This window comes from Azospirillum sp. INR13 (genome assembly GCF_015390205.1).
In the GTDB taxonomy this organism is placed as follows: Bacteria; Pseudomonadota; Alphaproteobacteria; order Azospirillales; family Azospirillaceae; genus Azospirillum.
The window spans coordinates 1-54,612 of the sequence record NZ_VUOI01000019.1 but is presented as its reverse complement, the minus strand read 5'-3'; the positions used below and the strand labels follow the sequence as shown (position 1 = coordinate 54,612).

Here is a 54,612-nt window from a genome sequence, read left to right as displayed (position 1 = left end):
GAAGAACAGTCCTGGATCGATGACCGCCGCCCCGCTGGAGCCGCGCATCGCCTCAAGGCCGACCGCAAGGCCATAGGCCTGCACCGTGGCGAGCGCCACCGTGCCGAATCGGGTGTACTGGTTCAGCTTCTTGCGCCCGGCCTCGCCTTCCTTCTTCATGGCCTCCATCTGCGGCGACACGGCGGTCAGCAACTGCACGATGATGGACGCCGAGATGTACGGCATGATGTTGAGCGCGAAGATGGTCATGCGGCTCAGCGCGCCGCCCGCCAGCATGTCGAACATGCCGAGGATGCCGCCGCCCTGCTGCTTGAAGACGTCGCTGAGAATCGTCGGGTCGATGCCCGGCAGCGGGATGTAGGTGCCCAGCCGGTAGACGATCAGGGCCGCCAAGGTGAACCAAATCCGCTTTTTCAGCTCGGTCGCCTTGGAGAAAGCCCCGAAATTGATGTTGGCGGCAAGCTGCTCGGCCGCTGATGCCATGGTCCAATCCCTGTCCCGTAAGCGCGAACGGGGCGGCACTGCATGACGCAGGCCGCCCCTCGCGACTTCGCTTTTTGTAGTGCCACGAAAGCCCGTGCGCAAGCACGGGCTTCTCGCGGAACCTTACTCGGCGGCTTCGGCGGCGGGCGCGGTCAGCGTGACGCTGCCACCCGCCTTCTCGACGGCCTCGATCGCCGACTTGGACGCGCCGGCGACCGTGAAGGAAACCTTCGCGGTCAGCTCGCCCTTGCCCAGCAGACGGACACCGTCCTTCTTCACCTTGCCGGTGACGCCGGCAGCGTTGAGCGCCGCGGCATCGATGGTTTCGGAAGCATTCAGCTTGCCCAGGTCGATGGCCTTCTGGACCATGCCCAGGTTGACCACCGAATATTCCTTGGCGAAGATGTTCCGGAAACCGCGCTTCGGCAGGCGGCGGTGCAGAGGCATCTGCCCGCCTTCGAAGCCGTTGATCGCCACACCGGTGCGCGAGGTCTGACCCTTCACGCCGCGGCCAGCGGTCTTGCCCTTGCCGGAACCGATACCGCGACCGACGCGCATGCGCGCCTTGCGGGCACCGGCGTTGTCACGCAGGTCGTTAAGCTTGGTCATGATCTCAGCCCTCGTTCTCGACGCGGACCAGGTGCGCGACCTTGGCGATCATGCCCCGCACGGCCGGAGTGTCCTCCAGCTCGCGGGTCCGGTGCAGCTTGTTGAGACCCAGACCGACCAGCGTCTCGCGCTGGTCGTGCTTGCGGCCGATCGGGCTGCCGATCTGGGTCACGACGACGGTCTTCTTCTCCGCCATGATCAGGCCTCCTGTCCGGCGCCGGCCTCGCGACGGCCGAGGATGTCGCTCACGCGACGACCGCGACGCGCCGCGACGGAACGCGGGCTGGTGACCTGGGTCAGGGCGTCGAAGGTCGCCTTGATCATGTTGTGCGGGTTCGACGTGCCGATCGACTTGGTCACGACGTCAGCGACGCCGAGAGCCTCGAAGATCGCGCGCATCGGACCGCCGGCGATGATGCCGGTGCCGGCCGGAGCCGCCCGCAGCACGACCTTGCCGGCACCGAAGTGACCGTTGGTGTCGTGATGCAGCGTACGGCCCTCGCGTAGCGGAACACGGATCATGCCGCGCTTGGCCTGATCGGTCGCCTTGCGGATCGCTTCCGGCACTTCACGGGCCTTGCCCGAGCCGACGCCGACGCGGCCCTTGCCGTCGCCGACGACGACCAGAGCGGCGAAGCCGAAGCGACGACCACCCTTGACCACCTTGGCGACGCGGTTGATACCGACGAGCTTTTCGATCAGCTCGCTTTCTTCCCGCTCGCGCGGCTGCCGGTCGCGGTTATCCCGCTCCCCACGTTCACGTGCCATATCCGGGCCTCCTTAGAACGACAGCCCGCCCTCGCGGGCGGCGTCGGCCAGGGCCTTGACCCGGCCATGGTAAATATACCCACCGCGATCGAAGACGACCTCGGTAATCCCAGCGGCCTTGGCGCGCTCGGCGATCAGCTCGCCGATCCGCTTGGCAGCATCGACGTTGCCGCCGTGCTTGAGCTGCTCGCGCAGCTCCTTCTCGAGCGACGAGGCGGACGCAAGCGTCTTGCCGTTTTCATCGTCGATAATCTGGGCGTAGATGTGCAGATTGGACCGGAAGACCGAGAGGCGAACGCGCCCGCCGGCCTTCTTGGCAATCTGCGCGCGCACGCGCTGCTTGCGGCGCTCGTGGAGTTGCTTTGGCTTCAGCATGGCGGTTACTTCTTCTTACCTTCCTTGCGCAGGACGGTTTCGGTCTCGTACTTGATGCCCTTGCCCTTGTAGGGCTCCGGCTTCTTCCAGCCGCGGATCTCGGCAGCCACCTGGCCGACCTTGTGCTTGTCGTAGCCGCTGACCGAAATGGCCGTCGGCTTGTCGCACTTGATCGTGATGCCTTCCGGGATCGGGTACTTCACGTCGTGCGAGAAGCCGAGCTGCATGACCAGCTCCTTGCCCTGCACGGCCGCGCGGTAACCGACGCCGTTGATCTCGAGGTTGATCGTGTAGCCCTGGCTGACACCGGTGACCATGTTGTTGATCAGGGTGCGCGAGGTCGCCCACATGACGCGGGCGCGCTTGCTGTCGTTTGCCGGCTTCACCACCACCTTGCCGTCTTCCAGCGAGGCGGTGATGTCGTCGATCAGGGTCAGGCTGAGTTGCCCCAGCTTGCCCTTGGCCGTCACCTGCTGACCGTCGACCTTCACGTCGACGCCAGCCGGGACCGGCACGGGATGCTTGCCAATGCGCGACATCTGCCAATCCCCCTTAGAACACGCGGCAGAGGACTTCACCGCCGACGTTGGCGGCGCGGGCCTCATTGTCCGACATCACGCCGCGCGGGGTCGACAGGATCGACAGACCGAGCCCGTTGTAGACACGGGGCAGGTCGGCGATCTTCGAGTAGACGCGACGGCCGGGCTTCGACACACGGGCGATCTGCTTAATGACAGGCTCGCCTTCGTGGTACTTCAGCTCGATCTTCAGGTTCTTGACGCCCGGACGCAGTTCTTCCTCGGACCAGCCGCGGATGAAGCCTTCACGCTTCAGAACTTCCAGGACGTTGACGCGCAGCTTGGACGCCGGGGAAACCACAACGGACATGCGGGCGTGCTGACCGTTGCGGATGCGGGTCAGCATATCGCCGAGCGGATCGCTCAAAGACATTCTCGGACCCTCCTTACCAGCTTGACTTCGTCATGCCCGGGATCTGGCCGGTCGAGGCCAGTTCGCGGAGCGTGACGCGGGACAGCTTGAACTTGCGATAGAACGCGCGCGGACGCCCGGTCATTTCGCAGCGGTTCCGGACGCGCACCTTCGAGGAGTTGCGCGGCAGTTCGGCCAGCTTGAGGCGGGCAGCGAATTGCTCTTCCGGCGGGAGGGTCTTGTCATTCGCGATCGCCTTCAGGCGCGCACGCTTGTTCGCGTACTGCTTGGCCAGCTTGGCGCGACGCTTGTTCTTTTCGATGGCACTGGTCTTAGCCATGGTCGTGCTCCAGCCTCAGCTCACGAACGGCATGTCGAAGCCCTTCAGGAGAGCCTTGGCTTCCTGATCGGTCTTCGCCGTAGTGACGATGATGATGTCCATGCCGCGGATCTGATCGATCTTGTCGTAATCGATCTCCGGGAAAATGATCTGCTCCTTGACGCCCATGGCGTAGTTGCCACGGCCGTCGAAGCTGTCACCCGGGATACCGCGGGAAGTCACGGACGCGCGGCAACGCAATCGTCACCAGGCGATCCAGGAACTCGTACATGCGGTCGCGGCGGAGCGTGACCTTGCAGCCGATCGCCATGCCTTCGCGCAGCTTGAACTGGGCGATCGACTTGCGCGACTTGGTCACCACCGGCTTCTGACCGGTGATGGCGGCCATCTCGGCCACGGCGAGCTGGATCTTCTTGGAGTCGGCGACAGCCTCGCCGACACCCATGTTGACCACGATCTTCTCGATCCGCGGAACTTCCAGGTCGTTCTTGTAGCCGAATTCCGACTTCAGAGCGGCGCGGATCTTGGAATCGTAAACTTCTTTCAGACGTGCGGTCATGCCCGGGCCCTCACAGGTCAATGACTTCGCCGGACCGCTTGGCGACACGCACCTTGCGGCCATCCTCAAGGATCTTGAAACCGACGCGGGTCGGCTTGCCATCCTTGGGATCGACGTGAGCGAGGTTGGAGACGTTGATCGGCGCCTCCATCTCGATGATGCCACCCTGCGAGCGGGCGCTGGCACGCTGGTGCTTCTTCACCACGTTCACGCCCTGCACAACGGCACGGTTCTCCTTCGGGAAAACCTTCAACACCTCGCCGGTCTTGCCCTTGTCACGGCCGGTCAGGACAACGACCTTGTCCTTGGTCTTGATCTTGGCGGCCATTACAGCACCTCCGGCGCCAGCGAGATGATCTTCATGAACTTCTTGCCGCGAAGCTCACGAGTGACCGGCCCGAAAATACGGGTGCCGATCGGCTCGCCCTGCTTGTTGATCAGCACGGCGGCGTTGCGGTCGAAACGGATCGCCGACCCGTCCTCCCGACGCAGTTCCTTCGCGGTGCGGACGATGACGGCGCGATGCACGTCGCCCTTCTTGACGCGGCCCTTCGGAATGGCCTCCTTGACCGAGACGACGATGACGTCGCCCACGGTCGCGACCTTCCGCTTGGACCCGCCAAGCACCTTGATGCACTGCACCCGGCGCGCCCCGCTGTTATCGGCGACTTCCAGGTTGGTTTGCATCTGGATCATTGTTTACGACCTTTCGTTATCACGCGGCGCCGCTGTCGGCGGCGGACTCCGTCACGACCGTCCAACGCTTGGACTTCGAGATCGGGCGGCATTCGATGATCGAAACGGTATCGCCGACCTTGAACAGGTTGCCCTCGTCGTGGGCGGCGTACTTCTTCGACTGACGAATGAACTTCTTGTACACGGGGTGCATGACACGGCGCTCGACAAGAACCGTAACGGTCTTGTCGCACTTGTCGCTGACCACCGTGCCCTGCAGAACGCGGCGAGGCATGGATGATCCCCCTTACTTGCCGGCGTCGGCGGAGCGGGCACGCTCGCCGAGGATGGTCTTGATGCGGGCGATGTCGCGGCGCACCGTGTTCACCCGCGCAGTGTTCTCCAGCTGGCCGGAGGCCTTCTGGAAACGCAGGTTGAACTGTTCCTTCTTGAGCTGGATGAGCTGATCGTTCAGCTCATCGGCGCTCTTCGTACGAATGTCTACGGCCTTCATGCCGCGGTCTCCTCGACACCGCCCAGGCGGGTCACCAGCTTCACCTTGATCGGCAGCTTCGCGGCCGCCAGAGCGAAGGCGGTTTTTGCCACATCTGCCGGCACGCCGTCCAGTTCAAACAGGATGCGACCCGGCTTCACGCGAGCCGCCCAGTACTCCGGCGAACCCTTACCGGAACCCATGCGGACTTCGGCGGGCTTGGTGGAGACGGGGAGGTCCGGGAAAATGCGGATCCAGACGCGGCCCTGACGCTTCATCGCACGGGTGATCGCGCGGCGAGCCGCTTCGATCTGACGGGCGGTGATGCGCTCCGGCTCCAGGGCCTTCAGGCCGTAGGAACCGAAGTTCAGGGCGGTGCCGCCCTTGGCGTTGCCGTGGATGCGGCCCTTATGGGCCTTACGGAATTTCGTGCGCTTGGGAGAAAGCATCGCTCGGCCCCTTTACTCGCGTTCGGAGCGCTCGGAGCGCTCGCGACGGTCGCGGCGATCGTGACGATCGCGGCGCGGCTCGCCATCGGTCGACACCGGCTCGGAACCCATGCGCTTGTCCTGCGCCATCGGGTCGTGAGCCATGACCTCGCCCTTGAACACCCACACCTTGACACCGCAGGTGCCGTAGGTGGTCTTGGCGGTGCCCACACCATAATCGATGTCGGCGCGCAGGGTGTGCAGCGGAACGCGGCCCTCGCGGTACCACTCCATGCGGGCGATCTCCGCACCGCCGAGACGGCCCGAGCAGTTGATCCGGATGCCCTGGGCGCCCAGACGCATGGCGGACTGCACGGCGCGCTTCATGGCGCGACGAAATGCCACGCGGCGCTCCAGCTGGCTGGCGATGTTCTCGGCGATGAGGCGAGCGTCGATCTCCGGCTTGCGGATCTCGACGATGTTCAGGCTCACCTCGCTGCCGGTCATCTTCGACAGCTCTTGACGCAGCTTCTCGATGTCCGCGCCCTTCTTGCCGATCACCACGCCCGGACGAGCCGAGTGGATGGTGATGCGGGCCTTCTTGGCCGGACGTTCGATGACGACGCGCGAGCAACCGGCCTGCTGCAGGCGACCCTGCAGATAGCCACGCAGCTTCAGGTCCTGGTGCAGCAGGTTGGCGTAGTCGCGCTTGGCGAACCAACGGCTGTCCCAGGTCCGGTTGATGCCGAGGCGCAGCCCGATCGGATTGATTTTCTGACCCATTACTCGGCCCCCTCGGCAACGGCGGCGTCACGCTCGCGAACGATGATCGTCAGGTTGCTGAACAGCTTCTCGACCCGGGCGCCGCGACCGCGGGCACGGGCGTGGAAGCGCTTCATCACCAGAGCGCGACCGACCGTCGCCGACGACACGTACAGACGGTCGACGTCGAGCTGGTGGTTGTTCTCGGCGTTCGCGATCGCGGCCTGCAGGACCTTCTTCACCTCGCCGGCGATGCGGCGCTTGGAGAAGGTCAGCTCGGCCACGGCGCGGCTGGCATCCATGTTCCGGATCAGCTGGGCGACGAGGTTGAGCTTCCGCGGGCTGGTGCGGATCATCGGATTGCGGGCCAGAGCCTCGTTCTCCGCGATCCGGCTGGGATTGGCAGACTTGCCCATGGCTTACTTCCTCTTCGCCTTCTTGTCCGCCGCGTGGCCATAGAAGGTCCGCGTCGGAGCGAACTCGCCGAACTTGTGACCGATCATGTGCTCGGTAACCAGAACCGGCAGGAACTTGTGGCCGTTGTAGACGCCGAACGTCAGACCGACGAACTGCGGCAGGATGGTCGAACGACGCGACCAGATCTTGATGATCTCGTTGCGGCCCGAAGCCCGGCTCTTGTCCGCCTTCTTCAGCAGATAGCCGTCGACGAACGGGCCCTTCCAAACGGAGCGTGCCATCGTTCGACCTCCTTACTTCGAATGACGGCGGCGCAGGATCAGGCCATCCGTCTTCTTGTTGTGACGAGTCTTCTTGCCCTTGGTCGGCTTGCCCCACGGCGTGACCGGATGACGGCCGCCCGAGGTGCGACCCTCACCACCACCGTGCGGGTGGTCGATCGGGTTCATGGCGACGCCACGGACCGACGGACGCTTGCCCAGCCAGCGGTTGCGGCCGGCCTTGCCAAGGTTGGTGTTCATCTGGTCCGGGTTGGACACGGCACCGAGGGTGGCCATGCACTCGCCGCGAACCATGCGCAGCTCGCCGGACGGCAGCTTCAGCTGGGCATAGCCGCCGTCGCGGCCGACCAGCTGCAGGTAGGTGCCGGCGGAACGAGCCACCTGACCACCCTTGCCGGCCTTCAGCTCGACGTTGTGCACGATCGAACCGACGGGGATGTTCTTCAGCGGCATGGCGTTGCCGGGCTTCACGTCGACGCGCTCGCCCGAAATGACCGTGTCGCCGACCTTCAGGCGCTGCGGCGCCAGGATGTAGGACAGCGTCCCATCCTGGTACTTGATCAGCGCGATGAAGGCCGTGCGGTTCGGATCATACTCGAGCCGCTCGACGGTGGCCGGAACGTCGAACTTGCGACGCTTGAAGTCCACCAGACGATAGGTACGCTTATGACCGCCACCCATGCGGCGCGCAGTGATGCGGCCGGTGTTGTTGCGGCCACCAGACTTGGTCAGGCCCTCGGTGAGGGTCTTGACCGGCTTGCCCTTCCACAGCTCCGAGCGGTCAACGATGACCAGCTGGCGGAGCGACGGCGTAATCGGGCGGTATTGCTTCAGAGCCATCGGATCACACTCCCGCTCAGATGCCCGTGGTCACGTCGATCTTGTTACCCTCGGCGAGGGTGACGACGGCCTTCTTGAAGTCCGAGCGACGGCCGATGGTGCCGCGGAACCGCTTGGTCTTGCCCTTGGAAACCAGGGTGTTGACCGCGGTCACCTTGACGTTGAAGAGACCTTCAACGGCGGCCTTGATCTCCGGCTTGGAGGCCGTGAGCGGCACGCGGAACGTGACCTGATTGTGCTCCGACACCAACGTCGACTTCTCGGTGATGACGGGAGCGAGGATCAGGTCGTACATCCGCTCCTGGCTCACCGCAGGTTTCGACTGCTTGCTCATTTCAGGCGAGCCTCCAGTTGCTCGACCGCGTTGCGGGTCAGGACCAGCGTGTCGCGGCGGAGAATGTCGTAGACGTTGGCGCCCTGCTCCGGCAGCACGTCGATCAGCGGGATGTTGCGCGAAGCCTTGGCGAAGTTCTCGTCCAGGTTCGAGCCATCGATGATCAGCGCGGACGTCAGCCCGAGGGTGGCCAGACGGGCGGCCAGTTCCTTGGTCTTGTGCGTCTCGGCAGCGGCAGCCTCGAGAACGATCAGCTTGCCCTCGGCGGCCTTGGCCGACAGGGCAGTCTTGAGCGCCAGCTTGCGGACCTTCTTGGTCAGGTCGTGGGCGTGCGAACGCACCACCGGCCCGAAGATGGTCGCACCGCCGCGGAACTGCGGCGAACGGATGGAGCCCTGGCGAGCGCGACCGGTGCCCTTCTGCGAGTAGGGCTTCTTGGTCGTGCCGCTGATCTCGCTGATGCCCTTGGTCTTGTGGTTTCCGGAGCGACGCTTGGCCAGCTGCCAGTTCACCATGCGGGCCAGCAGGTCGGTGCGGGTCGGCAGGCCGAACACGGCGTCCGACAGCTCGATCTCGCCGACGGCTTCGTTGTTCAGGTTCTTGATCGTGGCCTTCATGGCGCTCACTCCTGCGTCTCGGCCGGGGCTTCCGCCGCCGGAGCAGACTTGATGCCGGCCGGGAAGGGCAGGCCTTCCGGAGCCTTCTTCTTGACGGCGTCACGGATGCGCAGCCAACCGCCCTCGGCGCCGGGGACGGCACCCTTGAGCATGATCAGACCACGGGCTTCGTCGACGGCGACGACCTGAAGGTTCAGGACCGTAACCTTCTCGTCACCGAGGTGACCGGCCATCTTCTTGTTCTTGAAGACCTTGCCGGGGTCCTGACGGTTACCCGTCGAACCGTGCGAGCGGTGCGACACCGACACGCCGTGCGTGGCGCGCAGACCACCGAAGTTCCAGCGCTTCATCGCACCGGCAAAGCCCTTGCCGATAGAAGTGCCGGTGACGTCGACGTACTGGCCGGCGACGAAGTGGGTGACCGACAGCTCGGCACCGACCTCGATCAGGGCATCGGCATCGACGCGGAACTCGACCAGCTTGCGCTTCGGTTCCACACGCGCCTTGGCGAAATGCCCACGCTCAGGCTTGTTGACGTTCTTGACCTTGATGGCGCCCGCGCCGAGCTGGACGGCGGTGTAGCCATCCTTTTCCTCGGTGCGAACGGCGACGACCTGGCAGCTGTCGACTTTCAGCACAGTGACCGGAACATGCTGGCCGTCGTCCGTAAAGACGCGGGTCATGCCGACCTTCTGCGCGATCAAACCGGATCGCATTGTTCTTTATCTCCTGACCAGGGACGTCCGTGAGTGGAGAGGTCCCTTACCAACCAAAATCAGAGCTTGATCTCGACGTCGACGCCGGCGGCGAGGTCGAGCTTCATCAGCGCATCCACGGTCTGCGGCGTCGGATCGACGATGTCGAGCAGGCGCTTGTGGGTGCGGATCTCGAACTGCTCACGCGACTTCTTGTCGATGTGCGGCGAGCGGTTCACGGTGAACTTTTCGATGTGCGTCGGCAGGGGGATCGGGCCCCGCACGCGCGCGCCGGTCCGCTTGGCGGTGTTGACGATCTCGCTGGTCGACTGGTCGAGCACGCGATGATCGAACGCCTTCAGACGGATGCGGATGTTCTGGCTGTCCATGTCCAAACGTCCCTTGCACCTTCTAGCGATGACGCGGACGCGTCACCGGAACTCCACGAGCTGCTTTGGGGCTTCGCCGACAGCGCAAGGCCGCACGCCGAACCACCGAAGCGGGGCCGACGGGCGACACAGTGACCGATGCGACGGGCCGATACGAAAAGGAACATCCCCCGCGCACCGGGCGCGAAGGGGATGTTCCGTTCAGCAGACGGCGCGCCCCCCGTGGAGGCGCGCCTGTGCCGTTCGTCTCGGGCTGCGTCTAGGCCGAAGCTGCCTACCACCAACCCAAAATCCAGAGGGCGTAATCTCTAGGCGTTCCGCGCCCGCGTGTCAATCCTGAATCGTCCCCCGGATCGGAGGAAGCTGGATCGACAGGCAGACGGTCCCGAACACCGACGCCCGATGGCTAGAACCGGGCGGGTCGCCCTTCCTGCTTGCGCGGGTAAGACGACCCGTCTCTTACAACCGGCGGCGGGATCGCTCCCGCTGCCCTACCCTTCCCTCTCCGGCAACCACCTTGCAGCGGATGCCGGAAGGGTCATCACTCGACGATCTTGGCAACGACGCCGGCGCCGACGGTGCGGCCGCCTTCGCGGATAGCGAAGCGCAGGCCTTCGTCCATGGCGATCGGGGCGATCAGCGCCACTTCCATTGCGACGTTGTCGCCCGGCATCACCATCTCGACGCCTTCCGGCAGCGAGACCATGCCGGTCACGTCCGTCGTGCGGAAGTAGAACTGCGGACGGTAGTTGGTGAAGAACGGGGTGTGGCGACCGCCCTCTTCCTTCGTCAGGATGTAGGCTTCGGCCTTGAACTTGGTGTGCGGGGTGATCGAACCCGGCTTGGCCAGAACCTGGCCGCGCTCGACGTCCTCGCGCTTGGTGCCGCGCAGCAGCGCGCCGATGTTGTCGCCGGCCTCACCCGAGTCGAGCAGCTTGCGGAACATCTCGACACCGGTCACCGTCGTCTTCACCGTCGCCTTCAGGCCGACGATCTCGACTTCGTCACCAACCTTTACGATGCCGCGCTCGACACGGCCGGTCACCACGGTGCCGCGGCCCGAGATCGAGAACACGTCTTCGATCGGCATCAGGAACGGACGGTCCTTCGGACGCTCCGGCTGCGGGATGTACTCGTCGACCGTCTTCATCAGCGCCAGAACGGCGTCGCGGCCGATCTCCGGCTGACGGTCTTCCAGGGCGCACAGAGCCGAGCCCTTGGTGATCGGAATGTCGTCGCCCGGGAACTGGTAGGAGGACAGAAGCTCGCGAACTTCCAGCTCGACCAGCTCCAGCAGCTCCGGATCGTCGACCATGTCGACCTTGTTCATGAACACCACCAGCGCCGGAACGCCGACCTGGCGCGCCAGCAGGATGTGCTCGCGGGTCTGCGGCATCGGGCCGTCGGCGGCCGACACGACCAGGATCGCGCCGTCCATCTGGGCGGCGCCCGTGATCATGTTCTTCACGTAGTCGGCGTGGCCCGGGCAGTCGACGTGCGCGTAGTGGCGGTTGGTCGTCTCGTACTCGACGTGCGCCGTCGAGATCGTGATGCCGCGCGCCTTCTCTTCCGGCGCCTTGTCGATCTGGTCGTAAGCGGTGAAGGTGGCGCCGCCGGACTCCGCCAGCACCTTCGTGATCGCCGCCGTCAGCGACGTCTTGCCGTGGTCGACGTGGCCGATCGTGCCAACGTTGCAGTGCGGCTTGTTCCGCTCGAACTTTGCCTTGGCCATGGGTTGGTCTCTCCGTTTCTCAATCGTTCCAGCGGTCTTCAGGCCACCTTGGCGCGGACGCCGTCCGCGATGGCCTGTGGCACCGGCTCATAATGGTCGAACTGCATGCTGTACTGCGCGCGGCCCTGACTCATGGAGCGCAGGGAGTTCACATAGCCGAACATGGCCGCCAAGGGAACCAGTCCCGTGACGATTCGCGCGTTGCCGCGCTGATCCATGCCGGTGATCTGTCCACGGCGACCGTTCAGGTCACCGATGACGTCGCCCATATAGTCGTCCGGCGTGATGATTTCGACCCGCATCAGCGGTTCCAACAGAACCGGAGCGGCTTTTGTCATCGCCTCGCGGAAGGCAGTCCGCGCCGCCAGCTCGAAGGCCAGCGGGGAGGAATCCACATCGTGGGCTTCACCGCCGACAAGGGTCACCTTGACGTCGACGACCGGATACCCGGCGACCACGCCACTGTCCTTGGTGGCTTCCAGTCCGCGCTGCACACCGGCGACGAAATCGCGCGGCAGGGCAGCCGCACGGTTCTCGAACACGAAGCCTGCGCCGCGGTCCAGCGCCTCCACCTTCAGCGTCACCCGCGCGAACTGCGCACGGTCTCCGGTCTGACGGGCGTGGGTGTGGTCAACCTCAGCCGTACGCAGCACCGTCTCACGATAAGCCACCTTCGGCGCGCCGACGGAGGCGTCGACGCGGAATTCGCGCTTCATCCGGTCAACGACGATGTCGAGGTGCAGTTCGCCCATGCCGCGGATGACGGTCTGCCCGCTCTCGCGATCGACGGACACGCGCATCGACGGGTCTTCGTGGCCCAGCCGGTTCAGCGCCGCCGCCATCTTCTCCTGGTCGGCCTCGGTCCGCGGCTCGACCACGATTTCGATCACCGGCTCGGGGACGTCCAAGCGTTCCAACACGATCGGCTTGGCAGGATCGCACAGCGTGTCCCCGGTCGCCGTGTGTTCCAATCCGGCGAAGGCTACGATGTCGCCGGTATGGGCGCGCTCGATGTCCTCGCGGCTGTTGGCGTGCATCAGCAGCATGCGGCCGATCTTCTCGCGCTCACCCTTGACCGGGTTGAGCATCCAATCGCCGACGGTGGCTGTGCCGGAATAGATGCGGCAGAAGGTGAGCGTCCCGACATAAGGGTCGTTCATCACCTTGAAGGCCAGACCGGAGAAGGGAGCACTATCGTTGGCCGGACGCTCTTCGTCGCGCTCACCGCCGACGGCATGGCCCTTGACCGCACCAATGTCGTTCGGGGCGGGCAGGTAATCGACCACGGCGTCGAGCATCGGCTGGATGCCCTTGTTGCGGAAGGCTGAACCGCAGAGCACCGGCACCACGGCGCCGGCAATCGTGCCCTTGCGGATCAGCGCGCGCAGGGCGTCGGGCGCAGGCTCCTCGCCACGCTCCAGATAGGCGGCCATCGCCGCCTCGTCGAGGTCGAGCACAGCCTCCAGCAGCGCCTGACGGGCGCTTGCGGCAGCTTGGGCAAGATCCTCGGAATATCGGTGTGTTCGAACTCGGCGCCGAGCGTCTCGGCCTTCCAGATCGTGGCGCGCATGGCGACCAGATCGACGATGCCGGAAAAAGCTGGCTTCGACACCGATGGGCAACTGCAGGACCAGCGGCCTGACGCCAAGCCGGTCGGCCATCATGGCGACGCAATTGGAAAAATCCGCGCCGACACGGTCCATCTTGTTGACGAAGGCCATGCGCGGCACGCCGTACTTGTCGGCCTGCCGCCACACGGTTTCCGTCTGGGGCTCGACCCCCGCAACCGCATCGAAGATGGCGACGGCGCCATCCAGAACACGCAACGACCGCTCGACCTCGATGGTGAAATCCACGTGGCCGGGCGTATCGATGATGTTGATGCGGTGATCGCGCCAGACACAGGTCGTGGCCGCCGAAGTGATGGTGATGCCCCGCTCCTGCTCCTGCTCCATCCAGTCCATGACGGCGGTGCCGTCATTGACTTCACCCATCCGATAGGACTTGCCGGTGTAGAACAGGATGCGCTCGGTCGTCGTCGTCTTGCCGGCATCGATGTGAGCCATGATGCCGATGTTGCGGTAACGGTCGAGGGCGTGCGAACGGGGCATGCAAAATCACCAGGACAGGCGTGAACCTTACCAGCGGTAGTGCGAGAACGCCTTGTTGGCTTCCGCCATGCGATGCGTGTCTTCGCGCTTCTTCACGGCGGTGCCGCGCTGGCTGGCTGCGTCGAGCAGCTCACCCGACAGACGCTCGGTCATGGTGTTTTCCGAGCGGGCGCGGGCGGCGCTGATCAGCCAACGAATGGCCAGTGCCTGGGCGCGGTCCGAACGGACCTCGACCGGAACCTGATAGGTCGCACCGCCGACGCGGCGGCTGCGCACTTCCAGGTGCGGCTTGACGTTGGCGAGCGCATCGTGGAAGACCTGAACGGGATCGTTCTTGTCTTGACCTCGATGCGGCCGAGCGCGCCGTAGACGATGCTTTCAGCCGACGACTTCTTGCCGTCAAACATCAGGCAGTTCATGAACTTGGTCAGAACGCGGTCGCCGTACTTGGCGTCCGGCAGGACTTCACGCTTCTCGGCGCGATGACGACGGGACATCGTGAGTTCTCCTTACTTCGGACGCTTCGCGCCGTACTTCGACCGGCGCTGCTTACGATCCTTGACGCCCTGGGTATCCAGCGTGCCGCGAATGATGTGATAGCGAACGCCGGGAAGATCCTTCACACGACCGCCGCGGATCATGACCACCGAGTGTTCCTGGAGGTTGTGACCCTCACCAGGGATGTAGCTCGTCACCTCGAAGCCGTTCGTCAGGCGAACGCGGGCGACCTTACGGAGCGCCGAGTTCGGCTTCTTCGGGGTGGTGGTGTAGACGCGAGTGCAGACGCCACGCTTCTGCGGGCAGGCCTCCATCGCGGGAACCTTGTTGCGCGCGGCCAACGGCTCGCGCGGCTTACGGATCAACTGGTTGATCGTCGGCATATCTGCCCTTCATCCCTTCAAGATCACTCGGCCGGACGAGCCGGACGAAGCAAAAGCCCGCCTGCGAAACGTTGCCGTTCCGAGCGGGCTGAATGAGCGAAAGCCGACCGGAGGACTCCGATCGGCGGGATCGGTGGATTCAAGCGGACGCACGGAGAGCCCCGGCTTCCTTTGAAGTTCGCGGACTTTAGGGAAAGGTTCGAAGAGAGTCAAGCGGGGTATTCCACTGCCGTGCGACACCACCGCCCGCGCGTATCACGCTCGATCAGGCGGAGGCAATTGTGGCTGCGCTGGAGGCGCATCCAGGCATGCAAGTCGCGCTTCCTCCTCGATTTCTGAAATTTGGCGCCTTAGGCGCTCAACCAGCCGTACCGCGGGTTCCAGATTTTAAACCCCTCGCCAACGTAGGCAGTTAGCGAAAGCCAAATTCGACCGACCCTTTCCGGTCGCGCTATATCTCGCTCAACCTCCTCAGCAAACGCGCTCAACCTCTTCTTGATGTCTTCCTTGCGCATCACATTAATATCGGCCTGATCGATGACGGTCCGGATAGAGGCAATCATTTCCCTAATTTTTTCTTTATACCCTTTAGGCAGAATCACTTCGACGTCTGCCCCCCTTTTTTCTGCTGCCAAACGCGCTTTTTGCCGAGCCATGACGCGGGCAATAGCCATCTTGGCGTCTTGAAGGAATTTGTCCTTTGAACTGGGCAAATTTTCTTTTGGAGGATCTACTCGTATGATGTCGGCATGCTCATCGAGATAGCCCTCGAGGTAGCTGGCGGCGAGACCGACGCTCGATGGCGTGGCGTTCGTTAGATACTTGCGCTCCAACAGAGCATACAAATCGACCAACCCCTGGACTGGCTCTTCAGAGATCAGACGCCATTCGGCGTCGGACAGATGAGCTTCACTGGCCATGTCGCACCCTCCACGCGTGCATTTCCCTGGCCGCTTTAGCAATTTTGTGCATTTTCGTAAAGAAAAAGGGCGCGTCCCTTGTGGAACGCGCCCTCCATTTTGCGTGGCCTTATGGATCAGGCCGCGGAGCTTTCCTCGCCCGGGGTCGGCAGGGCCGGAGTTTCCTCCGGAGCGCCGGCCTCCAGGGCCGCTTCGCGGTCACGCTCGGCGGCGATCAGCTTCAGGCGGTTCACCACGGAGCCCGTGCCGGCCGGGATCAGACGGCCGACGATGACGTTCTCCTTCAGGCCTTCCAGGTTGTCGACCTTGCCGCCGACGGCCGCTTCCGTGAGGACGCGGGTGGTTTCCTGGAACGATGCGGCCGAGATGAAGGACCGCGTCTGCAGGCTGGCCTTGGTGATGCCCTGGAGAACCGGGTGGCCGTGGGCCGGCTGAAGGCCCTCGGCGACCGTCTTCTCGTTCTCCTCGTCGAACTCCTGACGGTCGACCTGCTCGCCCACCAGGAAGGTGGTCTCGCCGGCGTCGGTGATCTCGACCTTCTGCAGCATCTGGCGAACGATCACCTCGATGTGCTTGTCGTTGATCTTCACGCCCTGCAGTCGATAGACGTCCTGGATCTCGTTGATCAGGTAGTCGGCCAAGGCCTCCACACCCATCACAGCCAGGATGTCGTGCGGCACCGGGTTGCCGTCCATCAGCAGATCGCCGCGTTCGACATAGTCACCCTCCTGCACGGAGATGTGCTTGCCCTTCGGGATCAGATACTCCTTCTCGTCGCCGGACTCGTCGTTGCGAACGACGATGCGGCGCTTGGTCTTGTAGTCCTTACCGAATTCGACACGGCCGCTCATTTCCGAGATGATGGCGAAGTCCTTCGGACGACGCGCCTCGAAAAGCTCGGCCACGCGCGGCAGACCGCCGGTGATGTCGCGGGTCTTGGACGACTCGCGCGGGATACGCGCCAGCACGTCGCCAGCCCGGACCTCGGCACCGTTCTCCACCGACAGGATGGCGTCCACCGACATGAAGTAGCGGGCTTCCAAACCGTTCGGCAGAGTGATCAGGTCGCCCCGCTCATCCACCAGCGCGATGCGCGGCTTCAGGTCGGCACCGCGCGGCTGCTGGCGCCAGTCGACCACCACCTTGGAGCTGATGCCCGTCGCCTCGTCCATCACCTCGCGCATGGAGATGCCTTCCACGAGGTCGATGTAGCGGGCGGTACCGGCACGCTCGGTGATGATCGGCAGGGTGTAGGGGTCCCACTCGGCCAGCTTGGCGCCGCGTTCGACCTTGACACCCTCGTCCGCCAGCAGCTTGGCACCGTACGGTACGCGGTGACGCGCCCGCTCGCGGCCCTGATCGTCGAGCAGGATCACTTCGGTGCTGCGGCCCATGACGACCGGGATGCCGGACGAGTTCATGACGATGTTGCGGTTGTTGATCCGCACCACGCCATCGAACGCCGCCTCGATCTGGCTCTGCTCGGCACCGCGCTGCGCCGCACCACCGATGTGGAAGGTACGCATCGTCAGCTGGGTGCCCGGCTCGCCGATCGACTGCGCCGCGATGACGCCGACCGCCTCGCCGGTGTTGACCAGCGTGCCGCGGGCCAGATCACGGCCGTAGCACTTGGCGCAGACACCGTCGCGGGTTTCGCAGGTCAGGACCGAGCGGAATCTTGACCGAGTCGATGCCCGACCGCTCGATGCGGTCGACCGTCGGCTCGTCGATCAGGCCGCCGTCTTCGACCAGCAGCTCGCCGTTCAGCGGATCGATCACATCGCCGACCACGGTGCGGCCGAGGATGCGGTCGCCCAGCGGGCTGATCACTTCGCCGCCGTCGATCACCGCCTTGACGGTGATGCCGCGCTCGGTGCCGCAATCATGCTCGACGATGATGGCGTCCTGGGCAACGTCGACCAGGCGGCGGGTCAGGTAACCGGAGTTCGCCGTCTTCAGGGCGGTGTCGGCCAGACCCTTGCGTGCGCCGTGGGTGGAGTTGAAGTACTCCAGCACGGTCAGGCCTTCCTTGAAGTTCGAGATGATCGGCGTCTCGATGATCTCGCCCGACGGCTTGGCCATCAGGCCGCGCATGCCGGCCAGCTGACGGATCTGCGCGGCGGAACGCGCGCGCCGGAGTGGGCCATCATGTACACCGAGTTGACCGGCTTGCCGGCTTCGGTGGTCGAGATCGCCTTCATCATCTCGGAAGCGACCTTTTCGGTGCACTCCGACCAGACGTCGACGACCTTGTTGTACTTCTCGCCCTGGGTGATCAGGCCGTCGAGATACTGCTGCTCGAACTCCTTCACCCGCCTCCTTCGACTCGTTGACCAGCTTCTCCTTGGCGACGGGGATGACCATGTCGTCCTTGCCGAAGGAGATGCCGGCGCGGCAGGCGTGGCCGAAGCCGAGCTTCATCAGGCGATCGGCGAAGATCACCGTCTCCTTCTGGCCGCAGTGGCGATAAACGGCGTCGATGACGTTGCCGACGTCCTTCTTGGTCAGGACGCGGTTGATCAGCGAGAAGGGCACCTTCGGGTGACGCGGCAGCAGCTCCGACAGCAGCATGCGGCCCGGCGTCGTCTCGACGATGCTGATCAGCTCGTTGCCTTCGTCGTCCACACCGACGTAGCGCGCCTTGATCTTCGCATGGATCGACAGGACCTTGGCGTTCAGCGCCTGCTCGATCTCCGAGACGTTGGCGAACACCATGCCCTCGCCCTTTTCGCTCGGGCGATCCATGGAGATGTAGTAGATGCCCAGCACGATGTCTTGGCTCGGCACGATGATCGGCTTGCCGTTGGCGGGCGACAGGATGTTGTTGGTCGACATCATCAGACGCGCGCTTCCAGCTGGGCCTCAAGGCTCAGCGGAACGTGCACGGCCATCTGGTCACCGTCGAAGTCGGCGTTGAAGGCGGTGCAGACCAGCGGGTGCAGCTGGATCGCCTTGCCTTCGATCAGCGTCGGCTCGAACGCCTGGATGCCGAGACGGTGCAGCGTCGGCGCACGGTTCAGCATCACCGGATGCTCGCGGATGACCTCTTCCAGGATGTCCCACACCTCGGGACGCTCTTTCTCCACCATCCGTTTGGCGGCCTTGATGGTGGAGGCGAGACCGTACAGCTCCAGCTTGGCGTAGATGAAGGGCTTGAACAGCTCCAGCGCCATCTTCTTCGGCAGGCCCGCACTGGTGCAGCTTCAGCTCGGGACCGACCACGATGACCGAACGGCCCGAGTAGTCGACGCGCTTGCCGAGCAGGTTCTGACGGAAGCGGCCCTGCTTGCCCTTCAGCATGTCCGACAGCGACTTCAGCGGACGCTTGTTGGCGCCGGTGATGACGCGGCCGCGGCGGCCGTTGTCGAACAGAGCGTCGACGGCCTCCTGCAGCATACGCTTCTCGTTGCGGACGATGATGTCCGGCGCCTTCAGTTCGATCAGCCGCTTCAGACGGTTGTTGCGGTTGATGACCCGGCGGTACAGGTCGTTCAGGTCGGACGTGGCGAAGCGGCCGCCGTCCAGCGGCACGAGCGGACGCAGTTCGGGCGGGATCACCGGAATGACTTCCAGGATCATCCACTCCGGACGCGACTGCGAGGCCAGGAAGGCGTCGATCAGCTTCAGGCGCTTCACCAGCTTCTTGCGCTTGGCTTCGGAGTTGGTGTCGCGCAGATCCTCACGGCAGCGCTTCTTCTCCTCGTCGAGGTCGAGCGCGGACAGCATGATGCGCAGCGCTTCCGCACCGATCGAGGCTGTGAAGGCGTCCTCGCCGTACTCGTCCTGGGCGTTCAGGAACTCTTCCTCGTTCAGCAGCGAATGCAGCTTCAGCGGGGTGAGGCCCGGCTCGATGACGACGTAGTTCTCGAAATAGAGGATGCGCTCCAGATCCTTGAGCGTCATGTCGAGCAGCAGACCGATGCGGCTCGGCAGCGACTTCAGGAACCAGATGTGCGCGACGGGGGACGCCAGCTCGATGTGGCCCATGCGCTCGCGCCGGACCTTCGACAGCGTGACCTCGACGCCGCACTTCTCGCAGATGATGCCGCGATACTTCATGCGCTTGTACTTGCCGCACAAGCACTCGTAATCCTTGATCGGGCCGAAGATGCGGGCGCAGAACAGGCCGTCGCGCTCCGGCTTGAAGGTGCGATAGTTGATGGTTTCCGGCTTCTTGATCTCGCCGTAGGACCAGGACCGGATCCGCTCGGGGCTCGCGATCTGGATGCGGATCTGATCGAAGCTCTGCGGCCCCTGGACCTGGCCGAAAATGTTCATCAACTCATTCATGACCGTCTCCCGCTGGCATCGCCGCGTTGTCGGTTAAGGGCAGTGCATGACCCCGGAGCGGCGCATCGGCACCGCACCGGGGTTTGGTCACGTCAAATCGGCTCAGTAGGACCGCTGGTTCAGTTCGACGTTCAGGCCGAGCGAGCGCAGCTCCTTGACCAGCACGTTGAACGACTCCGGAATGCCGGCCTCGAAGTTGTCGTCACCGCGGACGATGGCCTCGTAGACCTTGGTGCGGCCGGACACGTCGTCCGACTTCACCGTCAGCATTTCCTGCAGCGTGTAGGCGGCGCCGTAGGCTTCCAGCGCCCAGACCTCCATCTCACCGAAGCGCTGACCGCCGAACTGGGCCTTGCCGCCCAGCGGCTGCTGCGTGACCAGCGAGTAGGGACCGATCGACCGGGCGTGGATCTTGTCGTCCACCAGGTGGTGCAGCTTCAGCATGTAGATGTAGCCGACGGTGACCTTGCGGTCGAAGGTCTCGCCGGTGCGGCCGTCCACCAGCGTCGACTGGCCCGACCGGTCGAAACCGGCGCGTTCCAGATGGACGCAGATGTCCTCCTCGCGGGCGCCGTCGAAGACCGGCGTCGCGAAGGGCACGCCCTTGCGCAGGTTGCCGCCCAACTCCAGCAGTTCGCCGTCGGTCATGTCGGCGATGTCCTCGTTGTAGGTCACCTCGCCATACGCCGACTTCAGCGTGCTGCGCAGGGCCTCCAGCTGGGGAGCGCCTTCCGCCTTCTGGCGGATCGCCAGACGGTACTGGTCGACCGCCCGGCCGATCTGCTTGCCGAGACCCGAGGCCGCCCAGCCGAGGTGGGTTTCCAGGATCTGACCGACGTTCATGCGCGACGGCACGCCCAGCGGGTTCAGCACCAGATCGACGGGGGTGCCGTCCTCCAGATAGGGCATGTCTTCCTGCGGGATGATGCGCGAGACGACACCCTTGTTGCCGTGACGACCGGCCATCTTGTCGCCCGGCTGCAGCTTGCGCTTCACCGCGACGAAGACCTTGACCATCTTCATGACGCCCGGCGGCAGCTCGTCACCGCGCTGCAGCTTGTCGACCTTGTTCTCGAAGCGATCCTGCAGGGCCTTGATCGAGTCGTCGAACACCTTGGCCAGGTTCTCGACGGTCTCCATCACCTGCTCGTCGGCGATGGCGATCTGGCGCCACAGGCCCTTCGACAGGCCGGCCAGCACCTCGTCGGTCAGGACGGTGCCACCCTTCATGCCCTTCGGACCCGACTGGGCGGTCTGGCCGATCAGCACTTCCTTCAGGCGGGTGTAGAAGCTGCGCTCAAGGATGCCGCGCTCGTCGTCGCGGTCCTTGGCCAGCTTCTCGATCTCGGCGCGTTCGATGGCCAGAGCGCGCTCGTCCTTGTCGACGCCGCGGCGGCTGAACACGCGGACTTCGACGATGGTGCCGACGACGCCCGGCGGCAGGCGCAGCGAGGTGTCGCGGACGTCGGAAGCCTTTTCGCCGAAGATGGCGCGCAGCAGCTTCTCTTCCGGCGTCATCGGGCTTTCGCCCTTCGGCGTCACCTTGCCGACCAGGATGTCGCCCGGACGGACTTCGGCGCCGATGTAGACGATGCCGGCTTCGTCGAGGTTCTTCAGAGCCTCCTCACCCACGTTCGGAATGTCGCGGGTGATTTCCTCCTGGCCCAGTTTGGTGTCGCGGGCCATGACCTCGAATTCCTCGATGTGGATCGAGGTGAAGACGTCGTCCTTGACGATGCGCTCGTTGATGAGGATCGAGTCCTCGAAGTTGTAGCCGTTCCACGGCATGAACGCGACGAGCACGTTCCGGCCGAGCGCCAGCTCGCCGAGATCGGTCGACGGGCCGTCAGCCACGATGTCGCCGGCGTTCACCCGGTCACCCACCTTCACCAGCGGGCGCTGGGTGATGCAGGTGTTCTGGTTGGAACGCTGGAACTTCAGCAGGTTGTAGATGTCGACGCCCGGCGCCGTGCTGTCCGAGCTGTCGGTGGCGCGGACGACGATGCGGGTGGCGTCGACCTGGTCGACGATGCCGGAGCGCTTGGCGACGATGGTCACGCCGCTGTCGCGGGCGACGGTCGCCTCCATGCCCGTGCCGACCAGCGGCGCGTCGGCCTTCACCAGCGGAACCGCCTGACGCTGCATGTTCGAGCCCATCAGCGCGCGGTTGGCGTCGTCGTTCTCCAGGAACGGGATCAGCGCCGCGGCGACGGACACCAGCTGCTTCGGCGACACGTCGATCAGGTCGATCGCTTCCGGCCGGAACATCAGGTATTCACCGCCCTGGCGGCAGGACACCAGATCGGCGGCGAAGCTGTTGTCGGGGTTCAGCTCGGCGTTCGCCTGGGCGACGACGTAGCGGCCCTCCTCCATCGCCGACAGATAGACCACCTCGTTGGTGACCTTGCCGTCGATGACCTTGCGGTAGGGGCTCTCGATGAAGCCGTACTGGTTCACGCGGGCATAGGTCGCCAGCGAGTTGATCAGACCGATGTTCGGACCTTCCGGCGTCTCAATCGGGCAGATGCGGCCGTAGTGCGTCGGGTGCACGTCGCGCACCTCGAAGCCGGCCCGCTCGCGGGTCAGACCGCCCGGGCCGAGTGCCGAGAGACGACGCTTGTGCGTGATCTCGGACAGCGGGTTGGTCTGGTCCATGAACTGCGACAGCTGCGACGAGCCGAAGAACTCGCGCACGGCGGCGGCGGCCGGCTTGGCGTTGATCAGGTCGTGCGGCATCACCGTGTCGATCTCGACCGAGCTCATGCGCTCGCGGATCGCACGCTCCATGCGCAGCAGGCCGACGCGGTACTGGTTCTCCATCAGTTCGCCGACCGAGCGGACGCGGCGGTTGCCGAGATGGTCGATGTCGTCGATCTCGCCGCGGCCGTCCTTCAGGTTCACCAGAACCTTCAGGATCTCCAGGATGTCCTCCTTGCGGAGAACGCGCATCTGGTCGTCGGTCTGGAAGTTCAGGCGCGCGTTCATCTTGACGCGGCCGACGGCCGACAGGTCGTAGCGCTCGCTGTCGAAGAACAGGCCCGAGAACAGCGCCTCGGCCGATTCCAGGGTCGGCGGCTCGCCCGGACGCATGACGCGGTAGATGTCGATCAGCGCGTCTTCGCGGCTGGCGTTGCGGTCCGCATTCATCGTGTTGCGGATGTAGGCGCCGACGTTCAGATGGTCGATCGCCAGCACCGGCAGTTCGTCGACGCCGGTCTTCTCCAGCTTCTCCAGGTCGCTCGCCGACAGCTCGTCACCGGCTTCGAACAGGACTTCGCCCGTGCGCTCGTTGATGATGTCCACGGCGAGATAGCGGCCGGTCAGCTCTTCGGTGGAGACCTGCTGCTCGGCGAGGCCGGCCTCGACCAGCTTCTTGATGACGCGCGGGGTCATCTTGGTGCCGGCCTCGGCCACGATGGCGCCGGTGGCGGCATCGACGAGGTCGGACGCCAGCTTGACGCCCTTCATGCGCTCGGCGCTGAACGGGGTCTTCCAACCGCCGGCGGAGCGGCTGTAGGTGATGGTGTCGTAGAAGTAGTTGAGGATCTCTTCCTTGGCCATGCCCTGCGCCTCGTAGGGCAGCAGGTCCTTGCGGTTCGCCTTGCGCTCGGCGCGCAGAGCCTCGGTCTCCGCGCCGTCCAGGGCGAACAGCAGCGTGGTGGCCGGCAGCTTGCGGCGGCGGTCGATGCGCACATAGACGAGATCCTTGGCGTCGAACTCGAAGTCGAGCCAGGAACCGCGATAGGGGATGACGCGCGCGGCGAACAGATACTTGCCCGACGCGTGGGTCTTGCCCTTGTCATGGTCGAAGAAGACGCCCGGGCTGCGGTGCATCTGGGAGACGATGACGCGCTCGGTGCCGTTGATGATGAAGGTGCCGTTGGCCGTCATCAGGGGCATGTCGCCCATGTAGACGTCCTGCTCCTTGATGTCGCGGATGGACCGGAGGCCGGTATCTTCCTCGACGTCGAACACGGACAGGCGCAGGGTGACCTTCAGCGGGGCGGCGAAGGTCATGCCGCGCTGCTGGCACTCCTCGACGTCGTACTTCGGCTGCTCAAGCTCGTACTTGACGAAATCCAGCACCGCGCGGTCGGAGAAGTCCTTGATCGGGAAGACCGACTTGAAGACTTCCTGCAGGCCCAGGTTCGCCCGCTTTTCCGGGGCGACGTCCATTTGCAGGAAGTGATCGTAGGAGCTGCGCTGCACCTCGATGAGGTTGGGCATCTGGGTGACTTCCGGGATGCGCCCGAAGCTCTTCCGAACACGTTTACGACCCGTAAAGGATTTGGCCATGGATGTCCCCAAACGTCTGTACGTGATGCGCGTTATACCGACCGTTCAACCGACCGTGGGATCAAGCCGACTGGTGTCGACCGGTCCCAAGGGCGCCCGCGCGGGCCATCCCCATGATGGGGACGGAAAGAGCCGGGCCGGGCGAGCCCGGTCCGGCGGAAGGCAGAAAACGCCGTGCAGCGGCCGGTCCCCTGGGGGACCGGCCGCCGTCCGGCGTGGAACTGTATGATCCGTAACGCAACAAGGTCTTACTTAATATCGACCTTGGCGCCGGCTTCTTCAAGCTGCTTCTTGATCTTGGCGGCCTCGTCCTTCGTGGCGCCTTCCTTGACCGGCTTCGGAGCGCCCTCGACCAGGTCCTTGGCTTCCTTCAGGCCCAGGCCGGTGATCGCACGGACTTCCTTAATCACGTTGATCTTCTTGTCGCCGGCATCGGCGAGGATCACCGTGAACTCGGTCTGCTCTTCAACCGGAGCGGCAGCGGCAGCGGCCGGGCCGGCGGCGGCGACGGCCACCGGAGCGGCGGCGGAGACGCCCCACTTCTCTTCGAGGAGCTTCGACAGCTCGGCGGCTTCCAGGACGGTCAGGGCCGACAGATCGTCGACGAGCTTCTGCAGATCAGCCATGTTACTACTCCAAACGACTTGAGTTCTGGGGATGGAAAAAACGAGTGACTAGGCCTGGTTAGGCCGCCGCCTCGTCGTCCTTCTTCGCGTAGGCAGCAAGCACGCGGGCGACCTGGCCGCCCGGAGCCTGGAGAACACCGGCGATACGGGTCGCCGGGGTCTGAATCATGCCCACGAGGCGGCCACGCAGTTCGTCCAGCGACGGGAGCGAGGCGAGGGCCTTGACCCCCTCCGCGTCCAGAATCTGGGTGCCGAGGCTGGCGCCGACGATCTTGAGCTTCTCGTTGGTCTTCGCGTAATCGGCCACCACCTTGGCGGCCGCAACGGGATCCTTCGAGAAGGCGATCGCCGTCGGTCCCTTGAAGAGACCGTCCAGACCTTCGAACTGCGTCCCCTGAAGGGAACGACGGGCGAGCCGGTTCTTCGTCACTTTGAAGCTGGCGCCAGCAGCCCGAACCTTCGCACGCAGGTCGGTGACTTCCTTCACCGTCAGGCCCAGATGGTGGGTGACCACCACCAGGCCCGTGTCCTGGAGCTTCGATTGCAGAGCCGCGATCGTCGCTTCTTTTTGTGTACGATCCACGGATCGCCTCCTTGCACAGAGGTGTACATGAACCCCCTGCCCTCGCGGGCCGGAGGTCCGGCGAACCTGTCCCAGAAGTTCAAGCCGTTCCTGATCCGGTGGCCCGCCTTGACGGGATCCGGAATGGTCAACGGGTTCAACTCCTGTCTGCGCCGGTGAATTTTAAGCCCTCACCTTCCGAAGAAGGAGCGGACACCTGCGGTCTCGGACAGGGGTGGGTGGGCGTTCCACCGGAGCAAGCCCCCTTGGATCATCCACCCGGTCGCCGCCGGCACCCTGGGGCACCGGCGGCGAAAGACGGTCGATTACGCCGCAGCGCCGGCCGGAGCCGACACGCTGGCGAGGTCGAGCTTCAGGCCCGGGCCCATGGTCGACGAGAGCGAGACCTTCAGCAGGTACTGGCCCTTGGCGCCGGTCGGCTTGGCACGGGTGATGGCATCGACGAAGGCGCGGATGTTCTGGACCAGCGCCTCTTCCGAGAAGCTGACCTTGCCGACGCCGGCGTGGATGATACCGGTCTTCTCCGCACGGAACTCCACCGCGCCGGCCTTGGCGGCCTTGACGGCGCCGGCCACGTCGGGGGTCACGGTGCCCAGCTTCGGGTTCGGCATCAGGCCGCGCGGGCCGAGAACCTTACCGAGCTTGCCGACCACGCCCATCATGTCGGGCGAGGCGATGCAGCGATCGAAGTTGATGTTGCCGGCCAGGATCTGTTCGGCCAGATCGTCGCCGCCGACCACGTCGGCGCCGGCGGCCAGAGCCTCATCGACCTTGGCGCCACGGGCGAACACCGCCACCCGGACGGTCTTGCCGGTGCCGTTCGGCAGGTTCACGACGCCGCGGACCATCTGGTCGGCGTGGCGCGGATCGATGCCGAGGTTCATCGCGATCTCGATGGTCTCGTCGAACTTGGCCTTCGCGGCACCCTTCACCAGAGTGACGGCCTGTTCCAGCGAGTAGAAGGAGTCGCGGTCGACGTTCTTGTAGGCGTCGGTTAGACGCTTGCCCAGCTTCGCCATAGGATCAGCCCTCCACCACTTCGAGGCCCATCGAGCGGGCGGAACCGGCGATCATCGTCGCGGCGGCGTCGACGTCGTGCGCGTTCAGGTCGACCATCTTCTTCTGGGCGATCTCGCGGATCTGCGAGGTCGTGACCTGGCCGACGAAGCCGCCCTTGCCGGGGGTCGTCGAACCCTTGTCCTTGCCCGAAGCCTTCTTGAGGAAGTAGCTCACCGGCGGGGTCTTGGTCACGAAGGTGAAGGTGCGGTCGCCATAGGCGGTGATGACCACGGGAATCGGCATGCCGACTTCCAGGTCCGCCGTCTTGGCGTTGAACGCCTTGCAGAACTCCATGATGTTCAGGCCGCGCTGACCCAGCGCCGGGCCGATGGGCGGCGACGGGTTGGCCTTGCCGGCCGGGACCTGCAGCTTGATGTAACCGACGATTTTCTTCGCCATCTCACAACCTCCTGGGACGACGCGTCACGCTCTCGACCGGCTGGTCCGGCGCTGCGTCGCGGGGTTTTGCGGTTCGGCCATGGCGAGCCTCCCGCAACAGAATGGAGCCACCGATGCAAGCACCGGCAGCTCCGACACGAAACACTTTGGAACCTTGCGCTCAGATCTTTTCGACCTGCGTGTATTCCAATTCGACCGGCGTGGAGCGGCCGAAGATCGAAACCGCCACCTTGAGGCGGGACTTCTCTTCGTCGACTTCCTCGACGACGCCATTGAACGAGGTGAAGGGGCCGTCGCTCACTCGAACCTGCTCGCCCACCTCGAAGGTGATCGAGGGCTTGGGGCGCTCAAAGCCTTCCTGCACCTGATGGATGATCCGCTCGGCCTCGCGCTGGGAAATCGGCTGCGGCTTGCCGCCGCCACCCAGGAAGTCCGTGACCTTCGGCGTGTTCTTCACCAGCGACCAGGATTCGTCGGTCAGGTCCATCTTGACGAGGACGTAGCCGGGGAAGAACTTGCGTTCCGTGTTGATCTTGGAGCCCCGGCGCACCTCGACCACTTCTTCGGTCGGGACCAGGATTTCCTCGAACTTGTCTTCCAGACCCTTCTGAGCCGCCTTTTCGCGGATGGCCTGGGCGACCTTCTTTTCGAAACCGGAATAGACGTGAACGACGTACCAGCGCGCAGCCATGTCTTAGCCTCCCAGCCCAAGGATCAAGCGAACGGCAACCGCCAGCACCTGATCGACGACGAGGAAGAACAGGGCGGCGAGCACGACCATGACGAACACCATGGCGGTCGTGATGCCGGTTTCCTTGCGGGTCGGCCAGGTGACCCTGGCTACCTCGCGGCGGACCTCGCGCGCGAATTCTGCGGGATTGACTTTAGCCATCGTGCGAACCGTGCGAGCTCCGAAGCGACTGTGAAGGGCGCCGCTTTTACCCTAACCGTTGTTGAGACGGCCGTTATTGGGACGGGATGGCAGGAGTGGAGGGGCTCGAACCCCCAACCCCCGGTTTTGGAGACCGGTGCTCTACCAATTGAGCTACACTCCTATCTCCGTCCGGCCACACCCTTCGGCGTGGGACGCCGCTTAAAGCATTCTTTCAGCGGCGGTGTCAAGGCCTTTCGACCCGACTTTCGGAAGAACTTTTCAGAACGGCTTTCCGGAAGCCCAACCGTACTCTTCGCGCAGATAAAACTCCCCCGCCGAACCGAAGCTCGGCGGGGGAGGCAGGCTTATAGCATCACTCGACGATCTTGGCAACGACGCCGGCGCCGACGGTGCGGCCGCCTTCGCGGATAGCGAAGCGCAGGCCTTCGTCCATGGCGATCGGGGCGATCAGCGCCACTTCCATTGCGACGTTGTCGCCCGGCATCACCATCTCGACGCCTTCCGGCAGCGAGACCATGCCGGTCACGTCCGTCGTGCGGAAGTAGAACTGCGGACGGTAGTTGGTGAAGAACGGGGTGTGGCGACCGCCCTCTTCCTTCGTCAGGATGTAGGCTTCGGCCTTGAACTTGGTGTGCGGGGTGATCGAACCCGGCTTGGCCAGAACCTGGCCGCGCTCGACGTCCTCGCGCTTGGTGCCGCGCAGCAGCGCGCCGATGTTGTCGCCGGCCTCACCCGAGTCGAGCAGCTTGCGGAACATCTCGACACCGGTCACCGTCGTCTTCACCGTCGCCTTCAGGCGACGATCTCGACTTCGTCACCAACCTTTACGATGCCGCGCTCGACACGGCCGGTCACCACGGTGCCGCGGCCCGAGATCGAGAACACGTCTTCGATCGGCATCAGGAACGGACGGTCCTTCGGACGCTCCGGCTGCGGGATGTACTCGTCGACCGTCTTCATCAGCGCCAGAACGGCGTCGCGGCCGATCTCCGGCTGACGGTCTTCCAGGGCGCACAGAGCCGAGCCCTTGGTGATCGGAATGTCGTCGCCCGGGAACTGGTAGGAGGACAGAAGCTCGCGAACTTCCAGCTCGACCAGCTCCAGCAGCTCCGGATCGTCGACCATGTCGACCTTGTTCATGAACACCACCAGCGCCGGAACGCCGACCTGGCGCGCCAGCAGGATGTGCTCGCGGGTCTGCGGCATCGGGCCGTCGGCGGCCGACACGACCAGGATCGCGCCGTCCATCTGGGCGGCGCCCGTGATCATGTTCTTCACGTAGTCGGCGTGGCCCGGGCAGTCGACGTGCGCGTAGTGGCGGTTGGTCGTCTCGTACTCGACGTGCGCCGTCGAGATCGTGATGCCGCGCGCCTTCTCTTCCGGCGCCTTGTCGATCTGGTCGTAAGCGGTGAAGGTGGCGCCGCCGGACTCCGCCAGCACCTTCGTGATCGCCGCCGTCAGCGACGTCTTGCCGTGGTCGACGTGGCCGATCGTGCCAACGTTGCAGTGCGGCTTGTTCCGCTCAAACTTTGCCTTCGCCATCGCTTTGGTCTTTCGTTCCCGACGTTCCGGACGCACACAATGGCCCGGCCGAGATCGGTTTTCCGTGGCGCACGCGGGATTGGAGCGGGTGAGGGGAATCGAACCCCCGTCGTAAGCTTGGAAGGCTTCTGCTCTACCATTGAGCTACACCCGCAAGCATCCCGCCGGCGCGACCGTCCGGGGCAAACGCGATCACGGACAAGCCGTGGAAAGTAGTGGTGGAAGGGGCTGGATTCGAACCAGCGTACGCATACGCGGGCAGATTTACAGTCTGCTGCCTTTAACCACTCGGCCACCCTTCCAATCCGCGGCTTGGCAGTGCCCGCCGCGGAGTTCGGCAATATGCGAATTTTTCAGACCTTGTCAACACGGGTTAAGCGGTTCACACCAGAAAAAATTCGGCCGCTGTTTCCGGCGGCCCCCTCCCCTCCTTCGTGGGTACCATGACGCGCTCAAAACATCCGGGTTCCGGCCGCCAGTCCGACAAGCATTCCGTCCACGCCGCGGGTACCCCGCGGGCAACCGCTCCGCGGCAGGAGCAGGCGGACGAGGGGGCGCGCACCCGCCGGGGCGGGTCGAAAGGCAATCGCCCGCCGCCCGCGCGCGGAGTCATTCTGTATGGCTTGCATCCGGTCGCCGCGGCGTGGACCAACCCGGAGCGGCGCATCCACCGGCTGCTGGCCACCGAATCCGGCCGGGCCGCGCTGGAGCCCGCCTTCGCCGCCGCGCGCGCCCAAGGGCTGCAGCGGCCCGAGGCGTCGATCGTCGACCGGACGGAGTTGGACCGCATGCTGCCGGCCGGCGCCGTTCACCAGGGCATGGTGATCGACGCCTCCCCCCTGCCGGAAGTGGGAATCGAGGATCTGTGCAACGAGTTGGCGGATGAGCCTTCGGCGGTGATCGTCGCGCTGGATCAGGTGACCGATCCGCACAATGTCGGCGCGATCCTGCGCTCCGCCGCCGCCTTCGGAGCCCGCGCGGTGGTGGTGACCGAACGTCATGCGCCGGAGACCACCGGCGTACTGGCGAAGAGTGCGTCGGGCGCCCTGGAGGCGGTGCCGCTGGTGCGCGTCACCAACCTGGCCCGCGCCCTGACCGATCTGCAGCAGAACGGCTTCTGGGCGGTCGGGCTCGCCGAGTCGGGTGCATCGACGCTGGCGAAGCTGGATATGACCGGCAAAACGGTGCTGGTGATGGGGGCGGAGGGCAGCGGTCTGCGCCGCCTGACCATGGATCGCTGCGACACCATCGTCCGGCTGCCCACCGGCGGCCCTGTCGGCAGCCTCAACGTATCCAACGCCGCCGCCGTCGCCCTCTACGAGGTCGCCCGCCTGCGCGAGTGAGGGGCGTCGCTATCGCCGTCATGGGCAAGTGCTTGTTTACGCGGAAAAGGGACGCTAAGGTGTGCGTCCCGCAAGCGTCGGGTGCGCCGGATTAGCTCAGCTGGTAGAGCAGCTGATTTGTAATCAGAAGGTCACGGGTTCAATTCCTGTATCCGGCACCATACCGCCCTAAGCCCCTGTAATGGCTTAATCTTTCGGGTTAGTTCCACCCTTCCGGCCTTAGGTCCACGCAACAGGTCCACCGGAGGGGTCCACGGCGGCGGCAGTGGCATGATGGACACACAGGATGTCTGTCGTGCCCAACGCCTTTCTCCGGCTCCGAGCTGGCCGCTATCTCTTCCGTCGCCGCATTCCCGACGATCTCGTTTCCCGGTTCCGGCAGCGGGAGCTAATCCGCGTTCTCGGCCCGTTGACAAAAGCGACCGCCCTGCGGCAAGCCCGACGCCTTGCCGTTGTCGCCGATCAACTGTTCGCCATGGTCAAGAACGATCCCACCCTCTCCCCGGAGCAAATCGCCAGTCTCGCCCGGCAGTGGTTCGCAGACGCGCTCGCCGAGTTCGAGCGGGAATCGGCGGCGCAACGGCTCGACGATCCCGACGATTTGGAGCGTGTTGTCCAGCGCGCCCGCGACCGCGCCGAAGGTGCGGCGGACCTACTGCGGGCGCAACGATATCGCCGTTGCGAGCGGGTCCGCCGTTGCTCTGCTGGCGCAGCATGGGATTGATGCCTCCCCCGATTCGCCGACCGTCGTCGAACTGGCGCGCGCCCTTCTCCGCGCGGCGGCAGAGGCAGCGCGTCTCGGCGTCGCGCGCCTGGAAGGCGACTACAGTGCCCGCCCCGTCGATCCTCTGTTCGCCAGCGCCGAGACACTCCCTGCCCCGGCTCCCACGCCAGCGCCAGCGCCAGCGCCAGCAGCGCAGAGGAAGAACGACCAGACGTTCAGCAAGGCGTTCGAGCGGTACAGCCTGGAGAAGCGGGCAGCCAACGCATGGCGGCCAGCCATGGACATCGACGCGCAGGCAACGGCCAGCATCTTCATGGAGATTGCGGGCGACCGTCCATTGAGCCAATACACGCGCGCCGATATCGGCGAGTTCGTCAGCGCACTCCAGCGCCTGCCAGCGCACCGGACGAAGCGCCCGCGCTTCAAGGGCAAGAGCGTCGTCGAGCTTGTCGCCCTGGCCGACACCGACCCGTCCATTGAGCGCATCTCGCCCGTGACGGTCAAAAAATACGCGACGATCCTGTCAGCCTTCTGGGGCTGGACGGTGGACCGGGGTCTAACCGATCAGAACATCGCCCGCGCGGCATATATGAAGCCCAAGCGGACGATCCGCCGGAATCAAGAGCGGGACGCCTGGGGCGTCGAGCAACTCCGCACCCTCTTCAACGCCCCAATCTGGCGTGGCTGCAAGGGCACGACCCGTCGCACCGAACCCGGCACCCAGATCATCCGCGATGTAGATTGGTGGCTCCCGGTGCTGGCGTTGTTCCACCCCTGTCGCCTGGAGGAACTCGCGCAGCTTCGCGTCGCCGACATCCGGGAGGAAGGAGGTATCGCCTACCTCGACATCCACGCGAGCGACGACGACGAAGATGGCGACACGCCCGCTCGACGGCTAAAGTCTGCTGCCGCCATTCGGCGGGTGCCTGTCCACAAGACCGTGTTGGAGCTTGGCTTCTTGGATCTCGTGGCAGAGCGTCGAGCCGCCGGGATCAGGATGCTCTGGCCGGAACTCAAGGCGGGCGGCGCGGCCAACAGGTTGAGCTTCGACTACTCCAAGCGGTTCGGTCGGCTCCGGCGGCAACTCGGTATCGAAGGACCGGACTTCCATTCATTCCGCCACACCAGCATTACCGCGCTGGTCCGTGCCGAAGTGCATCCCGACATCGTGAGCCAGCTATCCGGCCATGAGATTCCAGGCGAACGGGGCCGGTACAGCAAGGGTGCGGAGCTACCAGCACTCAGGCAGGCTATCGACGCCATCGCATACGACGGGATTGACGCTGAGTTCATCGGGAGCCGGAGAGGGATTCCAGGCGCGAATCTCTCCGATTCCAAAAACGCATAACGAGACAGTCGAGCCAACCATTACACTTCATCGCAACACACGTAACGATGAAGTGTAATGGTGACGGTCATGGTCAAGGCGGGCATGAAGGTCGTGAGCTATCTCCGCGTCTCCACCGACCGACAGGGCCGTAGCGGCCTTGGCATTGATGCGCAGCGCGATGCAATCCGCAGGTTCATCGAATCGTCCGGCGGTTGGCCGCCCGTCGCCGAGTTCGTTGAGACTGAATCAGGTCGCAAGACCGACCGTCCCCAGCTTGCCGCCGCTCTGGCCGCTTGTCGCGTCCACCGGGCGACGCTGGTGATTGCCAAGCTCGACCGACTGGCGCGCAATGCGGCCTTCCTCATGAAGTTGATCGACTCGGGCGTCGATGTGCTGTTCTGCGACCTGCCCTCAATCCCTGCCGGTGCCGCCGGGCGCTTCATGCTCCAGCAGATGGCCGCCGTTGCCGAGTTGGAAGCGGGCTTGATCTCCGAACGGACGAAAGCCGCCCTGGCCGCCAAGGTCGCCCGTGACGGACAGTGGAACCGCAATGCCGCCCATCACCTTGTTGCGGGAGCCGGCCAGAATGCCGCCGCTGCCGCCGTGAAGTCCAAGGCCGCCCAACTGGCCGCTGACCTCCTTCCGCTCATTGAGACGATCAAGGCTGCCGGCCATACCTCCTTGCGCCAGATCGCCGAGGAACTGAATGCCCGTAGTATCCCCACGGCACGGGGCGGCCAGTGGAGCGCAACGCAGGTGCAGCGCGTTCTACAGCGCGTCGCATAGGCGCGTCACCCCATCCCCGGACATGACAAAGGCGCTGGCCGAATGACCAGCGCCTATTTCCTATTCCCCGGTTACTGCCGGTTATCACCCTTCGTCGGGGATAGGTTTCCAGGCGGTAATCTCGACCTCTCCGGCCCGTAGGGCGTATGGCATCACGCCTTCCGTCAGCATGACCGCGACAAGCTCTTGCGCATCATCCGCAGAGAAATTGTCAAGGGCTAAATCGTTAAATTCGATCCGCACTCGCATTGTTCCGCTCTCGAATGAAAAACGAATCCCATTCTTCCATCACAAAGAACATTTTAAGTCAATAGAAAGTATACATCCTCATTTTCCGATGATGTACCGGAACAAGACATCAACTTGTCATTCAGCGATGAATGATATGGGAGGCCATCAAAAAAAAGACCCACCCCCTTCAAATCGAGTGGGGTCCGTCTTGTTCCTGCGCAAATTGTTTCGTTAACTGTGTGGCCTTGACGGAGTTCTTCCGACTTCCCAAAAGAATAAGGCCGCCGACGTTAGCGCGTCGGCGGCCTTGGGGTAGCAGAGGTTCTCAATGGTCGCGAGGAGAATATGATCGGTCTGGGTCGCCGTTTCAAGGGGAAATCTCTGGCAGTTATCGACACGATGTCGCCGGAGGAGACATTTAACCTATTGATGGAATACGCATTTTTCCATCAGCCGCGAACCAGATCAGTATGTAGGCGAAGCAAGGCCACTTCTTATGATAGTTTGGCAATTACAAAGCTAGTTTCGTTCCTTACTCCAAAGCGGCTTAACTTCCGCTTCAAGGATGCTGGCAAGGGCTTCAAGCTCGGCATTCTCGCGAATCTCATCGGCTCCGAACTCGACGCCTGGGATGGCGCTTTCATCACGCTCAACGATGTCGAGCTACCTGAGCGGCTCCCGCTTCATGTCGAGGCGCTGGCGAAAGTGTGGCGACGCTGGACGGGCGAACCGCTCGCCTATGTTGCCGTCATCGCCAGCACTCCCCGGCCCCATCTGCATATCCTCTGCCGGATCGCACACGATCACCCGGCAATGCCCAAGCTGCGGCGCTGGGTCTACGATCACGACCAGCGCCCGAACCTCTCCCAACCGCGCAATTACCCTCTCGGAGCGGTCGGCGGGCTGCTCTACCTCGTCAAGCATGTCATCGACGGTGCCCGGCTCATAATCGCTCGCGGCCAGCTTCGCGCCGACCTGGAAAGCCACGCCCGGCGACTGGCCGCAGAAGCCCGCCATATTCATCAGGATTCATTCGGCGAGCGTCCGGCTCCCGACCTGCCCCCGAACGCCCAGACCCCGCCCAGCGGCCAAGCCAGCGCCCGAACGCTGCCGGCCCCTACTCCGGCTCCGGCTCCGGCTCCGGCTCCGGCTCCGGCTCCGGCTCCGGCAGCACGCCCTAACACGAATGCGCAAGACCTCGATTTGCATTTTTTTCCGTAATTACGGCAAAATAGCTCAAGATGATCTTGGAGTTATTCAATGCCAAGGAAGAAGATCTTCAACTCAATCGAAGCATTTGCGATCCGCCGCATGTGGGTCTGCTTCCCTACCTTCTCCGCAGAGGACATCGCAGCGATGTTCGATTGCAGCGCAAAGACGATCACCCAGATCGTCCGGGGCGTTGCGCGGTCGAACAGCCTCGATACGACGAAGCTGTTGCACGACCTCTACCGCGCTTACCGGCGGGATATGGAAGAACTCGGGGAGACCCCGAAGGATTTTCAAGCCGCCCTAAGGGAAGTGCAATCCATCACCAGCCGGTTCGCTCTCCGTCTCGGTTCTCAACTGTCTACCGTTTCAGGAGTTCCCCAATGAGTTCTTTTGACAAGGCCGGTTTTGTGAGCATCGACGAATGGGAGGCTGCCCGACAGCTTTTCCGACAGGTCGCAGCCGGGACGGCCACCGACGACGAACGCTATGAGTTCGAGGCGAACTATCGCGACCGCTGGCAGCGCTGGCAGCGCCTCCGCACTGCCGAGCTTCGACAGGTCGAATCTGCGATGGCCGACGCGGCGCACCATCGAACCCCGAACAGGACGCCAACCGCGCCATGCTGGACGCCATGCGTGCGAGCCGAATCCCGAAGTTCACCAAGGCACCGAAGGACGCGCCCATCACCGGGCGGCAGCGGACCCACATCGCAGGGCTGGCGCTCGACGATCCGTTCGTGACGACCTTCAGCGGCTCCGACGCTACCGCCGGCCCTGCCCGTGGCGTCGCCCGCATCGCCAGCGCGCTGGATCATGAGCAAGCGATTGCCCAGACCACGCGCGACGCCATGGTCGCCGCCCTGGGACGTTCCGGGGGCTAACCCATGGCGTTCAGCACTCGCCGAGACACCAGCAAGCCCGGTCTGGCCGGCATCACCGACGATATGTGGTCGGCGCTGGCCGCCGGGCGGACCACGGTCGGCGAGCTTGCGGACCTCGCAGGCGTCAGCCCGGCGGCAGTCAGCAAGTTCCGCCGGAAGCGCGAGCGGGCAGGTAGTGGGGGAGCTTCGGCTCCCCCTTCCGCATCTCCAGCACCGACAGCATCGGCGGCCAGCGCACCGAGCGGCACCCTCACGCCACCGGACATCCTCAACGATCCGGCCTCGCTGGCGACCTCCTACGCGATGCACGCCCTCCTTCGCGCCCACGACGCGCTCGCAGCGGGCGGACTGTCGCCCAGCGCGATCCGTGCGGCGACCATGGCGGGCGCTATTGCGCTGGTCGAACTCCGCCGGTTGGGCGTGCTGGCGGAAGGCAGAGACACGGGCGCACCGGCGGAACTAAAGATCACCGTCATGAGCGACGAAGAGGCCGCCGAACTGAAGGCCCGGAAGGTTGATCTTGGAGAAGAAGAATAATCATGATCGAACTTAAATAGCACTCTCCCGAAGAGATTGAGCGGCGTCTATGAGCAACAGCCGCGCAACATCGGATTTTTTTGATGACAAAATCATAGAAGTTTCTCTCCTTGAATACACAACGGAATCGTTGTGCACCGACGATCTACCGCTCAATAATAATAATGGTGATAATCATATGGTATTAATTTTAATTCTCATGTGATACACTACCCTTCGGAATTAGAGGTTACATTGGAAGCAGAGATTTCACAGCATGCAATCAAATTGACGATAAGCAAGAGAAAAAATCTTGATCTACAGGAGCGATGGCATTAGTTATATCTGATGCTATCTGCTTCTCATCGTCCGGGTCTGGAACTTGCTGTATGGAAGATGGTGTAGTATGCGCATACTGCCCTCTAACGGCAGCATAAGAGTCTAAATCTGCAGATAATACTGAGACTTTTCCAACAAACCCATTCCCGTATGGCATAAATAATTTTTCCAAGTTGCTTTCTTTTATTCCGTGATTGTTTTTTATAGTTTCCGAATGCCACTCCACAGCATCTTTTATCAAAAGAGACGCATTGCCTTTTTGCTTGTTGAAAAACTCGTGGTCTTTCATTTCTGTTGACCTAGAAAAACGAAAGCAAAGAGCTACAAGGTATTTCTCCATCACACCTCGGGACAACCAGGATTGATGGCATCTGTCCAAAACATCTCGGCTTACCGATTCAAAATACGACTCGAATGCGGCGTGGCAGAGAACACGATACGAAATCATTCTATATTTCTGAAATTCAGTATACGATCCATACAAATCCTTCTTAGGTAACAGAATCCTTAGCTTTTTAATTTGGCTTTTCAACTGCCTGAAATGAACAGATTGAGCAGCAGGCATAGCTATCACCAATAAATTGATTAATAGGCGACTAATATGCGGCGATCATCAAGCACAAGTTTCGGTATTCTAGTATCTAGATGACAACGTAAAACGTCACTCCAAGTTGACAGTCTGGTAAATACATTTGAAACTTCCTTAGTATTTGAAGAGAAGGAGTTCCGAAAACTCATTATTTTCCATGCATTCTCGCTGGAATGCCCCTCAATGTCGCGCGCCCGGTCTATAGCAGCAGATCTAATTTTACGGTGCGAGAAGAAAAACACCATAATATCGAAGACCGCACGATTGAAGCGACGAGTGTATTCTTGATCTTCGTAGACTTGGAATGAATGCCTCCCAAATATATCGAAGGTTGCCTTAATGGCACTCTCCAACTCCAGACTCTGCATCTTTAAATATTCTGCCTTACCATCCCAGTTCTTGTTATAATAGCTCGTCGTGTCATCTAGAAACTTCCGGAAGTTTCCAGCGTAATCGGAAAGACGTGTAGCAAATGCAAAATACCGGAGCACGAGCTCATTATCTCTCATACGTCGATCAGGCTCTTTAATATTGAGCGTTCTTTTGATAAGCTGACTGCTTGTTGCTGTATCATCAATAAAATCTGTAAATGGGCCAGGCACTAGCGCTTGGCGAAGCTCCTGCGGAGACAGCTTCATACTCTGCGTATTCAAACGCAAAAATATCTCATATAGATATGAGTCTTCCTTTACAGAACGAACCACTACAGTCCGGATCACCGCATTCTCAATCGTAATTCCGTCATCACTAGCCTGAATATCTTCAAAACTTTTTCCATTTAGATCCTTTCTATATTTAAGCCCGCTCAACTTGAACTTACTAAATCCCTCGGGAATCTTTTTCTCAGGCGCAATAAACTGCAATAGCGAAAGCAATCTCTGCTTTCCATCGATAACGACATAATGACTGCTTCTATGAGGAAGTTCAGCTAAAAATAACCTGAGGAATTGGGATCCCCATAGCAAGAGATTCGATAAATTTACTTTTATCAACATTTCCCCACGCAGAGCGTCTCTGAAAACGCGGGTTTAAATCAATTATACCTCTTATAATCTGATTTACTGCTGTGCCGGCAGTCCAGTCTGTATTATAAAGAGTTGGTTGCGAGAATCGCTTATTGGAAATGAAATCCTCCTCCTCTTCTTGGAAGGAGTCTGGAGTTTCATAATCAGGATCATCGTTCACAACGACTTTACCTTCGCTGGATTTTTTACCGTCACTCATGACAAATTCCCTAAGAGGGCGAGCTTTCCAAAAAGGATATAGACTATTTGTCCTGCATTTTCGGGCGAAACGCAATAGAAACTAACTGCCTTGAACCCGTCTAGCAGGGCGCGGAAAAACGAACATATTCGGGCCTTTTTCCCCCGCTGCGGCTTGAGAATGGGAGTTCTGACGCCCGTTTTCATCAGAATAGAGCGCCTTTTCGCGCTCTGCGGCTCCCGGAACCGCCATTCAGGCGGATTCCGGGCGTGATTATGCCGCCGCCAGCAGCTTGGGCAATCGGATCAGGTTGTAGGCGGTAGCGGTCAGGGTGAACATCCAACCGACGCGGGCCGTGCCGCGATGACGCGTCTTGCGCAAGCCGGCTCCCTTGATCCAGCCGAACACCTCCTCGATCCGTTTGCGGACTCTCAGGCTGACGGCGTAGCCGGGGTGGCGGGTGGTCCGGCCGTCGATCGCCGAGCGGCGGTTGCTCGTGTTCTGCGCAACATGCGCAGCGGCGCCCAAGCTGCGCATGTTCGCCACGAAATCCTTGGTGTCGTAAGCCTTGTCGGCGCCGACTGTGATGCGGTGGCGGCCGGGGATGGCCTCAATCATGGACACCGCCGCTTCGCGTTCAGCCAGACCGGTGGCCGCGGTGAGCCGGACATTCACCACCAGGGCGTGACGGTTCTCCATCAACGCATGGCCCATGAAGGCCAGCTTCGCCGGCTGCCCGTTGCCCTTGCGGTACAACCGCGCCTCGGGATCGCTGGTCGAGGCATGGGTCTCGTTGGACCGCTTCTCGCCATGAAAGTCGCGGTCGCCGTTGCGCCCCGGCCCCGGCGGCTCGCCGCTGCCGTCCTTGGGCCGAAAGCTCTTCACGCTGGCCCAGGCTTCGATCAGCGTGCCGTCCACCGAGAAGTGCTCGTCCGACAGCAGCGCCTTGACCTTCGGCTGACCCAGCACGGTGGCCAGGAACGTGGCCGCCACATCCCCGGCCAGCAGACGCTCACGGTTCTTGGTGAACACCGTAACGTCCCATACCGGGGCGTCCATCGACAGGCCGACGAACCAGCGGAACAGCAGGTTGTAATCGAGCTGTTCCATCAGCTGGCGTTCCGAGCGCACCGAGTAGAAGGCCTGGAGCAGCAGAGCCCGCAGCAGCTTCTCCGGCGGGATCGACGGCCGCCCGATCTTCGAGTACAGGCCTTCGAAGGCGGGCGACATCACCTCCAGCGCTTCATCCACGATGGCCCGGATCGGCCGCAGCGGGTGATTGGCCGGAACCCGCGCCTCACAGCTCACGTAGCTGAAAAGACCCTCGCTGCGTTCGTCCGATCCGCGCATCATCCCCTCTCCGACCGCACCCTGTGCCAGCAGAGAGAATCACGAGAGCCCGCCGCAGCACAGCCTTTTTCCGCATCCTGCTAGTTGCATCTTCTCGAAAAGCATTTTTCCACTCCTCAAGTAGCTTTGCGAGAAAAAATTAACCACAACGATAAAACAAACCCCTCTTCCGCTGAGAGGACGACATGGCAGCACTAATGATATCATGTAAATTAGCAACGGTATTCTCATTATTTGCACGGCTTTTCTACAAAATATGGAGACAATTCGCCAACAATACTTTGCAGCTGACAACGTGACTTACTTTCAAGCACGCTACGTCTTTCTCTGAATCATTGAAATCGACGACATAAATTTCGTTGACTAGCATCGTTGCTGGCCGCATCGTGACGACTTCGCAACAGTCCACCATGCAGGTCCACCCCGTCCGAACGCCAGCCCAAGATATTGATTTTACAGGCGTTTTTCCGGTTTTGGTCGCTTCCTGTATCCGGCACCACCGCGCGGGCTTTTTTCACCCTTCCCCTCCCCGCAGCGACGACGCCATCGGAGGGCGAGCAGAGCGGCGGCCGCGGCAGGGGTTGCAAGAGCGAACAGGACGCCAGCCCGTATCCTGCATCGTGAGTTCCCCTGAATTCGTCCGCAGGGTCGCAGATCGTCGCACTGGGGAACCCTCGGCAGGCGGCGCCGGTTGGAGGAGGCGACAAAACGCCCCTCACAGCTTGTGCGAAAGGCCGACCATGACCAAGCCCCAGCGTCCCGAGTCGGGCCGTGACACGCCCACCACGCCCAGCGCGGAGGCCAACCGGATGCGCGCGGATATCGACCGCGGGTTGACCGGCGACAAGGTCCCGGCCACCGACCCCGCCGCCGCGCCGCTCGGCACCGACGACGAAGCCGCCGGCACCACCCCGCCGCACGGCATCTCGCGCGATCCGGTGGTTCCCCCGAACCAGCGCATGCCCGTCGGGACAGAAGAAGGGCGGCGATACGCTGGACACCTGACCGCCACCGCCGGCTATCGCCGCCATAGCGGAAAGCCCGGCCGGACATCCTCCCGGCCGGGCTTTCCGTTGGTCGCCCTGGCAATGCATGGGCTCGAAAATTCTGAGATGAAATCCCGGGCTCAGAAATAGCGCTCCGGAACGCGGACCACGTCGTCCGGCATCACCGAGGTGGTGATCGGCGCCCGGCGGAGTTCCTTCTTGGGGTCGGCGCCGCGGGTGATCAGGACGTAATCCTCCTTGGCGCGATAGGTGTAGCCGCCGGCCATCGCCACCGCCGACAGGGCGGTCATGCCGTTGACATACTGGTACTGGCCGGGATTGCGCACTTCGCCCAGGATGAAGAAGGGACGGTGGTTCAGCACCTCGACGCTGACTTTCGGGTCCTTCACATAGCCGGCGGAGAGGCGGGTGGAGATCTCCTTTTCCAGATCGCGGGTGCTGCGGTCCTTGGCCGAGACCTCGCCGATCAGCGGCCATGGCGACCTTGCCGGTGCCGTCGACGCGGAACTCGCCGGACAACTGCTCCTCGCCGAAGACGATGACGCGCAGTGCGTCGCCGGCACCCAGACGGTATTCGCTGATCTGGCCGACATTGGCGGTTTCCAACGGCGCGTCGTTGCCGGCGCAGCCGACCATGGCGACAGCGAGCGCGGTCAATCCGATCCCCTGGCCCAGCGCACGGATCACATGACGTCGATTCATCCCTAAACCCTTTCCCTGGCTGGTGGGTGCCTGCCGCAGCGCCCGGTCCGGCACGATGGTACGGCTTCGAGAACCCCGTCCCATTCGCCGGTCGCCTTGCGGCGGCGCCCTTTGGTCACGCACCTGAATTCGGGTGGAGACTAGCAACTCGCAAGCGCTTGGGAAAAAGTGGAGAGGAATTACCGCGTTCGGATCTCTCCAGTACATCGTCCACGATAACAAAAGCAGGCATAAGAAAAGGGCGTCCGTCATAGGACGGACGCCCTGTACTGTTCAGCGAAACCTTTAGGCCCTTCGGCCGGACTTCCCCGGTCGGCGGGCCTAGAACCGCCGTATTACATCTGCGCGCCGAGACGCAGATAGATCAGGTTGTCGCTGTATTCGGCGGCGCTCACGTTGGAGCTGCGCTTTTCATAGGTGTAGCCGCCGGTCATGAACAGGTAGCGGTTCATCTGGTAGGTGCCGCCGACTCCGGCCGTATAGACCTTGTCGTTGCGGTCGTTGCCGTTGAAGTCGTCCTGGCGGTACTGCAGGCGGCCGTTCAGCACCAGGGTGCGCAGCAATTCGTGGTCGACGCCCAGGGCCAAGACGGTGCGGGTGTAGCTGGACGCGGTGCCGAAGCCCGGGCTGGCCGTGGTCTCGCGCACCTGACGGCTGGCGGTGGCGCTGACGGCAGTCAGCTGCGTGACCGCCCAGTTCAGGCGGCCGCCGAAGGACAGGCCGCTGAAGTCCTCCAGCCGCGAATCCTTGTAGTTGCGGACCATGTAGCCGGCAAAGACCTCGCCGGTGATCAGCCCGGTCAGGTCGGTGGCGAGGCCGCCGACCACCTCGTAGCCGTCCGAGTCGCGGTCGAGGCCGAAAGCGTCGCGGTCGTTCTTGTGACGGGTCCAGGAATAGGTGCCCTGGACGAAGGCCTCGTAGCCTTCGATGAACTCGTAGCCGACGCGGCCGACCGTGCCGTATTCCCAGCGGTCGCGGTCTTCCTGGCGCGCGATGCCGCCGCCGATCAGGCCGACATCGTCATACTCGCTGTACTGGGCGGAACCGGACAGGCGGGCGCGCAGTCGGTTGAAGCGCTGGGTGTAGCCGGCCTCGCCGCCGCTGGTGCGGTAGACCACCGGCTCCGTATAGCCCGACAGGCTGTTGATGTCGCCGCGGCCTTCGTGGTTGCGGCGATGGAACAGCTGGCCGTCCAGCGCACCGCCCTTGTTCACGTCGAACCGGCCGGCCGCCTGCAGGGCGTAGTCGGTATAGTTCTCGCTGGAATTCTCGCGGTAGCGGCCGGCATCGGCGGAGGCCGAGAAGTTCAGCGCGTGGGCGGCGAAGTCGGACTTGATGTCGATCCGCGGACGGACAGTCCAGATGATGTCGTCTTCGTGGTCGTCGCGGGTGGCGTAGACGTTGGTATCGTAGGTGGCGCCCGCTTCCACCCGCGGCAGGAACAGGAAGGAGCCCGCACGCAGGCCGAGCTGCTCGACCTCCGGCCGGCGACGCTCCAGCACGGTTTCGCCACGCTGCAGGTCATCCTGGGCGGCGGCGGGAAGCGACGTCAGCCCGGTCGACGCGAGAGCGAGGGCGAGAAGGGAAAGGGTGCTGGTCTTCATGGAGTCACCGCGCTTGGCTGGGTTCGGTCGGCTCACTGGGCCGGAATTCCGGCTCCTTCGTGGGAGTGCCCGGCAGCCGGCCTTTTCGGGACCGGACGCGGACACATCCTCGGCAAAGACACAACAAGGCGTGCTTGCCATGCAACAGTGAAGCCCGCGCCACTCCGCTTTTGCATCGTCCTGTGGTGTGGCCGCAACAAAAGCTCGCAGTCGGCAGAGAACAGCCTCGGCAGTGACCCGCTTGATTCCCCCGCCTTTTTCAAATGGTCCTAAGATTAAGGTCATAGCCGGCGGCGGAAGGACTGATCATACCGGGGGGCGCCTGTTTGGAACCGCCCGGCCGACATCGGGTTGTTCATGGCGATTCCTGATCAGGAAAGGTGCGTCATGACACGCCGACTCGACACCCCGCCCCCGCCGCATCCCACCAAGCGGCCGCCCGACGCCACCACGCCGCCCTACACGCCGGGCGGTGTGACGCCCCCGACGGGCGAGGGCGCGGAAAGCCCCGACGAGAAGACCGCTCCGCCCGACAGCTATCCGCCCAAGCGGAAACCCTGAGAAAGAGAAGCCTCGAAAAAGACGAGCACCCGACAAGGATAGGCCGCAGGCACGGACAACCCCGGCAACGGCCTGTTCCGGGATCGCAACCATCGGAACTTGCGGCGTCATTGACGCATGGCTTCCTTTCCCACTCTTGGGCCTTTTTTTGTTGCCGGCATCATGACGGCTGCATCGCTGTGGCTCTATGACGCATCCGCGAAGGTTGCTCTGCGGTCATTGTCTTCCCTACGCTTTCCATGAGGAACGCATAATGGACGCATCGGATGGCGACAGGCGGCAAACGCCGCGCCATCCCTGCCCACGCAGCCGGGAGCGGCGGTCCGTGCCCGCCCCAGCCTTCGCCCCGGACCGAAGGCGGGCGCGAACCACGGGCCCGTTGCCATGGACGACTTCGGACGACTGCCTCCCGACGACTACCAGTTGGCCGGCCAGGTTCACCACCGCCTCCGGCGTGCTCACCAGCGCGCCTCGGCCATCTTCATCGATCTGATCGGCGATTCGCTGCTGACGCCCACCCAATGGGCAGCGCTGGCCACCCTTTATGCGAGGGTGCGCTGTCGCAGAACCAGCTCGGTCGGCTGACCTATATGGATCCGGCGACCACCCAGGGCGTGATCCTGCGGCTGGTGGAGCGCAATCTGGTCGAACGCCACCCCGACACGCAGGACCGCCGCCGCACCAGCGTCAGCCTGACGCGGATCGGGCAGGCGCTGGTCATCGACCTGATGGCGAATGCCGCCGCCGCCCACGAACGCACGCTGGAACCTCTGTCCGGGGAGGAAAGGGCGCAGTTCATGGCGCTGCTGGCCCGGCTGATGTGACAAGGGGCGGCGTCCGCCGAAATGCGAATCGGGCATGGACGCGGGAAAACACCTGATCAGTCGGTGACTTTTGCGCGGGGTTTGCTATGAACGCGGTGTGTTGCGTCGCACCGCGACCCGGACACGCCGCTGGTCTCTCACGAACCGGGGTCCCCGCAGGATGAAGCACCGCTGCCCGACCGCCTCGCCACTGGCGAAGCCCCTTCTCCCGGCCGCTCTGTTCGCCGCCGTGTCCTTTGCAACCATCGCCTCCACGCTGGCCGGCATCGGCCTGACGGCCGCTCCCGCGGCGGCGCAATCGGCGAAAGAGCCGGTGAAATTCTCCGGCGCGCCGGTGCGGGTGGGCGAGATCAACAGCTACACCGGCCTGCCCGCCTTCACCATCCCCTACCGCCAGGGCTGGCAGCTGGCGCTGGAGGAGATCAACGCCCAGGGCGGCGTGATCGGCTGCTGCGAATTGCAGGTCGTCTCCCGCGACGATGCCGGCAAGCCCGACGATGCCGTGCGCGTCGCGCAGGAGCTGGTGACGAACGAGGCGGTGGACGTGCTGGCCGGCACCTATTTCTCCATATCGGGCTGGCCGTCGCCGATTTCGCCGCGCGCAACAAGATGCCCTTCGTGGCGGCGGAGCCGTTGACCGACGCCATCACCTGGTCGAAGGGCAACCGCTACACCTTCCGCCTGCGCCCCAGCACCTACATGCAGGCGGCGATGCTGGTGGAGGAAGCGGCAAAGCTGCCGGCCAAGCGCTGGGCCACCGTCGCCCCCAACTACGAATACGGCCAGTCGGCGGTGACGTGGTTCAAGCAGCTGCTGAAGGAAAAGCGCCCGGACGTGGAGTTCGTTGCGGAGCAATGGCCGGCCCAGGGCAAGCTGGAGGCCGGCCCGACCGTGCAGGCGCTGGCCGCCGCCAAACCCGACGCCATCTTCAACGTCACCTTCGGCGCCGATCTCGCCAAGCTGGTGCGCGAGGGCGAGGGTCGCGGCCTGTTCCGCAACCGCAAGGTCGTCAGCCTGCTGACCGGCGAGCCGGAATATCTGGAGCCGATGAAGGACGAGGCGCCGGAAGGCTGGATCGTCACCGGCTATCCTTGGGACCAGATCGACACCCCCGCTCACAAGGCCTTCGTCGCCGCCTACACCGCGCGGTTCAAGGAATCGCCCAAGCAGGGCTCGGTCGTTGGCTACACCACGATGAAGGCGATCGCCGCCGCGATCACCAAGGCCAAGTCCGCCAACGCGGAACCGATCGTCGATGCGCTGGCCGGCCTGACCATCGACAGCCCCTTCGGCCCGGTGACCTTCCGCGCGTCCGACCATCAGGCGACCATGGGCGCCTATGTCGGCACCACCACCGTCAAGGACGGCCGCGGCACCATGAAGGACTGGCGCTACGCCGACGGCGCCAACTACCTGCCGCCGGACGAGGCAGTGCGCAAGATGCGGCCGGCGGAGTGAAGTTGCAGGCTTCGAGTGCCCCCACCTGACCTCCCCCGCTCTCGGTCGACCGAAGGTCGATCCGATCACGGGGGAGGGACTGCCGCTCCTCTCCCGAACAAGCACTTGTCCCCTCCCCGCCCAGCGGGGGAGGGTTAGGGTGGGGGCAAGAGTCCGCATTAAAGTAATCCCTCCATGTCCTTCCTCCTCGTCCAGGCCCTCAGCGGGCTCGCGACCGCGGCGACGCTGTTCCTGGTGTCGTCGGGGCTGACCATCGTGTTCGGCGTGACGCGGATCGTGAATTTCGCGCACGGCTCCTTCTACATGGTCGGCGCCTATGCCGGCTGGTCGCTGATCGAGCGGTTCGGCGGCACGCCGGCCGGCTTCTGGGGCTCGGTCGCCGCGGCGGCCCTGATGATGGGTGTGCTCGGCGCCGCCATGGAGATCGGGCTGCTGCGCCGGCTCTACCGCTCGCCGGAGCTGTTCCAGCTGCTGGGCACCTTCGGCGTCGTACTGGTGGTGCAGGATTTGACCGCCTGGGCCTGGGGGCCGGAGGATTTGCTCGGCCGCCGGGCACCGGGGCTGAAGGGCTCCGTCGACATCCTCGACCAGCCCTTCCCGCTCTACGACCTCGTGCTGGTCGGACTAGGGCCACTGGTGCTGGGGCTGCTGTGGCTGCTGTTCAACCGCACCCGCTGGGGCACGCTGGTGCGCGCGGCGACGCAGGATCGCGAGATGACAAGCGCGCTCGGCGTCGATCCGGCGCGGCTGTTCACCGGGGTGCTGTTCCTCGGCTGTGCGCTTGCCGGGCTGGGTGGCGCCCTGCAGGTCCCGCGCGAGGCGGTGACGCTGCATATGGACATGGCGATCGTGGTGGAGGCCTTCGTCGTCGTCGTGGTCGGCGGCATGGGCAGCCTGACCGGCGCCTTCCTCGCCTCGCTGCTGATCGGACAGCTACAGGCCTTCGGCATCCTGGTCTTCCCGCAGATTACGCTGGTGCTGGTCTTCCTGTTCATGGCGGTGGTGCTGGTTCTGCGCCCGCATGGCCTGCTCGGCCGGGCGGAGGAGGCGCCGCCGACGGCACCCGCCGCCGTCACCGTCCCGCTGTCGGCCGGCCGTCACGCCGGGATTTGGGCGTTGGCTCTGCTGGCGGTCATGGCCGCCGCCCCGCTGATCGCCGGCGATTACGCGCTGATCCTGCTGACCGAGGTCGTCATCCTCGCCCTGTTCGCCGCCAGCCTGCATCTGCTGATCGGGCTGGGCGGGCTGGTGTCCTTCGGCCATGCGGCGTGGTTCGGGCTGGGCGCCTACGGCTCCGCCCTGCTGGTCAAGCATCTGGGCGCGCCGATGCCGCTGGCGCTGGCCGGCGCGCCGGTTCTGGCCGGGCTGGGAGCCCTGGTGGCGGGATGGTTCTGCGTCCGGCGGTCGGGGCTCTATTTCGCCATGCTGACACTGGCCTTCGCCCAGATCGTCTGGTCCATCGCCTTCCAATGGTACGCGGTGACCGGCGGCGACAACGGCATCCTCGGCGTCTGGCCGTCGGCCTGGGCGGCGGGCAAGGCGGCCTATTACTGGCTGACGCTGGCCCTGTGCGCCGGGGCGCTGTGGCTGCTGCGCCGGGCTGCCTTCGCCCCCTTCGGCTATGCCTTGCGGGCCGGGCGCGACTCAGGGCTCCGTGCCGAATCGGTGGGCATCGACGTGCGCCGCTTCCAATGGATGGCCTTCGTGCTGGCCGGCAGCACGGCGGGACTGGCCGGCGGGCTCTATGCCTTCGCCAAGGGCAGCGTCTTCCCCACCCTGCTGGCGGTGCCGCAGTCGGTCGACGCACTGGTGATGGTGCTGATGGGCGGCATCCAGACCGTCGCCGGGCCGCTGGCCGGCGCCGTGGCCTTCCATCTGCTGGAAGCCAAGGTGATGAGCATGACCGACTGGTGGCGGCTGGTGCTTGGCCTCATCATCGTCGCGCTGGTGCTGGTCTTCCCCAAGGGCATCGTCGGCTTCCTGTCCGGCGTCAGGAGGCGGGCATGAGCGAGTTGGCCATGAGCGAACTGGTGGTGCGCGACCTGCAGCGCTCCTTCGGCGGGGTGCAGGCAGTGGCCGGCGTGTCCTTCACCCTGCGCTCCGGCGACCTGCTGGCGCTGATCGGACCGAACGGCGCCGGCAAGAGCACCTGCTTCAACCTGCTGAACGGCCAGCTGCGCCCCGATTCGGGATCGGTCAGGCTGGACGGCACCGAACTGGTCGGGCTGCCGCCGCGGCGCATCTGGGCGCTGGGCGTCGGGCGCACCTTCCAGATCACTGCGACCTTCGCCTCGATGACGGTGGCGGAGAATGTGCAGATGGTGCTGCTGTCGCGCGCCCGCCGGCTGTTCGGCCTGTGGCGCCCGGCCGCCGCCCAGTTCCGCGAACCGGCGCTGGCCCTGCTGGAGCGGGTCGGCATGGGTTCCCAAGCCGACCGACCCTGCGGCGTGCTGGCCTATGGCGACGTGAAGCGGGTCGAACTGGCGATGGCGCTGGCCAGCGAGCCCACCGTCCTGCTGATGGACGAGCCGACCGCCGGCATGGCGCCTGCCGAACGGCTCGCCCTGATGGCGCTGACGGCGGAGTTGGTGCGCGAGCGCGGCCTCGCCGTGCTGTTCACCGAACATGACATGGACGCCGTCTTCGGCCACGCCACCCGCGTTCTGGTGCTCGACCGTGGCCGGCTGATCGCCGAAGGCTCGCCGGATCAGGTGCGCGCGAACCCTCGCGTGCAATCCGTCTATCTGGGAGGCGAGGCATGAGCGAACCCCTGCTGACGGTGGACGGCCTGCAGGCCTGGTACGGCCGCGCCCATATCCTCGACGGCATCGCGCTGACGGTCGGCCGTGGCGAGGTGGTGGCGCTGATGGGCCGCAACGGCGCCGGCAAGACCACCACGCTGAAGGCGATCATGGGGCTGGTGGAGCGCCGCGCCGCGAGCCTGCGCTTCGACGGACGCGACCTGTCCGCCCTGCCCGCCCACCGCATCGCCCGTCTCGGCGTCGGCTATGTGCCGGAGGACCGCCGCATCTTTGCCGACCTGACGGTGGAGGAGAATCTGGAGGTCGGCCGCCAGCCGCACCGCCCAGGCGCCCCGGCCTGGACGCCGGAGAGGCTGTTCGCCCTGTTCCCCAACCTCGCGGAGATGCGCGGCCGCCGCGGCACCCGGATGAGCGGCGGCGAGCAGCAGATGCTGACGCTGGCCCGCACCCTGATGGGCAACCCGTCGCTGCTTCTGCTCGACGAACCGTCGGAAGGACTGGCGCCGCTGATCGTGAAGCAGATGGCCGACGCGGTGCGGCGCCTGAAGGCGGAGGGGCTGTCGGTGTTGCTGTCCGAACAGAGCCTGTCCTTCGCCTCCGCGGTCGCCGACCGTGCCTGCGTCATCGAAACCGGCCGCCTGCGCTGGACCGGCACGATGGCAGAGTTGATGGCCGATGACGGGGTAAGGGCGGCGTATCTGGCGGTGTGACCGCCCCTCCCCCGCAGCTCACTGCCCGGCGACGCTGAGGTCCATCACCGACTTCGGGTCCAGCGTCTTGTCGACTTGGCCCTCGGACTGCCAGAACTTCACCTGATTGACGATGTCGTCCACCAGCAGGCGGGCCTGCGGGTCGACATAGGGCAGGCCGGCGGCGACGATTTCCGGCTTCTGCTTGGTGGCGTCGGCGATGATGGTCAGCAACTCGTCATAGCCGGGCCCCTTCACCAACTGGCCCGAGGCGTCCTTGCCGTTGAAGGCGGCATGGTATTCGGCCAGCGCGGTCTTGTAGGCGCGCATGAACTTCTCCACCAGCGGGCGGCGGTCCTTCATCGTCTTCGGCGCGGTGAACAGGGCGCCGAGCTGCCAGGGCGTCTCGTCGCCGACCCAGCCCAGGATCTTGCCGGCGCCGTCGGCCACCAGCTGCCGCGAGACGGTGGACGGCGCGATGACGGCGTCGACCTGCCCACCCTTGAAGGCGGCGACCATCTTCGGCACATCCTGCAACGGCACCATGGTCACGTCCTTGACCGTGAAGCCGTGCTTCTGCGCAAGCAGCCCGATCATGTAGTGGAAGGTCGAGCCGACCGTGGTGATGGCGATCCGCTTTCCCTTCAGGTCGGCCGGCGCCTTCAGCCCGGCGTCATAGGCGGCGTTGGTCGCCACATAGGCGCTCAGCGGGAAGCCCGGCTCGTCGCGGCTCTGCGCGGCGATGATGGTGACCGCCCCCTTGGAGGCGAGGTTGTAGAAGCCGGCGGTCAGGCCGGTCACGCCGAAATCGGCATCGCCCGAGGTCACCGCGACCGGCACCTGCTGGGCCGAGGTGAACATCTTCAACTCGACGTCCAACCCTTCCTTCTCGAAATAGCCCTTGGCCTTGGCGATGAAGATCGGCCCGGAGGAGGACAGCGCCAGCACGCCGACCGTCGCTTTCTCCAGCGGCTGCGCCAGCGCGGCGGACATCAGGGTGCCGGCGGCGAAAGCCGCGCCGGCGGTGGCGAGCAGGGCGCGCCGGGTGAGGCGGGCCACGGTCATGGCGGCGGTCATGGACGCAAATCCTCCCGATGGATGGTTCAAGTTTCTTGGAATGAGATGGTCAGCGCCAGTTCAGCAGGCGCCGCTCCAGCTGCGACAGCACGGTGCCGATGGCGAGCCCCAGCAGCGACAGGACCAGCACGCCGGCCAGCAGCGTGTCTGTCTGCATCAGGTTGCCGGCCATCAGCACGAAGGCGCCGATGCCGTATTCCGCGCCGATCATCTCCGCCGCCACCACCAGGATCAGCGCGATGGACGCGGTGATGCGGAAGCCGGCCAGGATGCCCGGCAGGGCGCCCGGCAGGACGATGGAGCGCAGGATCGACCGCCAGGGCAGGCCGAAGCTCTGCGCCATGCGGATCAGGTTGCGCGGCACCTGGTCGATGGCGCTGTAGGTGGCGATGACGGTGGGGAAGAAGACGCCGAAGCCGATGGTGGCGAATTTCGACGGCTCGCCGATGCCGAACCACAGGATGAACAGCGGCAGCAACGCGATCTTCGGGATCGGGAAGAAGGCCGACACCAGCGGCACGCCGACCGCGCGGGCGGTGGAGAAGATGCCCATGGCGAAGCCGACCAGCATGCCGCCCAGTGTGCCCAGCACCCAGCCGACGGCGATGCGCGCCAGCGACGCCTTCAGGTTCAGCCACAGCGATCCGTCCGAAACCATGCCGGCCAGCGCACGGCCGACCGCGCTCGGCGGCGGCAGGAACAGCGGGCTGGCGAGGCCGAGGCGGCTTGCTCCCTCCCAAACCGCAATCAGCAGGGCGAAGGCCGCCAGCGCCGCCCAGGGATGGCGTTTCACAGTGAAGCCGCCGCCGCGGAAGCGGACGGGCTGGCCGATCGCAGGTGTGACGGGCGCAGGCGTGACGGGTGCAGCGGTCGGGTTCAGGCTGTCAGGCACGGGCGATCTCCCGGTCGGCCATCTGGGCTTCGGCCTTCATCAGGTGCCACAGCCGGTCGCGCACTTCGGCCAGATGGGCCTGGGCCGACGGCTCCTGCCGGCGCTCCCGCGGCTCCTCGATGGTGACCAGTTCGCGGATGCGGCCGGGGCGGCGGCTCAGCACGCAGACACGGTCGGCCAGCCGCAGCGCCTCGTCCAGATTATGGGTGACGTAGAGGGCGGTGGTCTTCTCCCGCCGCCAAAGCTCCAGGAAATCGTCCATCAGCAGCTCGCGCGTCTGGGCGTCGAGCGCCGACAGCGGCTCGTCCAGCAGCAGCATGGCCGGGCGGACCGCCAGCGCGCGGGCGATGCCGACCCGCTGGCGCATGCCGCCGGACAGCTGCTTGGGCAGGGCCTTGCGGAACTCCCACAGCCCCATGCGGCGCAGGCCGCTGTCGATCCGCTCCTGCCGCTCGGCGGATGAAAGCGGGTGATGCTCCAGCACCAGGGCGACGTTGTCCTCCACATTGCGCCAAGGCAGCAGGGCGAAATCCTGGAAGATGAAGGTGATGGGGTTCAGGCAGCCGTCCGGCACCTCCCCCTCCACCCGGACGGAACCGGAGGTCGGGGCGACGATGCCGCCGGCGATGCCGAGCAGGGTCGATTTCCCGCAGCCGCTGGGGCCGATCACGGCCAGGATTTCGCCCTCCGCCAGCGTCAGGTCGATGCCGTCGAGGACGGTCAGATCGTCATAGCGGTGGGTCAGATCGGAAACGAGAAGCCTCATCGCGCCCTTTTGTGCCTGCACCTTTGTCGGTGGGGTCCGACTGTTCGTCGGGCCTGCCACTATAGCGCGGCGTTCCGGCGGCGGAGAGGAGAAAGGCACCCCGCATTCCAGCCATACGGCAGTATGGCCTTGGCCGGAAGGCGTCAAGACGCTGTCGGCTTCGCGACAGTCCTCGTCAGGCGATTCCGCTGACCGGGCCGCTGTCGGCCGGCCCACCGCTTACCGGCAGATCCAGCGCCCGCAACGCCGCGGCACAGCGGCCGACCGCGGCCTCCGCCAGCGCATGGCGCTCGCCGAGCCCCGCCTCGTCCACCTCGTCGGGGGTCATCGCCTGCAACAGGACGCGCAAGGTGCGGACATAGGTGCGCAGGAGCGTGGCCTCCTCGGCATGGTCGCCCAGCAGCCCCGCTTGGCCGGCGGTGCACAACGCCGCCAGTTCGCCGTCCAGCGACACCGCAGCCATTTCGATTGCCAGAAGTGCCCGCGTCAGGCGGACATGCTTGAGAACGACGATGTCGGCCATGCCCACCTCCCCTGCCAGCCGGAATGGCGGGACGAAAGCAATGGCCGTGCCAGCGGGGTTGCGCAGGGCCGGTCAGCGCCGCCGCATCGACGGATGCCAGGCCGTCGTCGCCCGTTCCAGCAACGCCAAGCCGCCATACAGGCCGGAACCGGTCAGCGCCGCCACGGCGATGGTGGCCCAGACGATGTCGAGGTTCATCCGTGCCACCTCGGTGGAGATGCGGAAACCCATGCCGACCACCGGCGTGCCGAAGAACTCCGCCACGATGGCGCCGATCAGCGCCAGGGTGGAGTTGATCTTCAAGCCGTTGAACAGGAAGGGAAGCGCGTTCGGCAGACGCAGCTTGACCAGCGTGCGGCCATAGCCGGCGCCGTAGGAACGCATCAGGTCGAGTTGGATGCTTTCCGAGTTGCCAAGGCCCGCCAGCGTGTTGATCATCATCGGGAAGAAGGTCATGACGACGATGACCGCCGCCTTCGACTGCCAGTCGAACCCGAACCACATGACCATGATCGGCGCGATGCCCACCACCGGAATGGCGCTGGCGAGATTGCCGAGCGGCAGAAGCCCGCGGGCAAGAAAGGGCACGCGGTCGGCAAGGATTGCCACCAGGAAGCCGGCGCTGCAGCCCATCACATAGCCGCGCAGGACGGAGGTCAGCACCGTCTGGCGGAAATCGTCCCACAGCACCGGCGCGTTTGGCCGCCAGCGCCGACGCGATGCGGCTGGGCGGCGGCAGCAGGATCGCCGGCACCTGGAAGCCGCGCACCAGCACCTCCCACCCCACCAGCAGGCCAAGTCCGAACAGGCCGGGGACGATGACCGAACGTATCCAGCCCGGCACCCCGGCCAACACCCCCATCACCCGCCACAGCAGCAGCGTCGCCGCAACCAGGAACAGCCACAGCCCCCAGCGGCCGACAGGTCCATCCCCTCGTTCAGCAGATGCAGCGGCAGCAGCCAGGCCAGCGCCACGCCGCCCAACTCCACCCAGGCGCCCCAGACCCGTTTCGGCGCGGACCGGCCGGCGACGACCGCCAGCACCACCCCGATCAGGAACAGCGGCGCCAGCGTCCCGCCCGTCATCCCGCCGAACCAGCCGACAGGAGCACCGCCCAGCGCACCCACCGGCAGGGCGAGTGCGGCCAGTGTCAATACGGCTATGGCGACCAGCCCCCAATCGGCAGCCGTGCGCAGGCTGGTGCGGTAGGGATTGGCGGAGAGAGCGCTCATCGCACCCCCGCCCGGCCCAGCAGGACCAGCTCAAGCCCGCGCACCACGGCGATCAGCGCCACCGACAGCAGCGAGGCCATGATCAGCGCCGCCCAGATCTGCACGGTCTGGCCGTAATAGGATCCCGACAGCAGCCGTGCCCCCAACCCGGCCTGCCCGCCGGTGGGCAGCTCGCCGACGATGGCGCCGACCACGCTGATGGCGACCGACACCTTGAGGCTGGCGAACAGGAACGGCATGGAAGCCGGCAGCCGCAACGACCAGAAGGCGCGCATCCCGTTGGCCGAATAGGTCCGCATCAGGTCGAGCCACAGCGGATCGGCGGAGCGCAGCCCCTTCACCATGCCCACCGTGATCGGGAAGAAGCAGAGATACATGCAGATCACCGCCTTCGGCAGCAGCCCGGTCAGCCCGATGTTGCCGAGGATGACGACGATCATCGGTGCGATGGCCAGGATCGGTATGGTCTGCGATGCGATCACCCAGGGCAGCAGGCTGGCCTCCAGCGTCCGGGTATAGACGATGCCGGCGGCCAGCAGGATGCCCAGCGCCAACCCCATCGCCAGCCCGGTCAGCGCCGCTTCCGCCGTCACCCAGGTGTGGAACAGCAGGTTGCGCGGGCTGGTGGGCGCATAGCCGGTCAGGGAGTTCCACAGCTCCGCCACCACCTGTCCGGGGTGGG

62 protein-coding genes, 4 tRNA genes and 7 pseudogenes (1 of these 73 only partly in view) are annotated in these 54,612 nt (G+C 64.3%); 17 read left to right on the top strand and 56 right to left on the bottom strand.

Annotated features, from left to right (window positions below):
- From secY to F1643_RS14560, 39 genes and pseudogenes are all read right to left on the bottom strand, one after another.
- A protein-coding gene (gene secY, locus F1643_RS14750; RefSeq protein WP_194913934.1) for a preprotein translocase subunit SecY crosses the window boundary here: on the bottom strand, positions 1-483 show its beginning. 858 nt of this gene lie to the left of the window's left edge; the window shows 483 of its 1,341 coding nt (coding positions 1-483); it begins with the start codon at positions 481-483; the stop codon falls past the left edge of the window.
- A gap of 123 nt (positions 484-606) precedes the next feature.
- Positions 607-1,092 carry a 50S ribosomal protein L15 gene (rplO, locus tag F1643_RS14745; protein ID WP_014246904.1) on the bottom strand — a complete coding sequence of 162 codons (486 nt, stop codon included), beginning with the start codon at positions 1,090-1,092 and terminating at the stop codon, positions 607-609.
- Between the two features lie 4 nt (positions 1,093-1,096).
- Positions 1,097-1,288, bottom strand: a complete 192-nt coding sequence (gene rpmD, locus F1643_RS14740) for a 50S ribosomal protein L30 (RefSeq protein WP_014246903.1) — start codon at positions 1,286-1,288, stop codon at positions 1,097-1,099.
- Between the two features lie 2 nt (positions 1,289-1,290).
- Positions 1,291-1,860, bottom strand: coding sequence for a 30S ribosomal protein S5 (gene rpsE / locus F1643_RS14735; protein ID WP_014246902.1), 570 nt, complete (start codon positions 1,858-1,860; stop codon positions 1,291-1,293).
- A gap of 12 nt (positions 1,861-1,872) precedes the next feature.
- Complete coding sequence (gene rplR / locus F1643_RS14730; RefSeq protein ID WP_014246901.1) at positions 1,873-2,235, bottom strand: 50S ribosomal protein L18; 363 nt, start codon at positions 2,233-2,235, stop codon at positions 1,873-1,875.
- Between the two features lie 5 nt (positions 2,236-2,240).
- Positions 2,241-2,774 (bottom strand): 50S ribosomal protein L6, encoded by a 534-nt coding sequence (gene rplF, locus F1643_RS14725; RefSeq protein WP_149225497.1) that lies wholly within the window; start codon positions 2,772-2,774, stop codon positions 2,241-2,243.
- 13 nt (positions 2,775-2,787) lie between these two features.
- Positions 2,788-3,186: a 30S ribosomal protein S8 gene (rpsH, locus tag F1643_RS14720; protein WP_042694090.1), complete on the bottom strand. Its 399-nt coding sequence runs from the start codon at positions 3,184-3,186 to the stop codon at positions 2,788-2,790.
- Positions 3,187-3,199: 13 nt separating this feature from the next.
- Positions 3,200-3,505 carry a 30S ribosomal protein S14 gene (gene rpsN, locus F1643_RS14715; RefSeq protein WP_149197556.1) on the bottom strand — a complete coding sequence of 102 codons (306 nt, stop codon included), beginning with the start codon at positions 3,503-3,505 and terminating at the stop codon, positions 3,200-3,202.
- A gap of 15 nt (positions 3,506-3,520) precedes the next feature.
- Positions 3,521-4,064, bottom strand: a pseudogene (gene rplE, locus F1643_RS14710) (50S ribosomal protein L5).
- A 10-nt stretch (positions 4,065-4,074) separates the two neighbouring features.
- Positions 4,075-4,392 (bottom strand): 50S ribosomal protein L24, encoded by a 318-nt coding sequence (gene rplX, locus F1643_RS14705; protein WP_014246896.1) that lies wholly within the window; start codon positions 4,390-4,392, stop codon positions 4,075-4,077.
- Positions 4,392-4,760, bottom strand: coding sequence for a 50S ribosomal protein L14 (rplN, locus tag F1643_RS14700; RefSeq protein ID WP_012973215.1), 369 nt, complete (start codon positions 4,758-4,760; stop codon positions 4,392-4,394). Before rplN ends, rplX begins: the two co-directional genes overlap by 1 nt.
- A 19-nt stretch (positions 4,761-4,779) precedes the next feature.
- Positions 4,780-5,034, bottom strand: a complete 255-nt coding sequence (gene rpsQ, locus F1643_RS14695; protein ID WP_014246895.1) for a 30S ribosomal protein S17 — start codon at positions 5,032-5,034, stop codon at positions 4,780-4,782.
- A 12-nt stretch (positions 5,035-5,046) separates the two neighbouring features.
- The gene (gene rpmC, locus F1643_RS14690; RefSeq protein WP_042694100.1) at positions 5,047-5,253 is read right to left on the bottom strand and encodes a 50S ribosomal protein L29; all 207 of its coding nucleotides are present in this window, start codon (positions 5,251-5,253) and stop codon (positions 5,047-5,049) included.
- Positions 5,250-5,681, bottom strand: a complete 432-nt coding sequence (gene rplP / locus F1643_RS14685) for a 50S ribosomal protein L16 (RefSeq protein ID WP_012973212.1) — start codon at positions 5,679-5,681, stop codon at positions 5,250-5,252. Before rplP ends, rpmC begins: the two co-directional genes overlap by 4 nt.
- Positions 5,682-5,693: 12 nt before the next feature.
- Positions 5,694-6,443, bottom strand: a complete 750-nt coding sequence (gene rpsC, locus F1643_RS14680; protein ID WP_014246893.1) for a 30S ribosomal protein S3 — start codon at positions 6,441-6,443, stop codon at positions 5,694-5,696.
- Positions 6,443-6,838 (bottom strand): 50S ribosomal protein L22, encoded by a 396-nt coding sequence (gene rplV / locus F1643_RS14675; protein WP_014246892.1) that lies wholly within the window; start codon positions 6,836-6,838, stop codon positions 6,443-6,445. Before rplV ends, rpsC begins: the two co-directional genes overlap by 1 nt.
- A gap of 3 nt (positions 6,839-6,841) precedes the next feature.
- Positions 6,842-7,120 carry a 30S ribosomal protein S19 gene (rpsS, locus tag F1643_RS14670; RefSeq protein WP_012973209.1) on the bottom strand — a complete coding sequence of 93 codons (279 nt, stop codon included), beginning with the start codon at positions 7,118-7,120 and terminating at the stop codon, positions 6,842-6,844.
- A gap of 12 nt (positions 7,121-7,132) precedes the next feature.
- A complete protein-coding gene (gene rplB, locus F1643_RS14665) occupies positions 7,133-7,960 on the bottom strand; it encodes a 50S ribosomal protein L2 (protein WP_012973208.1) in 828 nt (275 codons plus the stop codon).
- Positions 7,961-7,976: 16 nt separating this feature from the next.
- Positions 7,977-8,294 (bottom strand): 50S ribosomal protein L23, encoded by a 318-nt coding sequence (locus F1643_RS14660; RefSeq protein ID WP_012973207.1) that lies wholly within the window; start codon positions 8,292-8,294, stop codon positions 7,977-7,979.
- Entirely contained in the window at positions 8,291-8,911 is a 621-nt protein-coding gene (gene rplD / locus F1643_RS14655; protein ID WP_044549482.1) for a 50S ribosomal protein L4, read from the bottom strand. Before rplD ends, F1643_RS14660 begins: the two co-directional genes overlap by 4 nt.
- A gap of 5 nt (positions 8,912-8,916) precedes the next feature.
- Positions 8,917-9,627, bottom strand: coding sequence for a 50S ribosomal protein L3 (gene rplC / locus F1643_RS14650; RefSeq protein ID WP_149225498.1), 711 nt, complete (start codon positions 9,625-9,627; stop codon positions 8,917-8,919).
- A 59-nt stretch (positions 9,628-9,686) separates the two neighbouring features.
- Positions 9,687-9,995: a 30S ribosomal protein S10 gene (gene rpsJ / locus F1643_RS14645; protein WP_012973204.1), complete on the bottom strand. Its 309-nt coding sequence runs from the start codon at positions 9,993-9,995 to the stop codon at positions 9,687-9,689.
- Between the two features lie 541 nt (positions 9,996-10,536).
- Positions 10,537-11,727 carry an elongation factor Tu gene (gene tuf / locus F1643_RS14640; protein ID WP_014246875.1) on the bottom strand — a complete coding sequence of 397 codons (1,191 nt, stop codon included), beginning with the start codon at positions 11,725-11,727 and terminating at the stop codon, positions 10,537-10,539.
- 38 nt (positions 11,728-11,765) lie between these two features.
- Positions 11,766-13,838 carry an elongation factor G gene (gene fusA, locus F1643_RS14635; RefSeq protein WP_255542817.1) on the bottom strand — a complete coding sequence of 691 codons (2,073 nt, stop codon included), beginning with the start codon at positions 13,836-13,838 and terminating at the stop codon, positions 11,766-11,768.
- A gap of 27 nt (positions 13,839-13,865) precedes the next feature.
- Positions 13,866-14,335, bottom strand: a pseudogene (gene rpsG / locus F1643_RS14630) (30S ribosomal protein S7).
- A gap of 12 nt (positions 14,336-14,347) precedes the next feature.
- Positions 14,348-14,719: a 30S ribosomal protein S12 gene (rpsL, locus tag F1643_RS14625; RefSeq protein ID WP_012973201.1), complete on the bottom strand. Its 372-nt coding sequence runs from the start codon at positions 14,717-14,719 to the stop codon at positions 14,348-14,350.
- A gap of 350 nt (positions 14,720-15,069) precedes the next feature.
- Entirely contained in the window at positions 15,070-15,639 is a 570-nt protein-coding gene (locus tag F1643_RS14620; protein WP_194913933.1) for a hypothetical protein, read from the bottom strand.
- Between the two features lie 116 nt (positions 15,640-15,755).
- Positions 15,756-19,929, bottom strand: a pseudogene (gene rpoC, locus F1643_RS14615) (DNA-directed RNA polymerase subunit beta').
- Positions 19,930-20,031: 102 nt separating this feature from the next.
- Complete coding sequence (rpoB, locus tag F1643_RS14610) at positions 20,032-24,225, bottom strand: DNA-directed RNA polymerase subunit beta (RefSeq protein ID WP_194913932.1); 4,194 nt, start codon at positions 24,223-24,225, stop codon at positions 20,032-20,034.
- A gap of 248 nt (positions 24,226-24,473) precedes the next feature.
- Entirely contained in the window at positions 24,474-24,851 is a 378-nt protein-coding gene (gene rplL / locus F1643_RS14605) for a 50S ribosomal protein L7/L12 (protein WP_012973196.1), read from the bottom strand.
- A gap of 58 nt (positions 24,852-24,909) precedes the next feature.
- Positions 24,910-25,434 carry a 50S ribosomal protein L10 gene (gene rplJ, locus F1643_RS14600; RefSeq protein ID WP_014246881.1) on the bottom strand — a complete coding sequence of 175 codons (525 nt, stop codon included), beginning with the start codon at positions 25,432-25,434 and terminating at the stop codon, positions 24,910-24,912.
- Between the two features lie 305 nt (positions 25,435-25,739).
- Entirely contained in the window at positions 25,740-26,453 is a 714-nt protein-coding gene (gene rplA, locus F1643_RS14595; RefSeq protein ID WP_149225502.1) for a 50S ribosomal protein L1, read from the bottom strand.
- 4 nt (positions 26,454-26,457) lie between these two features.
- The gene (rplK, locus tag F1643_RS14590; protein WP_014246878.1) at positions 26,458-26,892 is read right to left on the bottom strand and encodes a 50S ribosomal protein L11; all 435 of its coding nucleotides are present in this window, start codon (positions 26,890-26,892) and stop codon (positions 26,458-26,460) included.
- A gap of 160 nt (positions 26,893-27,052) precedes the next feature.
- On the bottom strand, positions 27,053-27,583 hold the full coding sequence (gene nusG, locus F1643_RS14585; RefSeq protein ID WP_014246877.1) for a transcription termination/antitermination protein NusG: 531 nt from the start codon (positions 27,581-27,583) through the stop codon (positions 27,053-27,055).
- Positions 27,584-27,586: 3 nt separating this feature from the next.
- Positions 27,587-27,784, bottom strand: a complete 198-nt coding sequence (gene secE / locus F1643_RS14580; RefSeq protein ID WP_014246876.1) for a preprotein translocase subunit SecE — start codon at positions 27,782-27,784, stop codon at positions 27,587-27,589.
- 87 nt (positions 27,785-27,871) lie between these two features.
- Positions 27,872-27,947, bottom strand: a tRNA-Trp gene (locus tag F1643_RS14575).
- 192 nt (positions 27,948-28,139) lie between these two features.
- Positions 28,140-29,329 (bottom strand): annotated as a pseudogene (tuf, locus tag F1643_RS14570) (elongation factor Tu).
- A gap of 80 nt (positions 29,330-29,409) precedes the next feature.
- Positions 29,410-29,483, bottom strand: a tRNA-Gly gene (locus F1643_RS14565).
- A 62-nt stretch (positions 29,484-29,545) separates the two neighbouring features.
- Positions 29,546-29,631: transfer RNA gene (locus F1643_RS14560), tRNA-Tyr, on the bottom strand.
- A 321-nt stretch (positions 29,632-29,952) separates the two neighbouring features.
- Here F1643_RS14560 and rlmB point away from each other — a divergent pair.
- From rlmB to F1643_RS14535, 5 genes are all read left to right on the top strand, one after another.
- Positions 29,953-30,672 carry a 23S rRNA (guanosine(2251)-2'-O)-methyltransferase RlmB gene (gene rlmB / locus F1643_RS14555; RefSeq protein ID WP_255542815.1) on the top strand — a complete coding sequence of 240 codons (720 nt, stop codon included), beginning with the start codon at positions 29,953-29,955 and terminating at the stop codon, positions 30,670-30,672.
- An 85-nt stretch (positions 30,673-30,757) separates the two neighbouring features.
- A tRNA-Thr gene (locus F1643_RS14550) sits at positions 30,758-30,833 on the top strand.
- A 134-nt stretch (positions 30,834-30,967) separates the two neighbouring features.
- Positions 30,968-31,396: a DUF6538 domain-containing protein gene (locus F1643_RS14545; RefSeq protein ID WP_194913930.1), complete on the top strand. Its 429-nt coding sequence runs from the start codon at positions 30,968-30,970 to the stop codon at positions 31,394-31,396.
- A complete protein-coding gene (locus F1643_RS24925) occupies positions 31,314-32,744 on the top strand; it encodes a site-specific integrase (RefSeq protein WP_194913929.1) in 1,431 nt (476 codons plus the stop codon). Before F1643_RS14545 ends, F1643_RS24925 begins: the two co-directional genes overlap by 83 nt.
- A 57-nt stretch (positions 32,745-32,801) precedes the next feature.
- Positions 32,802-33,512 carry a recombinase family protein gene (locus F1643_RS14535; protein WP_194913928.1) on the top strand — a complete coding sequence of 237 codons (711 nt, stop codon included), beginning with the start codon at positions 32,802-32,804 and terminating at the stop codon, positions 33,510-33,512.
- Between the two features lie 84 nt (positions 33,513-33,596).
- On the opposite strand, the gene F1643_RS14530 is transcribed toward F1643_RS14535, so the two are convergent.
- Positions 33,597-33,755 (bottom strand): hypothetical protein, encoded by a 159-nt coding sequence (locus F1643_RS14530; protein ID WP_194913926.1) that lies wholly within the window; start codon positions 33,753-33,755, stop codon positions 33,597-33,599.
- 333 nt (positions 33,756-34,088) lie between these two features.
- On the opposite strand from F1643_RS14530, the gene F1643_RS14525 reads away from it, so the two are divergent.
- The 4 genes from F1643_RS14525 to F1643_RS14510 all read left to right on the top strand — a co-directional run bounded on the left by F1643_RS14525 (position 34,089) and on the right by F1643_RS14510 (position 36,372).
- On the top strand, positions 34,089-34,964 hold the full coding sequence (locus F1643_RS14525) for a hypothetical protein (RefSeq protein WP_194913925.1): 876 nt from the start codon (positions 34,089-34,091) through the stop codon (positions 34,962-34,964).
- A gap of 39 nt (positions 34,965-35,003) precedes the next feature.
- On the top strand, positions 35,004-35,339 hold the full coding sequence (locus tag F1643_RS14520; protein WP_194913923.1) for a hypothetical protein: 336 nt from the start codon (positions 35,004-35,006) through the stop codon (positions 35,337-35,339).
- 235 nt (positions 35,340-35,574) lie between these two features.
- Positions 35,575-35,835: a hypothetical protein gene (locus F1643_RS14515; protein WP_194913921.1), complete on the top strand. Its 261-nt coding sequence runs from the start codon at positions 35,575-35,577 to the stop codon at positions 35,833-35,835.
- Positions 35,836-35,838: 3 nt separating this feature from the next.
- Complete coding sequence (locus F1643_RS14510; protein WP_194913920.1) at positions 35,839-36,372, top strand: hypothetical protein; 534 nt, start codon at positions 35,839-35,841, stop codon at positions 36,370-36,372.
- Positions 36,373-36,634: 262 nt separating this feature from the next.
- On the opposite strand, the gene F1643_RS24920 is transcribed toward F1643_RS14510, so the two are convergent.
- The 5 genes from F1643_RS24920 to F1643_RS14485 form a co-directional block, all read right to left on the bottom strand.
- Complete coding sequence (locus F1643_RS24920; RefSeq protein WP_370540618.1) at positions 36,635-37,255, bottom strand: HEPN domain-containing protein; 621 nt, start codon at positions 37,253-37,255, stop codon at positions 36,635-36,637.
- 20 nt (positions 37,256-37,275) lie between these two features.
- Entirely contained in the window at positions 37,276-38,274 is a 999-nt protein-coding gene (locus F1643_RS14500; RefSeq protein ID WP_255542814.1) for a DUF262 domain-containing protein, read from the bottom strand.
- Positions 38,204-38,503 (bottom strand): DUF262 domain-containing protein, encoded by a 300-nt coding sequence (locus F1643_RS14495; protein WP_194913915.1) that lies wholly within the window; start codon positions 38,501-38,503, stop codon positions 38,204-38,206. Before F1643_RS14495 ends, F1643_RS14500 begins: the two co-directional genes overlap by 71 nt.
- 252 nt (positions 38,504-38,755) lie before the next feature.
- Positions 38,756-39,832, bottom strand: coding sequence for an IS5 family transposase (locus F1643_RS14490; protein ID WP_194913242.1), 1,077 nt, complete (start codon positions 39,830-39,832; stop codon positions 38,756-38,758).
- Positions 39,833-40,164: 332 nt separating this feature from the next.
- The gene (locus F1643_RS14485; protein WP_194913914.1) at positions 40,165-40,350 is read right to left on the bottom strand and encodes a hypothetical protein; all 186 of its coding nucleotides are present in this window, start codon (positions 40,348-40,350) and stop codon (positions 40,165-40,167) included.
- Positions 40,351-40,572: 222 nt separating this feature from the next.
- Between F1643_RS14485 and F1643_RS14480 the strand changes: the two genes are divergently transcribed.
- Positions 40,573-40,968 carry a hypothetical protein gene (locus tag F1643_RS14480; protein ID WP_194913974.1) on the top strand — a complete coding sequence of 132 codons (396 nt, stop codon included), beginning with the start codon at positions 40,573-40,575 and terminating at the stop codon, positions 40,966-40,968.
- On the opposite strand, the gene F1643_RS24915 is transcribed toward F1643_RS14480, so the two are convergent.
- The 4 genes and pseudogenes from F1643_RS24915 to F1643_RS14470 form a co-directional block, all read right to left on the bottom strand.
- On the bottom strand, positions 40,959-41,228 hold the full coding sequence (locus F1643_RS24915; protein ID WP_370540621.1) for a polysaccharide biosynthesis/export family protein: 270 nt from the start codon (positions 41,226-41,228) through the stop codon (positions 40,959-40,961). The genes F1643_RS14480 and F1643_RS24915 overlap by 10 nt on opposite strands.
- A 21-nt stretch (positions 41,229-41,249) precedes the next feature.
- Positions 41,250-41,432: pseudogene (locus F1643_RS24910) on the bottom strand (hypothetical protein); the annotation flags it as partial.
- Positions 41,362-41,541 (bottom strand): annotated as a pseudogene (locus F1643_RS24905) (polysaccharide export protein); the annotation flags it as partial. The pseudogenes F1643_RS24905 and F1643_RS24910, both read right to left, overlap by 71 nt.
- Before the next feature lie 335 nt (positions 41,542-41,876).
- Positions 41,877-43,145 (bottom strand): outer membrane beta-barrel protein, encoded by a 1,269-nt coding sequence (locus tag F1643_RS14470; RefSeq protein WP_194913912.1) that lies wholly within the window; start codon positions 43,143-43,145, stop codon positions 41,877-41,879.
- A gap of 387 nt (positions 43,146-43,532) precedes the next feature.
- Here F1643_RS14470 and F1643_RS14465 point away from each other — a divergent pair, with 387 nt between their 5' ends.
- The 7 genes and pseudogenes from F1643_RS14465 (at position 43,533) to F1643_RS14440 (ending at position 49,460) form a co-directional block, all read left to right on the top strand.
- On the top strand, positions 43,533-43,706 hold the full coding sequence (locus tag F1643_RS14465) for a hypothetical protein (RefSeq protein WP_194913911.1): 174 nt from the start codon (positions 43,533-43,535) through the stop codon (positions 43,704-43,706).
- 384 nt (positions 43,707-44,090) lie between these two features.
- Complete coding sequence (locus tag F1643_RS23350) at positions 44,091-44,291, top strand: hypothetical protein (protein ID WP_255542812.1); 201 nt, start codon at positions 44,091-44,093, stop codon at positions 44,289-44,291.
- A gap of 5 nt (positions 44,292-44,296) precedes the next feature.
- A complete protein-coding gene (locus F1643_RS23345) occupies positions 44,297-44,530 on the top strand; it encodes a MarR family winged helix-turn-helix transcriptional regulator (RefSeq protein ID WP_255542811.1) in 234 nt (77 codons plus the stop codon).
- A gap of 160 nt (positions 44,531-44,690) precedes the next feature.
- Positions 44,691-45,988, top strand: a pseudogene (locus F1643_RS14455) (ABC transporter substrate-binding protein).
- A gap of 174 nt (positions 45,989-46,162) precedes the next feature.
- Complete coding sequence (locus F1643_RS14450) at positions 46,163-47,995, top strand: ABC transporter permease (protein WP_194913908.1); 1,833 nt, start codon at positions 46,163-46,165, stop codon at positions 47,993-47,995.
- The gene (locus tag F1643_RS14445) at positions 47,992-48,750 is read left to right on the top strand and encodes an ABC transporter ATP-binding protein (protein ID WP_255542810.1); all 759 of its coding nucleotides are present in this window, start codon (positions 47,992-47,994) and stop codon (positions 48,748-48,750) included. The genes F1643_RS14450 and F1643_RS14445 overlap by 4 nt, the downstream gene beginning before the upstream one ends.
- Positions 48,747-49,460: an ABC transporter ATP-binding protein gene (locus F1643_RS14440; RefSeq protein ID WP_194913906.1), complete on the top strand. Its 714-nt coding sequence runs from the start codon at positions 48,747-48,749 to the stop codon at positions 49,458-49,460. The genes F1643_RS14445 and F1643_RS14440 overlap by 4 nt, the downstream gene beginning before the upstream one ends.
- Positions 49,461-49,478: 18 nt before the next feature.
- Here the strand turns inward: F1643_RS14440 and F1643_RS14435 are convergent, their stop codons facing one another.
- The 7 genes from F1643_RS14435 to F1643_RS14410 all read right to left on the bottom strand — a co-directional run.
- Positions 49,479-50,516: an ABC transporter substrate-binding protein gene (locus F1643_RS14435; RefSeq protein WP_255542809.1), complete on the bottom strand. Its 1,038-nt coding sequence runs from the start codon at positions 50,514-50,516 to the stop codon at positions 49,479-49,481.
- A gap of 49 nt (positions 50,517-50,565) precedes the next feature.
- On the bottom strand, positions 50,566-51,408 hold the full coding sequence (locus F1643_RS14430; protein ID WP_194913903.1) for an ABC transporter permease: 843 nt from the start codon (positions 51,406-51,408) through the stop codon (positions 50,566-50,568).
- Positions 51,401-52,174, bottom strand: a complete 774-nt coding sequence (locus tag F1643_RS14425; RefSeq protein WP_194913901.1) for an ABC transporter ATP-binding protein — start codon at positions 52,172-52,174, stop codon at positions 51,401-51,403. Before F1643_RS14425 ends, F1643_RS14430 begins: the two co-directional genes overlap by 8 nt.
- A gap of 175 nt (positions 52,175-52,349) precedes the next feature.
- Entirely contained in the window at positions 52,350-52,697 is a 348-nt protein-coding gene (locus F1643_RS14420) for a hypothetical protein (RefSeq protein ID WP_194913898.1), read from the bottom strand.
- A 72-nt stretch (positions 52,698-52,769) separates the two neighbouring features.
- On the bottom strand, positions 52,770-53,387 hold the full coding sequence (locus tag F1643_RS23340; protein WP_370540617.1) for an ABC transporter permease: 618 nt from the start codon (positions 53,385-53,387) through the stop codon (positions 52,770-52,772).
- 171 nt (positions 53,388-53,558) lie between these two features.
- The gene (locus tag F1643_RS23335) at positions 53,559-53,930 is read right to left on the bottom strand and encodes a hypothetical protein (protein WP_255542808.1); all 372 of its coding nucleotides are present in this window, start codon (positions 53,928-53,930) and stop codon (positions 53,559-53,561) included.
- A partial coding sequence (locus F1643_RS14410) for an ABC transporter permease (protein ID WP_194913897.1) occupies positions 53,927-54,612 on the bottom strand: 686 nt, incomplete at its 5' end. The genes F1643_RS14410 and F1643_RS23335, both read right to left, overlap by 4 nt.

Bases quoted from the DNA above. Each gene is read 5' to 3' on its own strand.
- rplO (WP_014246904.1), bottom strand. From the start codon at position 1,092: ATGACCAAGCTTAACGACCTGCGTGACAACGCCGGTGCCCGCAAGGCG.
- rpmD (WP_014246903.1), bottom strand. From the start codon at position 1,288: ATGGCGGAGAAGAAGACCGTCGTCGTGACCCAGATCGGCAGCCCGATC.
- rpsE (WP_014246902.1), bottom strand. From the start codon at position 1,860: ATGGCACGTGAACGTGGGGAGCGGGATAACCGCGACCGGCAGCCGCGC.
- rplR (WP_014246901.1), bottom strand. From the start codon at position 2,235: ATGCTGAAGCCAAAGCAACTCCACGAGCGCCGCAAGCAGCGCGTGCGC.
- rplF (WP_149225497.1), bottom strand. From the start codon at position 2,774: ATGTCGCGCATTGGCAAGCATCCCGTGCCGGTCCCGGCTGGCGTCGAC.
- rpsH (WP_042694090.1), bottom strand. From the start codon at position 3,186: ATGTCTTTGAGCGATCCGCTCGGCGATATGCTGACCCGCATCCGCAAC.
- rpsN (WP_149197556.1), bottom strand. From the start codon at position 3,505: ATGGCTAAGACCAGTGCCATCGAAAAGAACAAGCGTCGCGCCAAGCTG.
- rplX (WP_014246896.1), bottom strand. From the start codon at position 4,392: ATGGCCGCCAAGATCAAGACCAAGGACAAGGTCGTTGTCCTGACCGGC.
- rplN (WP_012973215.1), bottom strand. From the start codon at position 4,760: ATGATCCAGATGCAAACCAACCTGGAAGTCGCCGATAACAGCGGGGCG.
- rpsQ (WP_014246895.1), bottom strand. From the start codon at position 5,034: ATGCCTCGCCGCGTTCTGCAGGGCACGGTGGTCAGCGACAAGTGCGAC.
- rpmC (WP_042694100.1), bottom strand. From the start codon at position 5,253: ATGAAGGCCGTAGACATTCGTACGAAGAGCGCCGATGAGCTGAACGAT.
- rplP (WP_012973212.1), bottom strand. From the start codon at position 5,681: ATGCTTTCTCCCAAGCGCACGAAATTCCGTAAGGCCCATAAGGGCCGC.
- rpsC (WP_014246893.1), bottom strand. From the start codon at position 6,443: ATGGGTCAGAAAATCAATCCGATCGGGCTGCGCCTCGGCATCAACCGG.
- rplV (WP_014246892.1), bottom strand. From the start codon at position 6,838: ATGGGCAAGTCTGCCAATCCCAGCCGGATCGCGGAGAACGAGGCTCTG.
- rpsS (WP_012973209.1), bottom strand. From the start codon at position 7,120: ATGGCACGCTCCGTTTGGAAGGGCCCGTTCGTCGACGGCTATCTGCTG.
- rplB (WP_012973208.1), bottom strand. From the start codon at position 7,960: ATGGCTCTGAAGCAATACCGCCCGATTACGCCGTCGCTCCGCCAGCTG.
- F1643_RS14660 (WP_012973207.1), bottom strand. From the start codon at position 8,294: ATGAGCAAGCAGTCGAAACCTGCGGTGAGCCAGGAGCGGATGTACGAC.
- rplD (WP_044549482.1), bottom strand. From the start codon at position 8,911: ATGAAGGCCACGATCAAGAACCTGAACAACGAAGCCGTCGGCGAGATC.
- rplC (WP_149225498.1), bottom strand. From the start codon at position 9,627: ATGCGATCCGGTTTGATCGCGCAGAAGGTCGGCATGACCCGCGTCTTT.
- rpsJ (WP_012973204.1), bottom strand. From the start codon at position 9,995: ATGGACAGCCAGAACATCCGCATCCGTCTGAAGGCGTTCGATCATCGC.
- tuf (WP_014246875.1), bottom strand. From the start codon at position 11,727: ATGGCCAAGGCAAAGTTCGAGCGGAACAAGCCGCACTGCAACGTTGGC.
- fusA (WP_255542817.1), bottom strand. From the start codon at position 13,838: ATGCCCCGTTCGCACGCCCTCGACCGTTACCGCAACATCGGCATCATG.
- rpsL (WP_012973201.1), bottom strand. From the start codon at position 14,719: ATGCCGACGATCAACCAGTTGATCCGTAAGCCGCGCGAGCCGTTGGCC.
- F1643_RS14620 (WP_194913933.1), bottom strand. From the start codon at position 15,639: ATGGCCAGTGAAGCTCATCTGTCCGACGCCGAATGGCGTCTGATCTCT.
- rpoB (WP_194913932.1), bottom strand. From the start codon at position 24,225: ATGGCCAAATCCTTTACGGGTCGTAAACGTGTTCGGAAGAGCTTCGGG.
- rplL (WP_012973196.1), bottom strand. From the start codon at position 24,851: ATGGCTGATCTGCAGAAGCTCGTCGACGATCTGTCGGCCCTGACCGTC.
- rplA (WP_149225502.1), bottom strand. From the start codon at position 26,453: ATGGCGAAGCTGGGCAAGCGTCTAACCGACGCCTACAAGAACGTCGAC.
- rplK (WP_014246878.1), bottom strand. From the start codon at position 26,892: ATGGCGAAGAAAATCGTCGGTTACATCAAGCTGCAGGTCCCGGCCGGC.
- nusG (WP_014246877.1), bottom strand. From the start codon at position 27,583: ATGGCTGCGCGCTGGTACGTCGTTCACGTCTATTCCGGTTTCGAAAAG.
- secE (WP_014246876.1), bottom strand. From the start codon at position 27,784: ATGGCTAAAGTCAATCCCGCAGAATTCGCGCGCGAGGTCCGCCGCGAG.
- F1643_RS14535 (WP_194913928.1), top strand. From the start codon at position 32,802: ATGGTGACGGTCATGGTCAAGGCGGGCATGAAGGTCGTGAGCTATCTC.
- F1643_RS14525 (WP_194913925.1), top strand. From the start codon at position 34,089: ATGATCGGTCTGGGTCGCCGTTTCAAGGGGAAATCTCTGGCAGTTATC.
- F1643_RS14520 (WP_194913923.1), top strand. From the start codon at position 35,004: ATGCCAAGGAAGAAGATCTTCAACTCAATCGAAGCATTTGCGATCCGC.
- F1643_RS14515 (WP_194913921.1), top strand. From the start codon at position 35,575: ATGCTGGACGCCATGCGTGCGAGCCGAATCCCGAAGTTCACCAAGGCA.
- F1643_RS14510 (WP_194913920.1), top strand. From the start codon at position 35,839: ATGGCGTTCAGCACTCGCCGAGACACCAGCAAGCCCGGTCTGGCCGGC.
- F1643_RS24920 (WP_370540618.1), bottom strand. From the start codon at position 37,255: ATGCCTGCTGCTCAATCTGTTCATTTCAGGCAGTTGAAAAGCCAAATT.
- F1643_RS14500 (WP_255542814.1), bottom strand. From the start codon at position 38,274: ATGTTGATAAAAGTAAATTTATCGAATCTCTTGCTATGGGGATCCCAA.
- F1643_RS14495 (WP_194913915.1), bottom strand. From the start codon at position 38,503: ATGAGTGACGGTAAAAAATCCAGCGAAGGTAAAGTCGTTGTGAACGAT.
- F1643_RS14490 (WP_194913242.1), bottom strand. From the start codon at position 39,832: ATGCGCGGATCGGACGAACGCAGCGAGGGTCTTTTCAGCTACGTGAGC.
- F1643_RS14480 (WP_194913974.1), top strand. From the start codon at position 40,573: ATGACCAAGCCCCAGCGTCCCGAGTCGGGCCGTGACACGCCCACCACG.
- F1643_RS14470 (WP_194913912.1), bottom strand. From the start codon at position 43,145: ATGAAGACCAGCACCCTTTCCCTTCTCGCCCTCGCTCTCGCGTCGACC.
- F1643_RS14465 (WP_194913911.1), top strand. From the start codon at position 43,533: ATGACACGCCGACTCGACACCCCGCCCCCGCCGCATCCCACCAAGCGG.
- F1643_RS23350 (WP_255542812.1), top strand. From the start codon at position 44,091: ATGGACGACTTCGGACGACTGCCTCCCGACGACTACCAGTTGGCCGGC.
- F1643_RS23345 (WP_255542811.1), top strand. From the start codon at position 44,297: ATGGATCCGGCGACCACCCAGGGCGTGATCCTGCGGCTGGTGGAGCGC.
- F1643_RS14450 (WP_194913908.1), top strand. From the start codon at position 46,163: ATGTCCTTCCTCCTCGTCCAGGCCCTCAGCGGGCTCGCGACCGCGGCG.
- F1643_RS14445 (WP_255542810.1), top strand. From the start codon at position 47,992: ATGAGCGAGTTGGCCATGAGCGAACTGGTGGTGCGCGACCTGCAGCGC.
- F1643_RS14440 (WP_194913906.1), top strand. From the start codon at position 48,747: ATGAGCGAACCCCTGCTGACGGTGGACGGCCTGCAGGCCTGGTACGGC.
- F1643_RS14435 (WP_255542809.1), bottom strand. From the start codon at position 50,516: ATGACCGCCGCCATGACCGTGGCCCGCCTCACCCGGCGCGCCCTGCTC.
- F1643_RS14425 (WP_194913901.1), bottom strand. From the start codon at position 52,174: ATGAGGCTTCTCGTTTCCGATCTGACCCACCGCTATGACGATCTGACC.
- F1643_RS14420 (WP_194913898.1), bottom strand. From the start codon at position 52,697: ATGGCCGACATCGTCGTTCTCAAGCATGTCCGCCTGACGCGGGCACTT.
- F1643_RS23335 (WP_255542808.1), bottom strand. From the start codon at position 53,930: ATGAGCGCTCTCTCCGCCAATCCCTACCGCACCAGCCTGCGCACGGCT.